Consider the following 57,671-nt stretch of genomic DNA (forward strand, 5'->3'; position numbering starts at 1 on the left):
TGGTGGCCGCGCTCACGTACCCGGCATACACGGTGTAGAGGTCGTGGAACGGAAGGATGTAGAAGCGATCGATGGCGGGCACGGTGACGACCACCGGCTCGGCGCGCAGGTCGAACCAGCCCCACGAGTACGGGGTGTCGTTGTTGGGGGTGACGATGTCGGTGTTGTCGGGGGTGAACGGTTCGGAGTAGTGACGAAACAGTCCGAAACCTCCGGTGTAACGGGGATCTGAAGCATCCACCGCCTGCTCGTGGAGGGTGCGATAGTTCTCGATCATCGCGTACCCGAAGGTGTACGCATCGCGAGCGATGGACCTGAGCTCCTCGACGTCAGCCATGGTCTGAAGCTAGTGGTCGTCACGCATTCTGTCAGCCCCTGGACACGACTGAGACGGCGTCATCCGGAGCCCACCCGGAATCTCGAAGGTACGCTGAGGGCATGGGTGATCAATCGCCGACGCCTGTTCGCCCGCTCTGGGCGAGCGTGGCAGACGGCTTCTACGTGGGCAGCCAGGACGGCTCCTTCCTCGGCTACGTCGACCGTCTGTCCGACGGCGTCTGGCGCGCATTCGATGCGGCCTCGCGCTCCATCGGCGACTTCGCGGACCACCATCGAGCGATGGCGGCGGTGACGGCCACCGTCGAGGTCGGCGCGCATCGGTCGGCTCACCACGGCGGGGACGGGGTGCGGAATGACTGAACAGAATCCGCTCGTCTCGCTCGTCTACTGCAGCAGCGCCACGCAGCCGTTCGGCGAACACGAGCTCGGTGAACTGCTGGCAGTGAGTCGCGCCCGCAACAGCGACCGCGACATCACCGGCATGCTGCTCTACCGCGGCGGAGAGTTCGTGCAGATCCTCGAAGGGCCCAGGTCTGACGTCGAAGCGTTGATGGAGAGGATCGGCCGCGACCCGCGCCACACGGATGTCCGCGTGCTGATCGAAGAGCCGCTGCACGAACGGCGCTTCCGGGACTGGACGATGGGATATCAGTCCCTCGTCGCTCCCGAGCCTGGAACGGCCTCGGGATATCGCGACTCGTTCGACGATCTCCGCATGGGCGATCACGACATGATCGGTCGCGCGATCATGGAGCTGACGCTGTGGTTCCGAGTGCGTGAGTCGGCCAGTCGGCAGCCCGTCGAGAGCGAAACCCGGTCGCGCTAGCCGTCATCTGAGGCGGATGAGCACGCTCGCCGCGCCACCACCCGGTGTCACCCCGGCAGGGTGAGGTCGTCCTGTCGGTCTCTTCGGGACCTTCCTACGCTGGCCTGATCCACGCAGGCTCAGGGGGGTCATCGACATGGAACGGCGACGACGGTTTCTCGCAGGACTCACCGTGCTCGCGCTCGCCGCGGCATCCTTGGTCTTCGGAGCGGCGCCGGCCTTCGCGGTGGCGGCGTTCTCGATCCAGAAGTCCGCAGTCGAGGCGGGCCCCTTCGGACCCGGCGACACGGTGACCTATCAGATCACCGTCAACTGCTCGTCGGTGAACGACCCCGGCTGCCTCAACACCGTCATCAGCGACGAGCTCCCGGATCCGCTCCTGTTCAACCCGGCGATCGCGAATCCGGTCACGGTGCAGATCAACCCGCCAGCCGGACAGCCCGCCGGCGACTACGACCTCGACGTGGACACGGCGGAGAACAGCTTCGCCATCACCCCTGGGCTGGATCTCACCGCAGACCCGGTCATCTGGCCCGCGGGATACAGCATGACGGTGACCGTCAACGCGATCGTCGACCCTGCGGCCGATGGCACGTGGGACGGTGCGACGGTGACGAACACGGCCACGGCGGTCGCCGACAACGCGCCGGCCACGCCGGCGACCGCGGACGTCGTGCTCGCCGTGGACACGACGCTCGAGTCGAGCATCGACAAGACGGTCGCGCCGACGAGCACCCTTCCGGCGGTACCCGGTGAGGTGGTCGACTGGACGGTCACTCCCGGGAACGCCTCGAACCAGAACGTCGACACCATCGTCATCCAGGACCCGGTGACACCCCCGGGAGAGTTCGGCGGCTACCTCGATGTGACCGGCTACGACATCACGCCTCCGGACGGAACGGAGTCGACGACGACGGAGTACTTCGTCGACGGCACCTGGACGACGACAGCCCCGGATCCGATCAGCGAGTCCGGCGGTGTCCGTGTGACCTTCACCGGAACCTTCGCGCCCGGGGCCACGGGAGAGGTCGTCGTCCACACGGTCACGAACGACGCCGTCACATCGATTCCGGATGACACCGACGTGACGGTCGTCAACGATGCGTCGTCGACGGTCGCCCGCGCGGGAGAATCCAGCGACCCCACGACGGACTCGGCGTCCGTCGTGATCGCCCAGCGCCTCCCGGACGTCACGATCGAGAAGTCGTTCAGCGACAACACACTCGTCAGTGGCCAGAGCGCCACCGCCGGCATCGTCGCCACCGTCGGATCCCAGAACGTCCAGACGCTCACCGTCACCGAGCCGACTGCGGGCGCCGCGACCTTCACCGAGCAGGGGCTGCGGTTCGACGGATTCGGCGATGTGGAATGGCCCGTCGCCGCGACCGCTGCCGAGATCACCTATCAGTACAGCGACTGCGCAGCCAGCACGGAATCGACGACCACTCCCGATACGCTGCCCGAGCCCACCGACGGCTGCACGGTCGAGGGATTCACCATCGTCTACTCGGCCGAGGGGGATGCGATCGTCGCCGGTTCCTACGCGGCGATCCCCATCGACATCACGGCGCTGCCGACCGACGACGCGGTGGCGAGCACCAACGCGGTAGACACCGCCGCCGAGAACAGCGCCGGCCAGATCGGCATCGATGACGCGTCGGCCCCGTTCACGATCGACCCCCTCACGCTCGACACCTCCGTGACCAAGTCCATCGCTCCGGACACGATCTGGGGAGTGCCGGGAACCGACGCGGATGTCACGCTGACGGGCAACGTCACGCCGGAATCCACGACGGGATCCGAGCGCCTCGTCATCTCCGACCCGGCGGACCCGCAGGCCGACACGGCGTTCTGGGATGCCTTCATGGCCACGGAGATCACGAACACGGACATCCCGGCATGCACGACTCTCACCGTCCGCTACTGGCAGGAACCGGACGGGCCGTGGACCGACTTCCCGGACGCGACGGAGGTGCCGGGCCCGGAGTCGCTGTGGTCGTACGAGATCCCCGCGGATCTCCAGGACGACATCGGCGGCATCCAGCTCGAATACCTGCCGCTGGATGCGGACGGCTGTCCTGTTCTGCTCCCGCCCGGGTTCACGGTCGCCACGCACATCGGCGTCGACCTGACCGACGCGCAGGACGAGGAGGTGACCTTCGCCAACACCGCGCAGTCGCTCGTCGACAACCCCGATGCCGGGGGGGAGAAGACCGCGGACGCATCGGATGACGTCGACGTGCTGCCCATCGACGGCGGGGTCGGACCGGACTTCCTCGACAAACAGTGGCTGCAGGACGACGTTCCCGCGCTGTCGGGCGAACGCCGCAGCGCCCGGCTCCTCTGGTCGACGGAGGGGCTGAACATCAGCAGCATGACCCTCACCGACATCTCCGAGACGGCGGACCCGGCCGATACGGCGGGATCCGTCTACGACGCGTGGAACCTCGTCGCCATCGATCCGATCACGACGACGACCGACCCCCTGATCGCGGGAGACGTCGTCTCCGAGGTCGCGCTGTACCTGGACGGGTCGGGATGGACCGACATCACCGCGCAGGCATGCGCGGCAGGATGCGACGGGGAGTTCGGCGGCTACACGCTCACCGAGGCGCAGAGCGCCGACGCTCTCGCGGTCCGGATCGTGATCTCGGAGGGGACGGACGGCGAGGGCGTCGGGTCGTCGTATGAACGCCGTCCCCTGGATCTGCAGTTCCAGGTGCGCGACACGCTGCGGAGCGTCCCCTCGCAGGCGGTGCTGGGCAACTTCCACGACTACACGTACAACACGGGTGAGCCGGGACTCGTCGACAACACCGCCAGCGCCCGCGGCGTCAACGCAGCGACAGGAGTCGACAGCCTCGACGGCGCGGACGACACGATCCTGATCGTCGATCAGCCCATCAACGCCACGCTCACCAAGACCTTCGATCAGGATCAGCTGGGGCTGCCGGCCGTGGATCCGCCTGCGGACCCGTCCGACTACCCGCTCATCAGCGCGACCCTCGTGGCCACGAACATCTCTGCCGCCCGGGTGTCCGGCATGGTCATCGACGACCCGACCGCAGGGGAGGCGCTTGCGGACACCGCGTTCGACACCCTCGATCTTCATGACATCGACGCGATCGAGCTGCCCGCGGGCATCTCCGAAGAAGAGACCGCGGTCACTCTCGCCCGCGGTGCGGGTTCGACGGAGTACTCGTATGCCGAGGCCCTCGAGCTCGACTCCACCGACCTCGCCGACGTGACGGGACTCTCCGTCGCGTTCCGCTCGGACGACGGGACCCCGGCGATCCCGACCGGCGCGTCGGGACAAGTCCTGCTGACCTGGCAGCTGCGAGACGTGCTGAGGTCGGACCCGGCACAACCCGTCACCGTGACCCCCGCGGGCGAATCGATCGTCAACGACGCCCATGTGCAGCTCGAGAGCCCGGTGCTGGAGGGATGCGCCGACAACCAGTGCGGCACGGGCATCGCGGATGCCGCTGATGAGTTCGCGATCGTCGCGGCGAGTTATGCGATCGAGACGACCAAGACGATCAGTCCCGAATCCGTCTATGAGGACGAATCGACCACGTACGTCACCGAGCTCGGCGGACGACCGAACGGGACCGCGCGCACCACGTCCTTCGAGCTCACCGACAGCACGCCGACGTTCTGGAACACGATGGACTTCGTGGGCGCGCAGATCGCGGTCCCCGCCCCGGTGAACGAAGTGGCGATGGATGTGCTCGTCGATGACGACGCCGGGCGCGACGTCGAGTACGACGAGGTCGCCGGCGATCTCGTCGCCACCTGCAACGGCGCACCGGTGACGGACGCCTCGCCGTGCTGGGAGACCGGCGAGTGGATCGCATCGCCCACGCCGTCGACCGTTCAGCTCGACCCACCGGCGGGTGTCGACGCGGACACGATCGTGGGCGTGCGCTTCAGCGCGCGTCAGGTGGACGCGGACGGCGAGATCCTGCAGTGGGAGCGTCCCTTCAACCCGCAGCTCACGTTCGCAGTGACCACCGAGCGTCGGGAGTTCCTGCGCAGCGACCCCGATGTCCTCGTCTCGACCACCCGACCCGATCTGCAGCCGAACCCCGGCGAGACGGAGCTGGGCGTGATCAGCGACGACGTGCAGTCGTACAGCACGGCGCAGTTCGGTCCCGATCAGGTCTTCGAGCAGGAAGGCCAGGCATCCGATTCGACCGTGGTGCTGCATCGCCCGAACACGGTCGAGGTCACGAAGACCCGCGGATCGTCGGCGCTCGTGAGCGCCTCCGGCACGATCCCCTATGTCATCACCGTCGCCAACACCGGGCAGTGGGACATGACCGGCTTCGAGGTGGTCGACCAGATCGAGACGGATGCCGAGGGCTCGCTGCTCGTCGAACCCACTCCGCCGGCGTATGCCTTCGCGCTCAGCGGCTCCGGTGCCCCCACCGAGGACCCGGGCTTCAGCGCCGAGCTGGATGAGGCCACCGGTCTGCTCACCATCACTGCGCCCGACGACTTCGTGTTCGAGGCCGGCTGGACGCTGACGGTGACCGCGCCGCTGCGGTTCCGCGACGACCTCACCCCGGACACGACCGTCGGCAACACGGTGACCGTCAGCTCCGACCGCCTCTTCGAGACCTGCCAGGGCACGACGGTGATCGACGGTACCGATCTCGCGCCGAAGAGCCCCGAGTCCGGTGTCGCGACCTGCTCGGCCGACACGGAGGTCACGCCGCTCGCCAGTGCGGCGATCTCGGCGAAGAAGTACGTCAAGGGAACGGGAGCGGGCGACCCCGCCACAGCCGACGACGATCTGGGCGTGCTCAATGTCAGCGGCGACGCGGCGGCGTGCGACCCGTCGCTGCCGGGCGTCGTGGACGACGGCTACCACTCGTTCCCGTGCGCCCCTGTCACCCGCCCGGGAGGCGAGGAGTCGTGGCGCATCGACTTCACCAACAACGGCAACACGAGTGCCAGAGTGGTGGCGGCGGTCGACACGCTGCCCACGGTCGGCGACCAGGGCGTGATCGTCGCCGCGGACCGCGGGTCTCAGTTCCCGGTGACGCTGTCGGGCACCCTCGCCGCGAACTTCGCCTCCCTCCAGGACAGCGCGTATGCCACGTACGGCATCTATCTCTCTCCGGCTCAGCTCAGCCAGTCCTGCAACGACAACGCGATCAAGGTGTTCACCGAGGATGCCGCCGTCGACCCCGCCTGCGACTTCCAATGGGAGCTGGCGAGCGATGCCACGCCGCCCGAGACGCTGGCCGCCGCGCGCAGCGTGCTCCTCGTGCTCGAGTACGACAACCCCGACGCCCTCTCGCCGGCACCAGGACTTCGTCCGGGCGAGACGCTGCGACTCACCTACGAGACGCAGACGCCGTTCGTGCTGCCGGCGGCGTCGGCCGTGCCGTCGGGTCTTCCCGTCGCCTACAACTCCTTCGCCACCGCATCCCGCTCCAACGCCACCGTCTCGCAGCCCGAGCGGCCCTCTCTCGTGGTCGAACCGCAGAAGGTGGGCGTCGCGGCGGCCACCGGCCAGCTGCTCCTCGCCAAGGACGTGCAGGCGCCGGAGTTCTCCACCGACATCGAGCTGCCGGCGAGCTACCCGCTTCTCGTGACCTGCACCTCCGGCGGCGAGGCCGTCACCCTGCTGCGTGCAGACGGCAGCGACGCGAGCCGTCCGTCGGTCGACGCCGACGGCACCGTGCTCCAGTACAACAGCGAGACCGGACCCGTGAACCTGCCCCTCTTCTCGACCTGCACCGTGGCCGAAGACCCGGTGCTCCCGGGGGTGACGGTGACCGTGGATCCCGAGACCGGAGTGACCGCCGATCGGGACTGGAGCGAAGAGCCGTCGATCTGGGACCCCTACAGCGGTGACCCCGAGCAGGCGGCGATCACCGTCATCAACGACTTCGCCGCCGGTGGGTTCTCCGTCGCGAAGAGCGTCGACAACGGCGGTGCCTCCGACGAGAACGGTGAGCCCGTCGCCTACACGCGCACGTATTCCTTCGAGGCGACCTGCAGCTATCTCGGGCAGGAGGCGATCCCCGAGGCCGACCGGCAGTTCACGCTGCAGGACGGCGACATCCGGACCTTCGCCGACCTCCCTGCCGGATCCGAGTGCTCGGTCTCCGAGACCGACGCGGCCGGCGCGGCGCAGACCACCATCGTCGTCACGGAGGACGGGGTGGTGGGCGATGAGGTCGTCACCGACGAGACCTCCTTCACGATCCTCCCGTATGCGGACGGGCCGTCGGCGGCGCTGACCGTCGTCGGCGTCGAGAACGCGTTCACCACCGGTGCCGTCGAGGTCACGAAGTCGATCGCGGGCGCCGGGGGAGACGAGTGGGGCGGTGCGACCTTCACCGTCGAGATGGTGTGCACGCTCGAGGGTGCGACCCCGGATCCGGTGTACTCGGACTCCGCCACTCTCAGTCGAGACGACCCCACCTGGCTGGTCGAGGATCTTCCCACCGGTGCCGAGTGCACGGTGACGGAGACGGCTGACGGCGGCGCCAATTCGAGCACGGGTCCCGTCACCGTCGTGGTCGGGGACGACCCGGCGACTCCCGTCGAGGCAGATGTGACCAACACGTTCACGGTCGGCGCCCTCCAGGTGCAGAAGGAGCTCGTCGGCGCGCCGGCCGCGGAGCTGGACCCGGCGATCCAGGACGAGTACCTGATCAGCCTCGCCTGCACACGGGACGTCAACGGCGTCATCACCGACATCGAGATTCCCGGTGGACCCACCCGCATCATCGTCGGCGCGGGCAGCGCGCTCTACCCGGGCCTGCCGACCGGAGCCGCATGCACGGTCTCTGAGCCCGAGGCGGGGCACGCGACCGGCACGACGATCAGTCCGGCCCAGCCGGTCATCATCGGCGACGACGTGACGCCCGTGGAGGTGTCCGTCACGAACGAGTTCGACAACGGCTCGGTGTCGGTCGAGAAGACCGTGGAGGCTCCCGACGGGTTCCCCGTGGCTGCGGAATACACCGCGACGGTGTCGTGCGACTGGTTCGGCGCCGAGGTGCCCCTGGTCGATGACGGGGTCGTCACGCTCGTCCCGGGCGCAGCCCCGGTCGTCATCCCCGACGTTCCGGTCGGCTCGGTCTGCACGGTCGCCGAGGACGACGCCGGCCAGACGGCCGCCGTCGTCACTCCCGAGGCCGTCACCGTGACGGCAGCGGATCAGGTGTTCGCGCTCACCGTCGAGAACTCCTACGAGTGGGCGGCGCTCGAGGTCGGCAAGATCGTCGAATCCGACAGCCCGTTCGTGCCCACCGGTTTCGAGTTCGACGTCGTGTGCACCTTCCGCGGAGAGGTCGTGGTGGACGACACGTTCACGCTCGATGCCGGCCAGACCGAGGTGATCTCGCCCATCCCCGCACGCTCGGAGTGCACCGTCACCGAGACGGACGACCGGGGGGCCGACGACACGATCACCGCGGCCGAGGTCGTCGGAGCAGACGGCGAGCTGGCACCGCAGATCGACCAGGAGAGCCGCACGGTGGTGATCCCCGAGCTGCAGCCGGGCACCGACACCACCGTCAACACCGTCACCTACACGAACCTGTACGACGCAACGGCGCTGCTGCTGGTGAAGGATCTCGAGGGTGCGGGTGCCGAGCAGTTCGGATCCGACGAGACCTTCACCTTCACCGTCGTCTGCGTGCTCGCCGGCGAGACGGTGCTGTCGACCTCTGTCGAGCTGAATGCGGCGAACGGATGGTCGACGCCGCTGACGGATGTCGTTCCGGGATCCGAGTGCACCGTGACCGAGGACGACCTCAACGGGGCGGATGCCGTGGTGATCGAGCCCAATGACGGTGCGGACACCTCTGTCGGCATCGGCGTGGTGCCGGTGACCGGCGGCCTCGTCACCGTGACCGCGACGAACTGGTATCTCACCGGCTCGCTCGAGGTGACGAAGACGTTCGCGGGCGACGGCGTCGAGAAGTTCGGCAACGCCGCGTATGAGCTGCGGCTCACGTGCGTCCGTGACGGAGAGGTCGTCGGCATCCCCGACGGGGCAGTGCGGGTCGTCAGCGCCGACTCTCCGACGGCACTGTGGGAGGAGCTTCCGACCGGGTCCGCCTGCCGCCTCACCGAGGTCGATGACGGCGGTGCCAGCTCGACGGCGATCCTGAACTCCGCAGGAGAGGTCGTCGCCGGTGATGGCGAGAGCTACGCGTTCACGGTGCAGACGGACCCGTCGATCCTGAGCGTCGACGACCAGCCACAGCCGGGACTGGACGTGCAGAACACCTTCGACCTCGCACAGGTCTCTGTGTCGAAGACGGTCGATGGTGGCGGAGCCGTGGCCGCGGACGGCGAACCCGTCGCATACGGACCCTTCGAGGTGACCCTCGAATGCGTCTGGGACGAGCAGCAGGTGCAGGCGCTGGAGCCCATGACCCGGACGATCGCCGATGGAGAGACGATCACGTGGACCGAGCTTCCGCAGGGCGCCGAATGCGAGGTCACGGAGACCGATCCGGCGGATGCCGACTACACCACCCTGGTCGTGACCGAGGGCGGACAGGCAGGCTACGCCGTCGCGGGAACCGCAGCGGAGCTCGCACCGCTCCCGGATGTGGACTCCGCGGATCAGACGTCTGTGGCGATCACCAACGTGTTCACCACCGGTGATCTCCGCATCACGAAGATCGTCGACGGATCGGGTGCGGACGCCGTCTCCCGGCTCTTCCCGGTGCAGGTGACATGCGTGCTCATCGATTCGTCCCACCCGGACCCCGGCCTCGTCGTCCTCGACTCGTCGTACGAGATCGGCGGACCGGACCGAGCGACGGCGCAGATCGAGGGAGTGCCCTCGGGCAGCGAGTGCGTGGTCACCGAGACGGACACGGGCGGGGCGACCGAGACGAGGATCACGGTCGACGGTGAAGAGGTTCCCGGAACATCGACCACGGTCACGGTCTCCGATCAGACCATCGGCCTCGTCTTCACGAACACGTTCATCGCACCTCTTCCCTCCACGGGACTCTACGCGCGGGACGCATGGCTCGCGATCGGCGTGGGCATCGCCGTGCTCGGGGGCGGGGTTCTGCTCCTCGTCCGGGCGAGAAGGCGACGGCTCGGATGGCAGCGCGCCGGGGCTCACCTCTGATGGGTGAAGCGCCGATTGCACCGCCGGTCCGCAGAAGCGAGGCTGAGTCACACGACCACCGCGGTGACGCGGTCGCTATCCCAGGAGGAGACGATGGTGCAGAACGATGCGACGGCGGCGATCACGAAGCAGCAGGAGGCGCTGAAGGCGGCGCTGCCGTTCGACGACACCCGTGACTTCGATGCGGCGGACCGCGGTTTCCTCGGCACCATCAGTCCCGCCGTGGTGCACGACGACGAGGGCAATGTGGTGTGGGATGCCGACAGCTACGACTTCATCACCGGCGACGCCCCCGACACGGTGAATCCGAGCCTGTGGCGTCAGTCGACTCTCGTCTCCAAGCACGGGCTGTTCGAGGTCGTCGAGGGCGTCTATCAGGTGCGGGGATTCGACCTGTCGAACGTGAGCTTCATCGAGTCGGACACCGGCGTGATCGTCGTCGACCCGCTCATCTCGAAGGAGACGGCCGAAGCGGCGCTGTCGCTGTACCGCGAGCATCGCGGCGACCGCGCTGTGGTCGCCGTCATCTTCACGCACAGTCACATCGACCATTTCGGCGGGATCTTCGGCATCGTGTCGAAGGAGGACGTCGAGTCGGGTCGGGTGCAGATCATCGCCCCCGAGGGCACGGTGGCCGAAGCGGTGGCGGAGAACGTCTACGCGGGCACCGCGATGGGGCGGCGGGCCGGATACATGTACGGCGCCGCTCTCGAGCGCAGCGCGAAGGGGGCGCTCGGCGCGGGCCTGGGGCAGACCACTTCCACCGGCCACGCTGGAATCATCCCGCCCACGACCGAGGTCTCTGAGACCGGTGAGTCCCACACGGTCGACGGCCTGGTCATCGAATTCCAGATGGCGCCCGGCACCGAGGCACCGGCCGAGATGCACTTCCTGTTCCCGAAGTATCGGGCCCTGTGCATGGCGGAGAACGCGACGCACACCCTGCACAACCTGTTGACCCTTCGCGGGGCGCTCGTCCGCGATCCGCACGTCTGGTCGCGCTACCTGACCGAGGCGATCGAACGCTACGGAGATCAGGCCGACGTGGTCTTCACCTCGCACCACTGGCCGACCTGGGGCAATGCTGAGATCCTCGAATTCCTCGGTCTCCAGCGCGACCTCTATTCGTACCTCCACGACCAGACTCTGCGGATGACGAACCAGGGCATGACCGGCGCGGAGATCGCGGAAGAGATCCAGCTGCCGCCGATTCTGGAGAACTCGTGGCATGCCCGGGGCTACTACGGCAGCGTCAGCCACAACGTGAAGGCGATCTACCAGCGCTACATGGGGTGGTTCGACGGCAATCCCGCGCGCCTGTGGCCCCACCCGCCGAAGGCGCTGGGCGAGCGGTACGTGGCTCTGGCCGGCGGGATCGACCGTATCGTCGACGCGGCGCAGGCGGCGTATGACCAGGGCGACTTCCGGTGGGCGGCGACGCTGCTCGATCACGCGATCTTCACCGAACCGCAGAACCCGTCCGTCAGAGAGCTCTACGCGGCCACCCTCGAGCAGCTCGCCTACGGAGCCGAGAACGGCACCTGGCGGAACTTCTACATGTCGGGGGCGACGGAGCTGCGCACCGGCAACTTCGGTACTCCGACGACCACGAACGCCCCGGAGATCGTCGCCCAGCTCACCGCCGAGCAGCTGTTCGACTCCGTCGCCATCTCGGTCGACGGACCGCGTGCGTGGGACCTCGACGTCGCGCTCGACTTCACCCTCACCGACGAGGCGCGCAACTTCCGTGTCACGCTCCGCAACGGGGTGCTCGTCTACATCGAGAAGGCCGCGGACTCCGACACGGCTCAGGCGTCATTGTCTCTGACCAAGCCTCGGCTGCTCGCCCTCGTCGCCGGGGACACGGACAGCCCTGGCGTGAAGATCACCGGCGATGCCTCGGCGTTCGCCACGCTCACCTCGGTGCTCACGGCCGGCGATCCGGCATTCGACATCGTCACTCCCTGAGGTCGTGGTGCCGTTCGCATCTCGAGGTCGGGCGACGTCGGATCGCCGTGTCCCGCGGCTGCTCTGGCTGCCATGACCGACGACACAGGCCGAGCCGTCATCGCGGATCTGTGCCGCATCCCCAACCCCGACGCGATCGATCGCACCGCGTATGTCGAGCTGGGAGGTGTCGCGCAGTTCGTCTCGATCCGAGGTCGGGATGCCCGCAACCCGGTCCTCGTCGTCTGCCACGGCGGACCGGCGCTTCCCGCTCTGCCGTCATCGTGGATCTGGCAGCGCGCTGTCGAGGACTACTTCACCGTCGTCAACTACGACCAGCGCGCCAGCGGCAGGTCTGCGGTCGGCGCGCATGACGGGATGGACCTGAGCGTCGAGCGGTACGTCGACGATCTCGTGGAGCTGATCACGTGGCTCCAGCGCGAACTGGGCGTGCGCAGGGTGGGGGTCCTCGGCCATAGCTGGGGGACGATCATCGGCATCACGGTGGCTGAGCGGCGACCCGATCTGCTCTGGGCCTACATCGGGGTCGGGCAGGTGATCTCCGGCCCCGAGAACGAGGCCGAGAGCTTCGCGTTCGCGATGCGCAGTGCGATCGCCGATCAGAACGACGACGCCGTCGCCGAACTCGAGTCGCTCGGCGAGTATCCCGGAGCGCAGCCGCTCACGCTGGAGCGCATCGTGACATGCAGGAGGTGGGCGCAGCACTACGGCGGGCTGTCTGCCTATCGGTCGGAGTCCGCGTACTTCACGGACTCCGAAGCACTCTCGCCGTACTACACGGAGGACGAGGTGGAACTCATCAGCGTCGGGCAGCAGGTGACCATGCCGCAGGTGCTGCCCGCTCTGCTGTCGTTCGACGCGAGCGACAGGACCGTGTTCGACGTGCCGATGCTCCAGCTCCTCGGACGCCATGACTGGACGACTCCCACGCCACCCGTCGAACGGTGGATCGAACGCGCGTCCACTCCGTCGACGCACGTCGTCTGGTTCGAGAACTCCGCCCACCTCTGCATGCTCGAGGAGCCGGGGAAGTTCGTCGTGAGCCTCGTGGAGCTGGCACTGCCGCACGCGGACACCGCCTGATCCGGCGGGCGGCGCTCGCCGCGGAATGATCAGACCCCGTCATCCGTCGACGACCCTGTCTTCGCGTCGTCGACGGACCTCGATCTCCTGAGGGATGCCGCGCGAGAAGAACAGCGCCAAGAGGCTGATGAGGATGAGTCCGAAGAACGCGACCCGCAGCGAGGACTCTGTAGACCCAGGTACTGCCCGCTCGCCCTGTTCAGGACCGCAGCCCGATGTGCCCGTGCGCGGCCGTTCGTAGCGTCGAAGATGACGAAAGGCGCGACATGATCCGAGTTCAGTCTCTGACCAAGCACTATGGCGAGCGGGTGGCGGTGAACGGAGTCGACTTCACGGTCGAACCGGGCACGGTCACCGGATTCCTGGGGCCGAACGGGGCCGGCAAGTCCACGACCATGCGAATGATCGTGGGTCTGGACAGGCCGACGGCCGGCACGGCGGAGGTGAACGGTCGCCCCTATGCCGATCTGCCTGCGCCGCTGCGCGAGGTGGGCGTCCTGCTCGACGCCCGGTCGGCCCACAGACGCCGTACCGCCTACAAGCATCTGCTCGCGATCGCCGCCACGCACGCGATCGGTGCGGCCCGAGTGCGGGAGGTGATCGGGATCGCGGGTCTGGATGCCGTGGCCGACAGGCGAGTCGGGGGATTCTCGCTCGGCATGAACCAGCGGCTGGGCATCGCCGCCGCCCTGCTGGGGGATCCGCAGACGATCATCCTCGACGAGCCGGTGAACGGTCTCGACCCCGACGGCATCCTGTGGATCAGGGCTCTGCTGCGGCAACTGGCGGGGGAGGGGAAGACGGTGCTGCTGTCGTCGCATCTGATGAGCGAGATGACCCAGACGGCAGACCATCTGCTCGTGATCGGGCGAGGATCGATCCTCGCCGACGGACCTCTGCACGAGGTGGTCGCCGGTGCGACGCGCTCTGTGGTGCGCGTCCGGACGCGGGAGGCGGACCGACTGGCGGCCCTCCTGGCGGGGCCGGAGGCGACGGTCGCGTCGCAGGTCGACGGCGCGCTCGAGATCGAGAACCTCGACGCGGAGGACATCGCTCGCAGGGCAGCCGACGCGGGGATCGTGCTGCATGAGATCGCCACCATCGAGGGGTCGCTCGAGGATGCCTACCTCGCCCTCACCGCAACCGACACCGAATACCGCGCGGGGGCGCAGCACACCGAAGAAGGAGCACGACGATGACCATCACGACGAGTCCCCGACGAACGGATGCCCGCACTCGCCGCCCCGCGTTCCGACACGTGCTGCGCTCGGAGTGGATCAAGCTGTTCAGTCTTCCCTCCGCCGCGCTCGCCCTGATCGGAATCTTCCTGATCGGCATCGGCGGCAGCCTCTTCCTCGGCGTGACGCTGGAATCGTCGGGGGCGCCGTCGGTGCCGTCGATCGAACGCACCATGGCCGACGTCACCGTGCCGAGCGTCGTTCTGGGGCAGATCATCGCCGGTATCCTCGGAGTCATGCTGATCGGGGCCGAATACGCATCGGGCTCCATTCAGCCCACCTTCGTCGCCGTGCCCGACCGGCTGCGGATACTGCGCGCGAAAGCGCTCGTCGCATCCACCGCTGTCACGGCTGTCGCCCTGATCACGGTGTTCAGCGCGTGGGCGCTCACCACACCGATCTACGCGCAGTTCGGCCTCGCGGCACCGCTCGCCGCGCCGGGAGTCGTGCTCGCCCTGCTCAGCTCGGCCGCGTACCTCGGACTCTGCGCGCTGTTCGGCGTGGGAATCGGGGCACTGGTGCGGTCGACGACCGCAGGCGCGATCATCGTCTTCCTCGCCACTCTGCTGCTTCCCGTGCTCACGTCGCTGCTTCCCTACGGTCTGATCTCCCGCATCCTGCGGATCGGACAGCTGGGCAACGCGGGCGACGCGATGAGTCGTGTCGGCGCGGAGGGCGGACCGTTCCTCGATCTGTGGGCCGGACACATCAGCGTCGGCGCTGGCTGGCTCATCGCGTCGATCTGGGCAGCGGTCGCGCTCGCCGCGGGTGCGCTCGCTCTGCGCACGAGAGACGTATGAGTGGGCGGAGATCAGACCTCGCGATGCTCGGGGTCTACGCGGCCGTGTCGCTGGTGCTCGGCTATCTGTCTGTCGAGTCCTCGCTGACGACTCCGGCGTGGGCGCTGGTGGCGCTCTTCGTCGCCGGCGTCGCAGCGGTTCTCGTATCGCGACGGCATCCGCTGGCAGCCTTCATCGTCGTGCTCGTGCTCCTGCCCCTGTCGTTCGCCGGCGGCTCCGGTGCCGAAGCGGTGCTGGTCGTCGGCGCGCTGTACCGCAGCGGCGTCGTCGCCCGCCCGCAGCGGGCGTGGCTGGCATTCGCCGCCGCGGCGGCGACCGGAACGATCGCTGCACTGGTGCTCGCGGTCCGGGTGCGCGTCGGTCCGCCCCTGCTCGGGCTGGCGCCGCGGGTCGACGTGGACGCCTGGCCACTGGACTGGCTCGGGATCAGCGCGGTCGTGATCGCCGTCGCACTGATCGCCACCCTCGTCGGACTCGATGTCGGCCATCGGCGTCGCGAGCTGCAGGCACTCGTGGAGCGCGCGGAGCAGATGCGCCGAGAGCGGGACCAGGAGGCGCACATCGCCGCCGTCCTCGAGCGCGAGAGGATCTCGCGGGAGATGCATGACGTGATCGCCCACAGCCTCGCCGTGATGATCGCCGTCGCGGACGGTGCGCAGGCATCCGCGGAATCGCGCCCCGAGGAATCGCGTCGTGCGATCGGACGTGTCGCCGAGACCGGGCGCCGCACCCTCGTCGAGATGCGTCGCCTGCTCACCTCCGTCCGCGGTGAGACCGACGCCGTCGACCGCCAGCGGGTGCAGGCCAGCATGGAGCGCATCCCCGCCCTCGTCGCCGAATCGCGCAGCGCAGGACTGCCGGTCAGGTTCGAGCAGGTCGGTGCCATCGACCCCGATGCCATGGTCGGGCTCACGGTGTACCGCATCGTGCAGGAGGCGCTGACCAACGTCCTCCGGCACGCGCGCGAGGTGCAGGACGTGCTGGTGAGGATCAGCGTCGCCGACGAGGGACTGTCGATCCTCGTGGAGGATCGATCCGCGCCGGTGGTGCCGATCGCCGATCCGGGCCGCGGTCTGGTCGGCATCCGCGAGCGCGCCGCGTTCTATGACGGACACGTCGAGGCGGGGCCCCGACCGGGCGGCGGCTGGCGCGTGTTCGTGCGACTTCAGACGGAGGCAGCGGGATGACCCCGGACGCACCCACCGATCGGATCCGCGTGCTGATCGCCGACGACCAGGAGCTCGTCCGCTACGGCCTCCGTCTCGTGCTCGAGGCGGAGGACGACGTGCACGTGGTCGGCGAAGCGGCCGACGGCGCCTCCGCCGTCGAGGCCGCGATCGCGCTGACCCCCGACGTCATCCTGATGGATGTGCGGATGCCGGGGATCGACGGAATCCGGGCCACGCAGGACCTGGCCGCGCGTCTGCCGCGGACCAGGGTGCTGGTGCTGACCACGTACGATCTCGACGAGTTCGCCTTCGGAGCCCTGCAAGCCGGGGCCGCCGGGTTCCTGCTCAAGAACACGAGACCGGCCGAGCTCGTCGCCGCGATCCGCACGGTCGCCACCGGGGATGCGGTGGTCGCACCCCGCATCACCGCGAAGCTCATCGAGGTCGCCGTGCCGCACCTCGCGCCGCCGAACCCCGGGGCCCGTGAGGGCGCGCTCTCGGCGCTGACCGAGCGGGAACGTGACGTCTTCCTGCAGGTCGCGCGCGGCCTCACCAACAGCGAGATCGCGCAGACGCTGCATCTGAGCGAGTCGACGGTCAAGGCGCATTTCGGCCGCATCCTGGTGAAGCTCGATCTACCCAGTCGCGTCCAGGCGGTGATCCTGGCCTACGAGCTCGGAATCGTGAGCCCGGGCAGCTGAGACCGCGGGCCGATCCGGGCGTCGCATCTTGCCAGACTCGTTCCGGAGTGTCCACCACTGCCGCCGCGCGCTGTTCGTTGCCAGACTCGGCGCATGGTGTTCATCGGTTTTCATGCATCGCACGAGCAGATCCCCCCGAGCGCCCTGCTCGAGGCCGTGGTCGAGGCGGAGCGCGCAGGGTTCGACGGGGCGATGTGCTCCGACCACCTCGCACCGTGGACCACGACTCAGGGCGAGTCGGGTTTCGCCCTGAGCTGGATCGCCGCCGCGCTCGCCCGCACCCGCTTCTCGATCGGCATGGTCAATGCTCCGGGTCAGCGGTATCACCCGGTGATGATCGCGCAGGCGTTCGCGACGCTGGAGGAGATGTTCCCCGGCCGCTTCTGGGCGGCGATGGGCAGCGGCGAAGCGGTCAACGAGCACGTGACGGGCGACGGATGGCCCGACAAGAGCATCCGCAACGACCGACTGCGCGAGAGCGTCGACGTGATCCGCCGACTGATCGGGGGAGAGGAGGTGGACCACGACGGTCTGGTGCGCGTGCATCGCGCGCGGGTCTGGAGCCGACCGGCTGAACCGCCGCCGCTGTTCGCGACCGCTGTGAGCGCCGAGACGGCGGAGTGGGCGGCGTCGTGGGCGCAGGGCCTCGCGACGGTCGCGCAGGAACCGGCCGCACTGCAGCGCGTCGTCGATGCCTACCGGGGTGCAGGAGGCACGGGTCCCTGCATCCTGCAGGTGCATCTCAGCCTGGCCGAGAGCGACGATGCGGCGTTCGGGATCGCGCGCGAGCAGTGGCGGAACGGACTGCTCGCGCCTCCGGTCACCTGGGATCTCGAGCAGCCGGAGGACTTCGAGGCGGCGCTGGTCGGGATCGATGAGGAGGGGCTCCGCAAGGTCGTCCTCATCGACCACGACGCGACCGCACTGGCCGACCGCATCGCGGATCTGGTTCGGATCGGGTTCGACCGCGTCTACCTGCATCACGTCGGCTCCGAGCAGTCCCGATACCTCGACGCCGCAGCATCCGAGCTCATCCCCGCCTTGAAGGAGCGACTGTGAAGATCACCGACACGAGCGACCTCTGGTGGAAGACCGCAGTCATCTACTGCCTCGACGTCGAGACGTTCCTCGACTCGAACGGCGACGGCGTCGGCGATCTGCAGGGCCTTTCCCAGCGCATCGACTACCTCTCGCAGCTCGGCGTCACCTGCCTGTGGCTGATGCCGTTCTATCCGACGCCCGACCGCGACGACGGCTACGACGTCAGCGACTTCTACGGGATCGACTCGCGACTCGGCAACCACGGCGACTTCGTCGAGGTCATCCGCACTGCACGGGACCGCGGGATGCGGGTGATCGTCGACCTGGTCATCAACCACACCTCCGACCGGCATCCGTGGTTCCTCGCCGCGAAACGGAGCGTGAATTCGCCGTATCGCGACTACTACGTGTGGCGTGACGACGCACCTCCGAAGGGACAGAAGAACGCCGTCTTCCCCGGGCAGGCGAACGGCATCTGGGGCAAGGACGAGAAGTCGGGACAGTGGTACCAGCACAGCTTCTACGAGCACCAGCCCGACCTGAACATCGCCAACCCCCGGGTGCGTGACGAGATCGCGAAGGTCATCGGCTTCTGGTTGCAGCTGGGCATCTCCGGCTTCCGCGTCGATGCTGTGCCCTTCCTGCTCGAGATCCCCGAGGGCTCCGGCATCCCCGAGCCCCACGATCTGCTGCGCGACATCCGCCGCTTCCTGCAGCGCCGGTCGAGCGAGGCGATCCTGCTCGGCGAGGTCAACCTGCCCTACGACCAGCAGGTGCAGTACTTCGGCGGTGATGATGAGGACGAGCTCACCATGCAGTTCGACTTCGTCGGGATGCAGTCGCTGTACCTGTCGTTCGCCCGCAAGGACCCCGCTCCGCTGATCGAGGCGCTGCGGGCTCGACCCGTGCTCGGATCCGAGGTGCAGTGGGCGAACTTCCTGCGCAACCACGACGAGCTGACCCTCGACAAGCTCAGCGACAGCGAGCGTCAGGAGGTGTTCGACGCCTTCGCGCCCGATGAGCGCCAGCGCGTGTTCGGGCGGGGCATCACCCGCCGCCTTCCTCCGATGCTCGAGGGCGACCCCCGTCGCATCCGCATGGCCTACAGCCTGCTCTTCACCCTGCCCGGCACCCCGGTGCTGTTCTACGGCGAGGAGATCGGCATGGGGGAGAACATCGAGATCCCCGGCCGCGAAGCGGTGCGGACGCCGATGCAGTGGTCGGTCGACAAGAACGGGGGATTCTCGGATGCCGCGCCCAGCCGGCTCGTCGCTCCGCCACCGTCCGACGGGTACGCGCCGGAGCACGTGAACGTCGCCGCGCAGCTGGGTGACCGCGAGTCGATGCTGTATTTCGTGCGGGCGCTCACCTCGGCGTACCGGATCTCGCCGGAACTCGGCTGGGGAACGCTCGAGATCATCGACCAGCCGGCCGCCTCGCTCCTCGCGCACTCGCTCGCCGCGGACGTGGGCAGGATGATCGCCCTCCACAACTTCGCCGAGGTGCCGGTCACGACTTCGTTCCGGGTGGAGGACGAGCCTGAGGGCACGAGGCTCGTCGATCTGCTCGATCCCGCCCAGATCGCGCTGGGGCCGGACGGCGAGGTCGAACTGGAGGTGCCGGCGTACGGCTACCGCTGGCTCCGGGTCTCGCGACCGGGCGACGGACGCGTGACCTGAGGCTCAGTCGGTGGGCGGCTGTGCCGCGATGAGCTTCATGAAGATCGTCAGCAGGCCGAGCGCATCGCGCGACGGGTCGAGGAGGGCCTGAATCCGCAGCCCGTCGACCATGGCGAGCACGAGCGTGATCTTCTCGTCGGCTGTCAGCAGCTCGCTGTCGCTCGTCGGCAGCGGCCCGTCGCTGAAACGGGATCGCATGCGCTCGCGGCGCCCGAGGAAGAAGTCGTGCGCCGGATGCTCCGGGTTCGTGGCGGCCACCGTGAGCGCCATCCAGTTGCGCTGGAAGTCGGGGTGCGCGAATTCGTCGGCGAGCACGGCGCTCAGGATCTGCTCGCCGGGCACGTGCGCCGTCATGATCCGAGCGGCGAGGTCTTCCTCGTGCTCCTCGCGCTGGGCGAGGGCGGCGGGCAGCAGCTCCTCCTTGCCGGAGAAATGTCGCAGCAGTGCGGCGTGGGTGAGGCCGGCGCGGGTGGCGATGTCGCGCAGTGACGCCCGTTCGTAGCCGTGTTCGGCGAAGCTCGCGAGAGCGGCTTCAGCGATCTCGGCGCGTCTCGCCGGGGTGGTCGCGCTCGGTCCTCGGCGGCGTGGGGCGGGCTCGGCGGTCGGCGGTGACGTCATGCTCTCACCCTCTCACTTTTGCCTTCTGTTACCAAAGTGGTTACTATCGCTCAGGATCGACAATCGGTTGCCAAACGGATGCGTCGACCACATCTCGCGAAGGATGCCCAGTGGAGGGCGCCGCGGATCACTGAACGATGAAGGAGTCCAGGTGACCAAGAGTGAATTCGACCGCAGCGACACGATCGACTCGATCGCTGCGGCTCAGCCGGTGGGCGGCAACACGCCGGACAGCACGCCCGTCGAGGGCGCTGCCGTGGGTGCTGAGCCGACCGCTCGAGTGAGCGGTGGCTACATCTTCTGGCTGATGCTCGCGAACTTCGGCGCCTCGATCGCGATGATGGTGCCGCTGGCCTACGGCCTCGCGCTGCGCATCACCGAGCTCGCTCCCGGGCACGAGGAGGTGCTCGGCTACGTCACCGGCACCGCTCAGCTGATCTTCCTCGTGCTCAGCCCGATGATCGGCATCTGGAGCGACCGGACGCGCTCTCGCTTCGGCCGCCGCACGCCGTTCCTGTTCCTCGGCGCTGCCCTCGGACTCGTCGGCGCGGTCATCATCGGCTTCGCGCCGAACCTGCTCCTCGTCGGCGCCGGCTGGGTCGTCGCGATGACCGGATGGTCGACCGCCGGAGCGGCGATCCAGACCCTGCAGGCCGACAAGCTCCCCGAAGAGCAGCGCGGCAAGGTCTCAGCTCTCACCGGTCTGATGACGCAGGTCGCGCCGGTGCTCGGCATCGGAATCGCCTACGCCGTGTCGTACAGCACCTTCCTGGTGTTCTTCGTTCCCGCCGTGATCGGCGTCGTGCTGCTCGTGCTGCTCCCGACCTTCAAGAAGGAGGGAAGCTCGAAGGACCTGGTCGTCGACTCGTCGGTGACTCTCAAGAAGGTCATCTCGGGCTACGGCTTCAACGCTCGCAAGTACCCCGACTTCGCCTGGAACTGGGTCGGACGCATGGTGTTCTTCATCGGGCTCTACTTCAACACCACCTTCGGCACGTTCTTCTACGCCCAGCGTCTTGACCTGCCGGTGCGCGAGGTCGCAGGTGTCGTCGCCACCGTCGGAATGCTCGGGGTCGTCGCCGCCGCCGGTGGCGCGCTGCTGGGAGGCTTTCTCTCGGACAAGCTCAAGCGACGTCGACTCTTCGTGCTCATCGCAGCCTTCATCTTCATCGGAGGTGCGCTCGCCGAGGCGTTCGCCTGGTCGCTGCCGCAGCTCATCATCGGCGCCGTGCTCATGCAGCTCGCGATCGCCGTGTTCGCCACGGTCGACCAGGCGATCGTCTACGCCATCATCCCTGACCGCGCCGAATCCGGTCGATACATGGCAGTCGTGGCGTTCGCCCAGAAGATCCCCAGTGCGATCGCTCCGCTGATCGCGCCGCTGATCATCACGATCGGTGCGGTCGGAGCCGAGAAGAACTACACGCTGCTGTATCTGATCGGCGCGGTGTTCGCGCTCGTCGGCGGTCTCATCATCATGTTCAAGGTCAAGGGAGTGCGCTGAGATGACGCTCGCATCGAACCCGGCTCCCGCGCCCACAGCGCCCTACGATCTGCGGATCGACAGCGGCGGCGACGAGTTCACCGTCTCCGAGGGTGCGCCGCGGCTGTCGTTCACGGTCCCGGTCGCCGCGGCGGCGTGGACCGGGTTCGAGCTCGAGGCGATCGTCGACGGTGAGCGTCGGGCACTGGTGCCGCTCGGCGCTGACGCGCACCTCTTCATCGACTGGCCGTGGGTTCCGCTGTCGAGCGGTCAGCGGGTCCAGTGGCGCGCACGTGCGAACCACGGGGATCGTCTCTCAGGATGGTCGGACTGGGCATCCTTCGAGTGCGGACTGCTCGACGCGGACTGGACTGCCGAGTGGATCAGTCCCGTCGAACACGACGATCCCGGATACGGTGCGCGCCCCGCTCACACACTGGGCCGGCGATTCGAGGCCCGCGACATCACGTCGGCACGGCTGTATTCGACCGCTCTCGGCCTCTACGAAGCTCGACTGAACGGCGAGCGTGTCGGCACCGTCGAGCTGTCGCCCGGTTCCACGTCGTACGACCGCACGTTGTACGCGCAGGCCGCCGATGTGACCAGGCTCCTCGTCGACGGATCGAACTCGCTCGAGATCGAGCTCTCCGACGGGTGGTACCGAGGACAGGTGGGGGCGTTCCGTCTTCCGGCGGGGTGGGGCACGACGCTCGCCGCGCGCGCAGAGCTCCACCTCGAGCTCTCCGACGGAACGCGGCGGGTGATCCGCACCGACGGGGAGTGGACGAGCACTCCCTCGGCCATCGTGCGGGCCGACCTGATGGACGGCCAGACGACTGACTTCCGCGCGGCCGAGCGGCAGGCGGAGCCCGTGGTCGTCGGCGCAGTCGACGGTCCCTCGATCTCGTGGTCGCCCGCCCCGCCGATGCGCGTCGTGGAGACACGCGACGTCGTGAGTGCGAACCGGGTCGACGACGACACCTGGGTTCTCGATTTCGGCCAGAACGCCTCGGGCTGGGTGCGCCTCACCGATCTCGGTCCTGCGGGAACGCGGACCGTGATCGACTACGGCGAGTACGTCTCACCCGAGGGTGACCTGAGCACTGCTCATCTCGATTCGACAAAGCCGGGGGAGCCCGACGTCGTGTTCGTGCAGCATGACGAGGTCGTCTCGGCCGGAGGGGTCGAGGTCTTCGAACCGCGTCACACCGTTCACGGTTTCCAGTACGCGCGAGTGCGCCGCGAAGCAGCTCCCTTCGACCCGGCGACGGCGCAGATGCGCGTCGTGCAGACAGACCTGCGCCGCACAGCATCGTTCGAGTCGAGCGATCCCGATCTCAACCGGCTGCACGAGATCGCCGACTGGAGCTTCCGCGGCAACGCGGTCGACGTCCCCACCGACTGTCCGACGCGCGAGCGTCTCGCCTGGACGGGCGACTACCAGGTCTTCGCGCCGACCGCCGCCCGCTTGTACGACGTGCTCGGGTTCACCCGCAAGTGGCTGCGGTCGGTGCGTGACGATCAGTTGGACGACGGTCGTGTCGCGAACTTCTCGCCCGACGGCCGACGCATCAAGCTCAAGCTCGACGACCAGTTCGCGATGATGACGGGCTCGTCGGGGTGGGGTGATGCGATCACCTTCGTCCCATGGGAGATGTACGAGGCATATGGCGACGCTCAGGTTCTGCAGGAGAACTGGGATGCGATGGTGCGGTGGGTCGAGTGGGTTCTCGGCGCCGCGCGTGCGAACCGGCATCACTCTCGCGTCGAGCGCTCTGCCGAGCCGCTGCCGCACGAGGAATACGTGTGGGACGGCACGTTCCATTGGGGCGAATGGACGGAGCCGGTCGCCAAAGCCGAGGACGGGTCTCGTCTCGACCCGATCAAGACCAACCCGATGGCCTGGTTCATGGCGGACAAGGGAGAGGTGGGCACCGCCTACCTGTACCGTTCGAGCCGAATCCTCGCCGATGCCGCGGCCGTGCTCGGTCGCACGGGTGAATCGGCGAAGTATGCCGCGATCGCCGAGCGCGTGCTCGACGCGTGGCGTTCCGAGTTCGTCGTCGGCGAGGGGCGAACCGTCCAGGACACCCAGGCCGCCTACGTGCGCGCTCTCTCGTTCGGTCTCATGCCCGAGTCTCTTCGCCCTGCGGCGGCGCGGCGACTCGTCGAGCTCATCCGCGACGCCGGCACGCACCTCGGCACGGGCTTCCTGTCGACGGGGGACCTGCTGCCGATCTTGGCCGACAGCGGCCATGCGGATGTCGCCTATGACCTGCTCTTCCAGCGGAGCGCACCCTCATGGATGTACATGATCGACAGGGGTGCGACGACGGTCTGGGAGGACTGGGAGGGCATCGACGACGAAGGTGTCGCCCATGAGTCGCTGAACCACTACAGCAAGGGCGCGGTCATCCGCTTCCTGCACACCCATACCCTCGGGCTCAGACAGGATCCGGGGTCGATCGCCTGGGAGTCGTTCACGATCGCGCCGCTTCCCGGCGGCGGGGTCAGCTGGGCGAAGGGGCACCTCGACAGCCCTCAGGGGCGGATCCGGGTGGAGTGGCGCATCGAGGGGGACGAGCTGGTGGTCGAGGCGGACATCCCGGCAGGGAGTCGCGCGACCGTGGTCTTCCCCGACGGCACGACGCGGGTCGCCGAGTCCGGTGCGTTCACGGGCTCGGGCGGTCTCGCCGCGGCTCGCTGAGGGCGCGGATCAGTCGTCGTGTGTCGCCGCGGCCTGCAGCTGTCGATTGATCGCCCGCAGGCCGACGGCGAGCGACTCCAACTCCTCGATCGTGAGACCGTCGAGGATGTCGGCACCCATCTCAGGGCGGGCCGCCATGATCTTCCCGATGACGTCCCGCCCGAGAGGCGTGGGGAGCAGGCGTCGGACGCGCTGATCCGCAGCATCCGTCAGGCGTTCGGCGAGCCCTTGGTCGACGAGCCGCTCGACGAGCTTCGACATCGTGGCGAGGGACACATCGAAGGTCGACGCGAGATCGCTGGTGGTGCTGCGGTCCGCCACCACGATCGAGGTGAGCACCTTGAGCTGCTGGATCGTCAGCTGAGTGCTCAACAGGGAGCCGATCATGCGGGGGAGCGAGCGCACCGACACGGCCAGGGTGAGGGCATCGATGTTCTCCAGTGCCTCCGCACGCCTCCGGTTGTTGCTCACCTCAGTACCGTAACGCGCTCTGGGGCTATTCCCAGCGACATTTGCTTAGCTTCAGGCTAACCTTCTGAGAAGGAACCGATCCGGGGTCGTGTCGGGTTCAGGTTCACGCCGTCCCCAGTTCGCGTCGACCTGCGCCCGGCGCCCGGGCGACAGGAGGGCGGAACCATGACGAACGACGCACGAAGCACCGATGAGCAGATCGCGAAACTCCGGGAGCTGCGAGAGAAGTACGCACAGGAGCGCGAACGGCGGGTCCGCCCCGATGGAGCGACCCAGTATCGATCGGCTCTCGGCGAGTACGGCTACTACGCCAAGGACCCGTACACGCCGCGGGTCGACCGGGAGCCGATGCGTGACCGCGTCGAAGCGCTCGTGATCGGGGCAGGCTTCGGCGGGCTGCTCGCCGGAGCCGGGCTGCGCGACGCGGGAATCGAGTCCGTGCGGCTGATGGATGAGGCGGGCGACGTCGGCGGCACCTGGTACTGGAACCGCTATCCCGGCATCCACTGCGACATCGAATCGTACGTCTACATGCCGCTCCTCGAAGAGACCGGATACATCCCGAGCACGAGGTATGCACCGGGCGAGGAGATCCGTCAGCACGCCGTGCGGATCGCGGAGCACTACGACCTCTACCGCGACTTCGTCGGCCACACCCGCGCGACCGGTCTCACGTGGGACGAGGAGGCCGCGGAGTGGGTCGTCGAGACCGACCGAGGCGATGTGTTCCGCGCGCGGTATGTGATCACCTCCTCGGGCACCCTGACGCAGCCGAAGCTCCCCGGCATCCCCGGTATCGAGCGTTTCGCGGGGCATACCTTCCACACCAGCCGGTGGGACTACGCCTACACCGGCGGGTCCGCCGACGGGGATCTCGCGAAGCTGGCCGACAAGCGCGTCGCAGTCGTCGGCACCGGCGCGACCGGGCTGCAGGTGATCCCGCACCTGGCCGAGCACGCGCGCGAGCTGCTCGTCTTCCAGCGCACGCCCTCGACCGTCGATGTGCGCGACAACCGGCCCACGGATCCGGAGTGGGTGGCGACGCTCTCTCCCGGGTGGCAGCGCGAGCGGATGGACAACTTCCTCGAGGTGCTGGCCGGCGAGCCCGTCGAATCACTCGTGCAGGACGGGTGGACGTCGACTCACCGCCTGCAGCGGAGCATCCTCTCGGGAAGCATCGACGGGTCCGTGTCGGAGGAGGATCGGCTGCTGCAGGAGGAGCTCGACGACGCCGTGAAGATGGATGCGCTTCGGGCCCGGGTAGACGAGATCGTCGACGACCCGTCGACCGCGGCCTCGCTGAAGCCCTGGTACCGGTACATGTGCAAGCGGCCGGGGTTCAGCGACCTCTATCTGCAGTCGTTCAACCGCCCGAATGTGACCCTCGTCGACACGGCCGACACCCACGGCATCACCGCACTCACCGAGACATCGGTCGTCGTCGGCGAGAGCGAGTACGAGGTGGACTGCCTCATCTTCGCCACCGGATTCGATGTCGGAGTCTCGGGTGTGGTGTCGGGCACTCTGCCCGTGGCAGGGCGCGGAGGGCGCGCCCTTCTCGAGGCCTGGGGGATGGGCCCGCGGACGCTGCACGGATTCACCACTCACGGGTTCCCCAATCTGTTCCAGCTCGGCCCGATGCAGAACGCGAACTCGGTGAACTTCGTGCACATCCTGCAGGAGCAGGCGCTGCACATCACCGCCGTGATCGCTCGGGCGCAGCAGGTCGGTGCGCGCCGCATCGAGCCGACCGCTGAGGCCGAGGATGCCTGGTGCCGCACGGTCGTGGATACCTCGAGAGATGTGTCGGAGTTCCAGGCGCAGTGCACGCCGGGCTACTACAACGGAGAGGGTTCGCGCACGATCGGCGGCCTCACGTACTCACCGGGACCGGTCGCCTTCCATCGCCTGCTGCGCGAGTGGCGTGACGGAGACATGGCTGAGCTGCTCGTCGTCGACGATGCGGACGAACGCGTGCGCGAGTCGGCCGAGATCGGAGTCTCGGCATGAGGGCGGCGCCGGCGACCGCGGTGTGCGCGGTCGGGGTGCTGGCTCTCTTGGTGGGGTGTGCGCCCGCCGATCCGGATGCCGCGCAGACCGATGCTCCATCCGACGGGCCCCCTGCGCAGCAGATCTCGGAACAGCTGCTCCAGGCGACGGAGCCTCACGAGTTCACCGGAGGGACGCTGCTCGAAGGGCCGACCTTCCACGAAGACGGGTCGCTCTTCCTGGTCGACGTGATGGCGCCGGCCGGGGAGGCGAAGGTGCTGCGCGTCGACGTGGAGGAGCGCACGGTCGATCAGGTCTTCACCGACGAGACGAGCGCGTTCACCTCGGCGCAGTTCCACCCGAGTGACGGTCGCCTGTACCTCACCGACTTCATCGGTGGGGGTGTCATGAGCATCACGGCCGAGGGAGAGGACCCGCAGGTGCACTTCTCGGGTGACGTCGACGGCGTCGCGATGCTGCCGGACGACATCGCGTTCCATCCCGACGGCACCATGTTCGTGACCGACACCCGCGGCATGGACGGTCCAGGGTGGGAGACGCCGGGGCGTGTGGTGAGAATCGGCACCGACGGGCAGGCGTCGACCCTCGCGGGCGACCTGCCCTCTCCGAACGGCATCGTCTTCGACGAGGCGGATGCGGGACTCTGGGTTGCGCAGTACAACGCGAACCGGATCGACTACTTCGCTCTCGACGAGACGCGCACCCGCGTCGTCTCGGCCCACCCCGCCATCCATGTCGACGGCGGGATCGGACGCATCGACTCGACCGCGGTCGACGCCGAGGGCAACATCTATCAGATGTTCCACGAGAAGGCCGAGATCGTGGTGTTCGCGAAGACCGGTGAGCAGATCGGCAGGATCCGCGTGCCGGGCGAGGGGCTCGAGTCGGCGACGAACATCGCCATCGCACCGGGGACGACCGACGGATATCTCGTCGTCAGCGGCCCAGCGGGCGGCTTCGTGCACACCTTCGAGGCCTACGGGGAGGGCATCCGTCAGTCGAACGGCGGGTGATCCTCAGATAGCGTCGCACGTCATCGAGATGCAATGAGGCCCCGCACTGCAGTGCGGGGCCTCACCTCTGAGCTGCCGGTCAGATGCCCACTCCGGCGCGGAAGCGGTCGACCCCGATCTGGCCCTCGACCACGGCTGCGGTCAGCTCTTCGACACTGGTGTCCTCGCGCCGCACATCGAGGATCTTCCTGCCGTGATTCATCACGATGTGCCGATCGCAGACCTTGTAGGCGTGGTGCAGGTTGTGGGTGACGAGAACCGAGCTCACTCCCTCGGTCTTGAGCTGTCGGAGGTAGTCCAGAAGAGCCTCGGTCGCACGCACGGCCAGGGCCGATGTCGGCTCGTCGAGGATGAGCAGGCTGCGCTTGAAGTGCACTGCCCGCGCGATCGCGACGGCCTGCGCCTGTCCTCCCGACAGCGACGAGACGAGCTGCTTCGAACTCTTGATGCCTTCGATCGTGACGACGGTGTCGAGGATGTTCGTCGCGATGGCATCCATCTGCTTCAACTTCATGAAGCCGAGGGGGTTCGTGATCTCCCGCCCCATGAAGATGTTGCGGGTGATCGACATCTGATCGACGAGGGCGGAGTCCTGGAAGATCGTCTCGACGCCCAGCGACTCGGTGGTCGGTCGGTTGACGGTCGGCACGGCGGCGCCGTCCCAGTAGTAGGCCCCCGAGGTCATCGGCACGACACCGGACATGATCTTCACGAGGGTCGACTTGCCTGCGCCATTGTCGCCGAGCAGGCCGACGACCTCGCCGCGGCCGATGTCGAACGAGACGTCCTTCAGCACGGTGTTCGCACCGTACTTCTTGGTCACGCCCTCGAGACGCAGCAGGTAGTCGGAGGTCATGATGCCTTGCCTTCCATGAGCTTGTTGAAGACGGCGGCGATCACGATGATGAGGCCGACGAAGAGCTGGATGTAGAAGCCCGGTGCCTTGGCGAGGATCAGGCCGTTCTCGATGAGTCGGATCAGGGCGGCGCCGATGATCATGCCGATGACCGACCCGCGACCGCCATTGAGCGAGGTGCCGCCGACGACGGCCGCAGCGATCGCCATGAGCGTGTAATCATCGGTGCTGCCCGGCTGCATGGAGCCGGTGCGGACGGAGATCAGGATCGACGCGAAACCGACGAGCAGGCCGAAGACTCCGAAGGCCAGGAGACGCACGGAGTTGGGCTTGATCGAGATCGCCTTGGCCGCAGACGCGTTGCCGCCCACTGCGAAGATGTGGTTGCCGAGCTTGTGGCGATGCAGGAACGCCCACGCGGCGAGGCCGATCAGGACCAGCCAGACCAACTGCGACCGGAAGAAGCCGAAGTCGCCGGCGAACACCGTGACGAGAACGTCGTCCTTGCCGTCGACGAGGATGGCGGGAGAGGTGCCGTTGACGAAGATGCTCGCGCCCACCCAGAAGAACCCCATGCCGAGTGTGGCGATGAAGGACGGGATGCGGGTGAGCACCACGATGAGTCCGTTGATCAGAGCGATGGAGGTGGAGGTGGCGAGTCCGGCGACGATGCCCCAGCCCCAACCGACGCTCTCGGAGACGTTGATGAAGACGATCGCGGTGAAGCCGACGTTCGCGCCGAGCGAGAGGTCGAACTCGCCGGCCACCATCAGGATGCCGGCTCCGAGGCCGAGCAGCGCGAGCACGGGGATGCTCTGCGAGATGACTCCGGACAGATTGCTCGCAGAGAGGAAGGGGAAGGCGGCGGGGGCCACCGAGCCGGCGATGATGAAGCCGATGAGCACCAGGGCGACGATCACGCCGATCTCGAGTGCGCCGCGGCCTCGGCTGTAGCGGATGCTCTCGCGGAGGGAATCGCCGAACGTCCGCGGGGTGCTGTCGCCGAGCATCCGCCCGGTGACGACGGTCTCGGTCGGTGCGGGAGCAGTCAGGACGTGCTCGCGCGGTCTTTCTGTGGGCTGAGACATCTCATGCCTTTCGGGGAAGTGAGGAAGAAGGAGGCGGGGGCCGCGCCCCAGGCTGCGGCCCCCGCGAGTCGAGCTCTCAGAAACGGACGCCCTTGAGCTTGTCGTTCTCGAGCAGATCGACGTTCGACTCGTCGATCAGGCCGCGCCCGCCGGAGTTGATGTTGGCGGGGGAGAGGCCGAAGTCGATGTAGAGGATTCCCTGCGTGACGGACTGGAATCCCTGCACATACCCCTGCTGGTCGGCGGTCGCGATGATGTCGCCGCTCTTGATGCCCGCGACGACCTGCGGCGAGGTGTCGAAGCCGACGACCGGCACCTTCACTCCGGCCGCCTCCATCGCGGCGACGATGTTCCGGTGCGGGGTGCCGCCGAGAGGAGCGATCGCGGCGACATCCGGGTTGGCCGTGAGCCAGGCGGTCAGGGAGTTGAGCGCTTCCTCGTCGTTGCCCGAGGTGCGAAGGAATTCGCCCTTCGCGCCGACCTCGTCGAGCGAGGACTGCACGCCGCCGCCCCGGTTGATCGCGTAGGCCTGCTCGGGCTCTTCGGCGGGGAGCAGGACCTTGTCTCCGCTTCCGAGACCTGCTTCTTCGACGAGCCGTTCGCCGACGATCTCCCCGACTTCGAAGAAGTCCTGCCCCACGAAGCCCGACACGCAATCGGCGGCCGACTCGGGCGCCGGCACGTTGTAGGCGACGACGGTGATGCCCGCCTCGGCGGCGTCGCAGGCGACGCCCACCCACTTCTCGCCCTCGTTGAAGGGCATGAAGATCAGGGCGGGGTCGGTGGCGATCGCCGTCTGCACGAGGTCGACCATCTTGTCGGGATCGCCCTCGGCGGTCTGGTGTGTGAGCGTCAGATCTCCGAGTTCGGCGGCATCCTCGCCGCCCTGCAGGATCTGGGCCCAGAAGGGATCGCCCGCCGGGTTGTAGTAGGTGAAGAAGTAGGCGTTGCGGTTCTCGGCGAGAGAGCCGTAGCCGCTCTCGAGACCACTGGACGCGTCGGTCGAGCCGTCGGAGGCGGCGGCGGAGCAGCCCGCCAGGGCGAGGGCCGACACGGCGACGGCGACGAGTGCCATCCCGGTGCGGGAGCTGTGTGTGAGTGTCACGACGTCGTGATCCTTTCTTGCGCCGGCGGGTTCCGGCTACCGTCATTGGTGCGCTGAGCGTATCCAGCACCTGGCAAGAAGTCAATAGAATGTTCTGACATTCGGACCTATAGGGTGGGTAAGTGAAGATCTCGATGAATTCCACCGCTTCTTTCCACGGCACCACCCTGCGAGACATCGCCGTCGCGAAGTCGGCCGGATTCGATGCGGTGGAGTTGCAGACGCCGAAGCTGTTCCGGTTCCTCGACGCCGGCTACACTTCGCGCGACCTCGTGGGTCCGCTCGACGGGTTCGCCGTCTCGGGAGTGGGAGCGATCCAGGAGGCACCTCACGACCGGTTCGTCCGCGATGCCACTCGGCTGGCCGAGGTGGCCGAAGTGATCGGCGCTCCCTTCGTGCAGATGTGCACGGGGCCGGTCGACGTGCAGGTCGTCAAGGACTTTCGCGCAGGGACGCTGACGCCCGGCGACCTGCGCTATCGCGGCTCGCTCGGCCTGACGGACGCCGAGTCACTGGCCGAGACGGCTCACCGGGTCGCGCTCGCCGCGGACATCGCAGCCGATCACGGGGTGGGTCTGTATCTGGAGCCGTTGGCGTGGTCGCCGATCAACCGCGTGTCGCAGGCACTCGAGATCTTCGAGCGGATCGACCGGGCGAACGTGAGGCTGTGTGTGGACTTCTGGCACTTCTGGGCATCGGGCGACGCGCCGGAGGACGTCGCGGCGCTGCCCGCCGATCTGATCGCGGCCGTGCACGTCTGCGACGGCCTGCATGTGCCCGCGGGGGAGATCCCCGATCAGGGAGTCTCTCGCAACGTATGGACCGGTGCGGGCGACATCCCGCTGCAGGAATGGGTGGACGCTGTCCGCTCCACCGGGTACGACAGCTGGTACTGCTCGGAGATCTTCTGCGACAAGGTCGCGGAGCTCGACGATGAGCTCGTCGCCTCGACGCTCCGCAACACCATCAGCATGCTGCTGCGGTGAGGGCGAGCCGGTCGCGCTACTTGGCGACCAGCGTGGTCTCGAAGCTGTACAGATCGGGTCGGTAGATGTGCACTCCGAACTCGATCGCTCGGCCGGCGCCGTCGAACGAGGTGCGCTCCATCTGCAGCACGGGCCCGTCGCGATCGATGTCGAGCAGCTTGCCCTCATCGTCGTGAGCCCGTCGGGCGCCGATCCGCTGCTTCGCGACGCGGATCGTCACGCCTCGACTGCGCAGAATCTGGTAGAGGCCCTGATCCTCCAGCTGCTCCCGGGTGATCTCGGCGATATCGGCGGGGAACCAGTTCTCGAGGATCGCCACGGGGCTGCCGTCGGAGGTGCGACGGCGGCGGATGTGCAGCACCTCGGCGCCCGCTGGGACGCTCAGGTGCTCGGCGACGTTCTCGGGGGCGGGGGAGAGCTCGTGCAGCAGCACTGTCGTTCCGGGGCTGTGCTTCGTGCTCTGCAGGTCGTCGAAGAGGCTGGTGAGCTCGACCTGGCGGGTCACCTGCCCTTGCACCACCTGCGTGCCGATTCCGCGGCGACGTACGAGGAGGCCCCGATCCACGAGCTCCTGGATCGCCCGCCGAACGGTCGGGCGAGAGAGTCCCAGGCGCTCACCGATCGCGATCTCGTTCTCGAGGCGCGCACCCGGCGGGATCTCGCCCGATCGGATCGCCGCCTCGAGCCTGCTCGACACCTGGAAGTACAGGGGAATCGGCCCTGTGCGGTCCAGATCGTGGAACAGGTGGTCCGGCCATACGCCGTCCGTCGTCGCCATCTCGTGGTCTCCCTCGTTTGTCGCGACAATATTACCTCCTACAGACTTTGTCACCTCGGAGCGTGAGAGCCGGGCGCGCGGACCCCTTGCAAGAATCTTCCCTTGTGTTATTGTTAAGACATATCCCGCCCATTGCGATCAGGAAAGTTGTACACAGGAGTATGACCGGAGAAAAGACCTTCGACGTCGTCGCCCTCGGGCGCCTCGGCGTCGACATCTACCCCCTCGAAAGTGGCGTCGGTCTCGAGGACGTATCGACGTTCGGCAAGTACCTCGGCGGAAGCGCGGCGAACGTCGCCGTGGCTGCCGCTCGTTACGGTCGGGCCGTGCAGCTCGTCTCCCGGACGGGCGACGACCCCTTCGGTCGCTACCTGCATCGGGAGCTCACGAGGCTCGGCGTGGACGACTCTGCCGTCGCCGTCGATCCGGATCTGAAGACGCCCATCACCTTCTGCGAGATCTTCCCTCCCGATGATTTCCCGCTGTACTTCTACCGCGAGCCGAAGGCACCGGACCTCAACATCACGTCCGACCAGCTCGATGCGGGCGCCATCCGTGCAGCCGGCGTCCTCTGGGCGACGGTGACCGGTCTTTCGCAGGAGCCCAGCCGCCAGACGCACTTCGATGCCTGGGCGATGCGTGGTCGCGCAGATCACACAGTCCTCGATCTCGACTACCGGCCCATGTTCTGGGCCGACCCGAGCGAGGCGACCGCTCAGGTGGGTCGCGCTCTCGAGCACGTGACCGTGGCCGTCGGCAATCGCGAGGAGTGCGAGGTCGCCGTCGGCGAGACCGAGCCCCTCCGAGCCGCGGATGCTCTGCTGGAGCGCGGTGTGCGCCTGGCCATCGTCAAGCAGGGACCGAAGGGCGTGCTCGCCAAGACGGCCGACGAGACGGTCGAGGTGCCGCCCCACTTCGTGGACGTCGTCAACGGCCTCGGTGCCGGCGACGCGTTCGGCGGCGCCCTGTGTCACGGGCTCCTCTCGGGCTGGGGTCTCGAGGAGATCCTCCGGTTCGCCAACGTCGCCGGCGCGATCGTCGCCTCGCGACTGGAATGCTCGACCGCCATGCCCACCGTGTCCGAGGTGCAGCAACTACTCGAAGGAGCCCGAGGATGACCGGCATCACCCTCTCGGCAGACGACTTCTCCCGTCTCCGTGACCTGCGCGCCTCAGCGCCGCACGAGATCGCCACGCGACTGCGCGACCGCCGCCGCCGCGACCTGCTCGGGGTCGACGGGAAGCTGTTCATCGTCGCCGCCGACCACCCCGCCCGCGGCGCTCTCGCCGTGGGCTCCGACCCCATGGCGATGGCCGATCGGTATGACCTGCTCGATCGGCTCGCGACGGCGTTGAAGCGCCCGGGCGTCGACGGCGTGCTCGGCACCCCGGACATCATCGACGACCTGGCCGCCCTCGGGCTGCTCGACGACAAGATCGTCGTCGGGTCCATGAACCGAGGCGGTCTGCGGGGCGCGACGTTCGAGATGGACGACCGGTACGGCGCCTACACCGTCGACGAGCTCGCAGCGATCGGCGCGGATTTCGCGAAGACCCTGATCCGGATCAACCTCGACGATGCAGGAACCGCACCCACGCTGCAGGCGACGGCCGACGCTGTCACCGCCGCCGCGAGAGCTCGGCTGCCGATCATGCTCGAGCCGTTCCTCAGCCGCTGGAAAGACGGTCACATCGTCAACGATCTCTCGACGGATGCCGTCATCGCCTCGATCGCCATCGCGGCCGGCCTCGGCGCGTCGTCTGCGTACACGTGGATGAAGCTCCCGGTGGTCGAGGACATGGAGCGGGTGATGGCGGCGACCACCATGCCGACGCTGCTTCTCGGCGGCGACTCCGGCGCCGATCCCGACCAGACGTTCGCCGCGTGGGAGGACGCTCTCACCCTTCCCGGCGTGCGCGGGCTCACCGTCGGCCGCACGCTCCTCTATCCCCCTGATGGTGACGTCGCCTCTGCGGTCGATGCCGCAGCCGGGCTCGTCCGCGGCGCCGCCGCCTCCATCCGCTGAACTGCCTCCCCGAAGGATCACTCATGACCACCACTGAACCCCGCGTCATCTCCCACTGGATCGACGGCGCCGACAGTCCATCGAGCAGCGGACGCACCGCGCCCGTCTACAACCCCGCGACCGGGGCGGTGCAGGCGCACGTCGCGCTGGCCGACCAGGCCGAGATCGACGCGGCGATCGAATCCGCCCAGCGCGGATACCAGGTCTGGAAGACCTACTCGATCGCCAAGCGTCAGACCGTCATCTTCGCGTTCCGCGAGCTGTTGAACGCCCGCAAGCGCGAGCTCGCCGAGATCATCACGGCCGAGCACGGCAAGGTCGTCTCCGACGCCATGGGCGAGATCCTCCGCGGCCAGGAGGTCGTCGAACTCGCGACCGGATTCCCGCACCTCATCAAGGGGGCCTTCAGCGAGAACGCCTCGACCGGAGTCGATGTCTACTCGCTCAAGCAGCCCCTCGGAGTGGTCGGCATCATCAGCCCGTTCAACTTCCCCGCCATGGTGCCGATGTGGTTCTTCCCGGTCGCGATCGCCGCAGGCAACGCGGTCGTGCTCAAGCCCAGCGAGAAGGACCCTTCCGCCGCCCTCTGGCTCGCGCAGCTCTGGAAGGAAGCCGGTCTTCCCGACGGTGTGTTCACGGTGCTGCAGGGCGACAAGCTCGCTGTCGACGGTCTGCTCCACAGCCCGGTCGTGCAGTCGATCTCGTTCGTGGGCTCGACCCCGATCGCACAGTACATCTACGAGACGGCGTCGAAGAACGGCAAGCGGGTGCAGGCTCTCGGCGGCGCGAAGAACCACATGCTGGTGCTGCCCGACGCCGATCTCGACCTGGTCGCCGACCAGGCCGTCAACGCCGGATACGGCGCCGCTGGCGAGCGCTGCATGGCGATCTCGGTCGTGCTGGCCGTCGAGCCCGTCGCCGACGAACTGATCGCCAAGGTCTCGGAGCGCATCGCGAACCTGCGCATCGGCAACGGCGCGGGTGTCGACGGCGTCGAGCCCGACATGGGACCCCTGATCACCGGTGTGCACCGCGACAAGGTCGCCTCGTACGTCGACATCGCAGAAGCTGACGGCGCGAAGATCGTCGTCGACGGACGCGGCCTCACGATCGACGGACACGAAGACGGCTTCTTCTTCGGGCCGACCCTGATCGACGACATCCCGACCACGTCGCGCGCCTACACCGAGGAGATCTTCGGCCCGGTGCTCTCGGTCGTGAGGGTGCAGACCTTCCAGGAGGGTCTCGACCTGATCAACTCGGGCGAGTTCGGCAACGGCACCGCCATCTTCACCAACGACGGAGGCGCCGCCCGGCGCTTCCAGAGCGAGGTGGAGGTCGGGATGATCGGCATCAACGTGCCGATCCCCGTGCCGGTCGCGTACCACTCGTTCGGCGGCTGGAAGGCCTCGCTCTTCGGCGACGCGAAGGCGTACGGTGTGCACGGGTTCGACTTCTTCACGCGGGAGAAGGCGATCACCAGCCGCTGGCTCGACCCGGCCACGCACGGCGGAATCAACCTCGGATTCCCGCAGAACAACTGACCCGATCCGGATGCCGCCCGCGGGGGAGCGGGCGGCATCCATTCCTCTGAGAGCACGAAGATGAGCACCACAGAAGATCGCTGGTTCCACCGACGCGGCACACTCGCGCGCGACGGATGGCAGAGCGTGGTCGACGCCTCGCTCGCCGGGTGGCAGCACACCGGCATCCGCATCGCCGAGCTGACGGAGGGCGACGAGCTCGAGCTCACGGCCCTCGACGTCGAGCGGGTCATCGTGCCGCTGGCCGGGTCGTTCCGCATCGCGCATCACCATCACCCGGGTGAGTGGCACACACGACTGCACGGTCGTGCGTCGGTGTTCGACGGGCCGACCGACGTGCTGTATCTGTCGATCGGCACGACGGCGACCATCAGCGGCGAAGGCCGCGTCGCGGTCACCGAAGCGCCGACCGCCGAGCGTCGCGACTGGCAGTACATCGCCGCCGAGGAGACGCCCGTGGAGCTCCGCGGGGCGGGGCGCTCCAGCCGTCAGGTGCACAACTTCGGCACTCCGCAGGCGCTGGACGCCGCTCGGCTGATCGTCTGCGAGGTCATCACCCCGGCCGAGAACTGGTCGTCGTACCCTCCGCACAAGCACGACGAGCACAAGCCGGGGCACGAGTCGCGCCTCGAGGAGATCTATTACTTCGAGAGCGCCCCGTCGCGCTCGGGCGGCAACCCGGACGCGGCCGACGGCGCCTTCGGGATGTTCAGCACCTACTCCTCGCCCGCAGGTGAGATCGACATCAATGCGATGGTCGGCACCGGTGACATCGCACTCGTGCCCTATGGCTATCACGGCCCGGCCGTCGCCGCCCCGGGGTACGACCTCTACTACCTCAACGTCATGGCGGGTCCCGACCCGGAACGCACGTGGCTGATCAGCGACGATCCCGCTCATGCGTGGGTTCGCGACACCTGGGACGGTCAGGAGTTCGACTCCCGGCTGCCCTACGAGAACGAGAACGACAAGGAAGGCCAGCCCTGATGGTGAACACGAAGACGATGACCGTCAGCCAGGCGCTGGTCGAGTTCCTCGGACACCAGTGGACCGTCGACGGCGACATCCGCGAGCGCACGGTCGCGGGCATGTTCGGCATCTTCGGACACGGCAACGTCGCCGGCATCGGCCAGGCGCTCAAGCAGTTCAACGTCGAGCAGCCCGACCTGATGCCCTACTACCAGGCGCGCAACGAGCAGGCGATGGTCCACCAGTCCGTCGGATACGCCCGGATGCACCGGCGCCGCGGCACTCTCGCCTCCGCGGCCTCGGTCGGACCGGGTGCGGCGAACATGCTGACCGCGGCAGCCCTGGCGACCTCGAACCGGCTTCCCGCGCTGCTGCTGCCGAGCGACACCTTCGCCACCCGCGTGGCCGATCCCGTCCTTCAGCAGCTCGAGCACCCGCACGACCCCGGCATCCAGGTGACCGATGCCTTCCGGCCGCTGTCGGCGTTCTTCGACCGAGTTCAGCGCCCTGAGCAGCTGTACTCGATCGCGCTCGGCGCGATGCGCGCTCTCACCGACCCGGTGCAGACCGGAGCGGTGACGATCGCGCTGCCGGAGGACGTGCAGGCCGAGCGCATCGACGTGCCGCTGGAGTTCCTGCAGGACCGCGAGTGGCACGTGCGCCGGCCGCTGCCGGAGCGCGCGGCGCTCGCTCGTGCGGTCGCCGCCATCCGATCGGCGAAGCGCCCGTTCATCGTCGCCGGTGGCGGCGTGCTCTACTCCGGTGCGGAAGATCACCTGCGCACGCTCGTCGAGGCGACCGGCATCCCCGTCGGCACCTCGCAGGCGGGTGGCGGCTCGCTCGTCTGGGATCACCCGCAGTACCTCGGTGGCGTCGGCGCGACCGGCACTCTGGCAGCGAACCGCATCGCGGCGGAGGCAGACGTCGTGATCGGCATCGGCACGCGCTACAGCGATTTCACGACCGCCTCCCGTACGGCGTTCCAGAACCCCGACGTCGTGTTCGTGAACATCAACATCGCGTCTTTCGACGCCTACAAGCACGGCTCGCAGTTGCCGGTCATCGCCGATGCACGCGAGGCGCTGAGTGAACTCGCCATCGAGCTCGAGGGGTGGGAGATCACCTCCGAGTACACCGAGCGCATCGCCCGTGAGAAGGCGGCGTGGGACGCGAGCGTCGACGCGGCCTTCGCCCCGTCAGGACTCGCACTGCCCGGCCAGTCCGAGATCATCGGCGCCGTGCAGTCGGCTTCCGCCCCGGAAGACGTCATCGTGCAGGCCGCAGGCTCGCTGCCCGGAGACCTGCACAAGCTGTGGCGGGTGCGCGACCCCCTCGGCTACCACGTCGAGTACGCGTTCTCCTGCATGGGGTACGAGATCGCGGGCGGAATCGGCGCGAAGCGCGGGCTGGTCGCCGACGGCGACGACCGAGATGTCATCGTCATGGTGGGCGACGGCTCGTATCTGATGCTCAACACCGAACTCGTGACGGCCGTCGCCGAGGGCATCAAGGTGATCTTCGTCCTCATCCAGAACCACGGCTACGCGTCGATCGGGCACCTCTCCGAGACGGTCGGCTCCGACCGCTTCGGCACGTGGTATCGCGAGTACGATCCGCAGGCGCGCAACTTCCAGGGCGAGCAGACCCTGCCGATCGATCTCGCCGCGAACGCCCGCAGCTACGGACTCGACGTGATCGAGATCGAGCCGGGAGCCGGGGCCATCGACGCGCTGTCGGCGGCTGTCGCCGAGGCGAAGGCGTCGGCGACCTCGACCTTCATCCACATCAACAGCGACCCGCTCATCTATGCGCCGGACGGCGACGGGTGGTGGGACGTGCCCGTCCCCGAGGTCTCCACGCTCGCCAGCACGCAGCAGGCGCGCACCGAGTACCTCGCACAGCAGGCGCACCAGCGTCCGCTCCTCGGCTGACTTCAACGGAGAACTGACATGACTGACACCACCACCACCGCATCCGCGGCCGCAGGCGCCAACCCGGGTCTGCGCATCGGCACCGCTCCCGATTCCTGGGGCGTCTGGTTCCCGGACGACCCGAAGCAGGTGCCCTGGCAGCGCTTCCTCGACGAGGTCGTCGCCGCCGGGTACTCGTGGATCGAGCTCGGCCCGTACGGGTACCTGCCGACCGACCCGCATCAGCTCGAGGACGAGCTCGGCTCGCGGGGGCTCAAGCTGTCTGCGGGCACCGTCTTCACCGGGTTCCACAAGGGCGACGACCAGTGGCAGCGCGCCTGGGACCAGGCCCTCGCCGTCGCCGGACTCGCCTCCAAGCTGGGTGCAGAGCATCTGGTGGTCATCCCCGACCTGTGGCGCAGCGACGCGACGAGCGAGGTGCTCGAGGCGCGGACCCTCACCGACGAGCAGTGGAAGAAGCTCGCGGCAGGGCACGACCGTCTGGGCAAGGCTCTGCTCGAAGAATTCGGAGTGAAGCAGCAGTTCCACTCGCACGCGGACAGCCACGTGGGCACCACTCGTGAGGTCGTGCGCTTCCTCGACGAGACCGACGAGCGGTACACCAACCTGTGCCTCGACACCGGCCACTTCGCCTACTACGGCGGCGACAACGTCAAGCTCATCCAGGAGCGCCCCGAGCGCATCGGATACCTGCATCTCAAGCAGGTCGACACCCCGCTGCTCTTCGACGTGCTGAAGAACGACGTTCCCTTCGCGGATGCCGTCACGCAGGGGATCATGATCGAGCCGCCGCACGGCGTGCCAGATCTCGGACCGATCATCGACGCGGTCGCCGCGATCGACTCCGAGATCTTCGCGATCGTCGAGCAGGACATGTACGGCTGCGACGTCGACCGTCCCTTCCCCATCGCCCAGCGCACACGCGAGCACATCTTCGGATGCACGCACCTCGCCCGCATCCACTGATCCCTTCTCTTTCTGGAGCACTGAACTCATGACCACTGACCTCCGCATTGGCGTCGTCGGCGCCGGACTCATGGGCGCCGATCACATCGCCCGCATCACCCATCGCATCTCGGGCGCCGTCGTCTCGGCGATCATCGAGCCGGATCCGGGGCGTGCCGCCGCGGCTGTGTTCAACGCGCCGGGTGCTGCCGCCTTCAGCCGCGTCGAAGACGCGATTGCCGCTCACGCGGTCGACGCCGTGCTGATCGCCACACCCGGGCAGTTCCACGCCCCGGTGCTGATCCCCGCACTCGAGGCCGGCCTTCCGATCCTCTGCGAGAAGCCGCTCACGCCCGACTCCGCCACGTCGTGGGACATCATCGAGCGCGAGCAGAAGCTCGACAAGCCGCACATCCAGATCGGCTTCATGCGTCGTTTCGACCCGGAGTACGCGGCCCTGCGCGAACTGATCGCCTCAGGCGACGCCGGCGACCTGGTCATGGTGCGCGGTGTGCACCGCAACCCGTCCGTGCCCGACAGCTATACGCAGACGATGCTCATCACGGATTCGGTCGTGCATGAATTCGATGTGATCCCGTGGCTGGCCGACTCCGCGGTGAAGTCCGTGGAGGTCAAGTTCCCTCGCCGCAACAGCCTCACCCCCGAGCACCTGCGCGAGCCCATCCTCGTGATCATGGAGCTCGAGAACGGTGTGCTCGTCGATGTCGAGATGAACGTGAGCGTGCAGTTCGGCTACCAGGTCGGCACCGAGGCGGTGTTCGAGAAGGGCATCGCCCGCATCGGACAGCCGTCCGGCCTGCAGCAGTGGCGCGACGGACAGTTCTCGATCAAGGACCACACGAGCTTCACGACGCGCTTCGCGGAGGCGTACGACCGCCAGATCCAGCGGTGGGTGAATGCCGTCAAGGACGGCCGTCTTGTCGATGGTCCGAATGCCTGGGACGGATACCTCGTCGCACTCGCGTGCGAGGCGGGGGTCAAGGCGCTCGACGGCGGTATCGTTCCCGTCGAGGCAGCTGAGCGTCCTGCGTTCTACGCCTGAGCCGGAGAGGAACCGACATGGTCCGCATCGCACTCGACCCCACGCCGTACCACCACGATCACGCGCTCCTCGACTTCCCTGATGTCGCCGCACGTCTCGGGTACGAGTATCTGCACCTCACGCCGCACGCCGACTTCGCCCCGTTCTTCCGGCATCCGAAGGCGGATGATGCGCTCGCCGCGGCTCTCAAGAAGCGCGCGGCGGACGCGGGTGTGACGATCCCCGCGCTGCTCCCGGTGCAGCGCATCTCGTCTCCCGTCGAGGCGGAACGCACAGCGGCCGTGCGCAACATGCGGCGCATCATCGAGCTGGCCGTCGCTCTGGACGCCCCGGTGCTGAACACCGAGTTCTCGGGTCGACCGGAGCTCCAGGAGGAGAGCGAAGACGCGTTCTACCGCTCGATGGAGGAGCTGCTGCCCCTGCTCGAGCGGGAGGGGGTGCGGTTGAACATCGACCCGCACCCCGACGACTTCGTCGAGGACGGGCTCGAGGCCTGGCGGGTCATCCGCGGGCTGAACTCGTCGGCCGTCGGATTCGTGTACGTCGCCTCTCACACGTTCCACTACGGCGACCGTGCGGCGACTCTGCTTCCTGAGATCGGTGAGCGACTCGGCGCGGTCTACGCCGCCGACACATTCGACCACCATCGCTCTCACGGCCTGCGCTACATCTCGAACCCGCCCGGCAACGCGGCCCGCGTGCACCAGCACCTGCAGATCGGCGACGGCGACGTGAACTGGATCGAGCTGTTCGACACGCTGCGGGCGACCGGCTATCTCGATCGCCCCGATGCGCTGTTGGTCTCGAACGTCTTCGCCGAGGATGAGCGGGCAGACGAGGTCTCGCGCTTCCAGCTGCAGAGGCTGCGCGAACTGATCGGCTGAGTCCCGCGCACGAGTCGCGCGTCGCGCAGAAAAGCCCCCTCCTCGATCTCGAGGAGGGGGCTTGTCCATGGCCGGGGCGCACGAAGAAAGGGGGTGGCGAGCCGGTCAGGCTCGCCACCCCTTCTCAGAGGCGATGCATCAACGTCCCGCGAGGCGCTCCCGACGAGGGATCGTGCGGATCGCCTGGGTGCGGAAGTCCGTCTCGAGCGTCTCGAGCGAGCGGCCCTTGGTCTCAGGAACCTGGGTGAGCACGAACCACAGCGAGACGGCGTTGATCGCCGCGAAGAGCGCGAAAGTCCAGGTCGAACCGATGCCTTCGACGATCTGCGGGAAGACGAACGAGATGAACGCGTTCACGGTCCAGAGCACGAACACGGCGAGCCCCATCGCGAGTCCGCGGATCGCCAGCGGGAAGATCTCGCTCAGCAGCAGCCAGACGACGGTGCCGATGAAGCCCTGCACGAAGGCGACGAAGAGCATCATCGCGGCGAGGATCAGGTAGCTGACCCCGTCTGACTGGGGCAGCAGGAAGACCAGGGAGAGCACGATCTGCGAGCCGACCACGCCGCTGAAGCCGATGGCCAGCATCCTGCGACGGCCGATGAATCCGATCAACCAGATCCCCACGATGGTCATGATGACGCTGGTGAGCCCGACGCCGATCGTCGCGATGAGGGCGGCCTGGTCGCCGAGGCCCGTCTGGGTGAGGATGCTGGGAGCGTAGTAGTTGACCGTGTTGATGCCAGTGGCCTGCTGCACCGTCGCGAGACCGAAGCCGACGTACAGGAGCCGACGCATCCAGCGGTTGTCGCGCAGCGCGCGCCAGGCGTGGCGACGCTGATCGCCCTCGACGCTCGCGTTCTGCGCGATCTCGGCGAGCTCTGTCTCGACCTCCTCGGGCGTACGGCTCTTGCTGAGCACCAGTCGCGCTTCATCGAGACGACCTCGGGCGCCGAACCAGCGGGGTGATTCGGGCAGGAGCAGCATGCCGACGAGCAGGATGATCGCGGGCACGGATGCGACTGCCAGCATGATGCGCCAGACGTGCGTGTCACTGATCAGCACGGCGAGCAGTGCGTTGATCGCGAAGGCGAGCAGCTGACCCGTGACGATCATCAGCTCGTTGATCGTGACCATACGTCCGCGCTTGTCGGCCGGCGCCATCTCTGCGAGGTAGAGCGGGCACGCCACGGCAGCGGCGCCGACTCCGAACCCGAGGAAGATGCGCGCGACGACCATGATCGTGACGTTCGGGGCGATCGCGCAGGCGACGGCTCCGATCAGGAAGATCACGGCGCAGACGAGAAGGCTGCGCTTGCGCCCGAGCGCATCGGCGATGCGCCCACCCAGGAGCGCGCCGAAGGCGGCGCCGGGGAAGAGGAGTGCGCTGACGACCCAGGCTTCCTCTCCTGTCGACATCGCGAGGTCATCGCGCATGTACAGCAGTGCACCGGAGATGACTCCGGTGTCGTAACCGAAGAGCAGACCGCCGAGGGTGGAGATCACCGTGAGGCGAGCGAGGAACCCCCGCCCTGCGGTGCCGCCGGTCACAACCGACGACGGTCTGGTGATGCGGGAATTCGACACGAGGACGCTCCTTTGCGTGCAGTCGCCGCACGGTGGATGCCGCGGCGACGGAAGGGGTGATGCGGAACGTGACAAAGCGTTCCATGTAAAGACATTCTCGCATGGAGGAGTGTTTGGGCGCAAGGGTTTGACGGACTGATTCTAATAATGTGAGAATGTCAGGACAAATACTCAGGAGGAACCATGCCACTCGTACGGATCGACCACAGCGACGCCCGCTCGAACTCCCAGGAGATCTCGGAAGCGATCCACGACGCGATCGTCGAGGTCTACGGCATCCCAGTCCGCGACCGATTCCAGGTGATCACCTCTCGATCGGCGACCACGATCATCGCGGAGGATGCCGGTCTCGGCTTCGATCGGACCGACCCCGTGATCATCCAGATCTTCACCCAGCGTGGGCGCAGCGATCAGATGAAGCAGAGCCTGTACGCCGAGATCGCAGCCCGACTCGCTGCGGTGGGCGTCGTGGGCGAGGACGTCTTCATCGGCTATGTCGAGAACGGCCCTCAGGACTGGTCGTTCGGATTCGGGCGCGCGCAGTACCTCACTGGCGAGCTCGCCGTGCCCTCTGCTGCTCCCACGGCCTGACCGCAGCGCATCAGGCTGAGCCAGGCCTCACCCCACGGGTCGCGCGGTCGACTCGCGCACGACGAGATCGAGCGGTAGGACGACCTTCGACGGCACGCGATTCCGCTCGGGGTCGATGAGTGTCTCCATGGCCCGCGTGCCGATCTCGCGCAGCGGCGAGTGGAGGGTCGTCAGTGCCGGCACGGCGAGCTCGGCGCTGAAGATGTCGTCGAACCCGATCACGCTGAACGCCTCGGGCAGCGTGAGGCCGGCGCCTCGAGCCGCTCGGAGCAGTCCATGAGCGACCAGGTCGTTGTAGGCCAGAACTGCGGTCACGCCGCTGGCGCGCACGCGCCGGAGCGCATCCGCACCCGCGTCTACGGTCGGGGAGTCCACGGCGATCTCCACCAGGGAGATGTCACGCGACATCGCCAGGTCGAGCGTGAGCTCCCACCGGGAGCGGTTGATCTGCAGGCCGCCCAGGCCGAGGTACGCGACCGACCGATGCCCGAGATCTCGGAGGTGGTCGACGGCTGCGGTCAGTCCCATCGCCAGGTCGGGGATCACGCTCGGCAGGGACGGTGCCGAGTGATTGGCCGCCACGATCGGCTTCACGCGAGCCAGGTCTGCGAGGGCTGCATCGTCGAGGCGTGAGGCGACGACGAGCAGGCCGTCGACAGACGACTGCAGAGCCTCGATGGTCTCCCGTTCGATGTCGGCTGCGGCTTCGGTCTCCGACACGACGAGGGTGAAGCCGCCGGCACGGGCGACCTGCTCCGCGCCGCGGATCAGGTCGAAGTGCACCGGGTTCGTAATGTCGGGGAGCACGATCGCGAAGGTGCCCGACCGGCCGGTGGGAAGTGCTCTCGCCATCGGGTTGGCGCGGTAGCCGAGCTCCGCGGCCGCCGCGCGGATCTTCTCCTCGGTCGCCGCGTTCGTGCGACCCGGCTTGTTGAGGGCGCGGGAGACGGTCGAGGGATTGAGGCCGACCCGCTGCGCGATGTCGTAGATGGTGGGTCGGCGAGCCGAGCGCTCCTCGTCATCCGGAAGCTCGGGGGATGCGTGTGTCTCGTCTGGCGACATCGAGTGTCTTCCCCTCCATCGTGGCGACCGGCATCCGGTTCCTCGATCGTAGGGCAGGAGTCGCTTCGTGCAGGCGCTCAGCGGGTCGAACGGCTTTGGCAACCGATTGACAAAATGGATGAGAACCGATCTGATAGAAGAATGCTCCAGCCGCAACGCCGCGACCGCGACCGCCTGCTTCCCGCCGACCCGGCGACGCGCTCCGTCGCACGATCCCTGTACGAGCGCGTGTCCTCTGCTCCGATCATCTCGCCGCACGGCCACGTGCCCGTCGAATGGCTCGTCGACGATCAGCCTTTCGCCGACCCGGCATCGTTGCTGATCACGCACGACCACTACGTGACCCGGCTGCTGCATGCGTCGGGTGTCGGGCTCGATGCGCTCGGCGTGGGTGGATCGGTGGCGGACCCGCGCGAGGTGTGGCGGCTGTTCGCCGAACGGTGGCCCCTGTTCGCCGGCACCGCGTCGGGATACTGGCTGAGCGAGTCGCTCGAGAACGTGCTCGACCTGCGGACGCCGCTCACGGCCGCGACTGCGGACGATGCCTACGATCACATCGCTGCGAAGCTCGTCGATCCGAGCATGCGCCCGCGTGCGCTTTATGAGAGCTTCAACATCGAGGTTCTCGCGACGACCGACGATCCGCTCGATGATCTCGCGGGGCACGCTGCGCTCGCCGCCGAGGGCGCGGTCGGCAGAGTCGTTCCCACCTTCCGGCCTGATCGCTACCTCGACCCGGATGCCGCGGGCTTCGCGGCCAACGTGCAACGCCTGCTCGAGACCGCTGGGCAGCCGAGCACATTCGCCGGATATCTCGCTGCTCTGGAGGCGCGGAGGCGGTACTTCATCGAACACGGAGCCGTCTCAGCCGACCACGGTGTCGAGGTGCCCGACACCCTCGACCTCGACGCCGCCGAGGCCCAGGCGCTGTTCGCCCGAGTGGTGGCCGGAGATGCGAATGCCGCCGACCGCCACGCGTTCCGCGCCCATATGCTGCTGCAGATGGCCCGGATGAGCGTCGACGACGGCCTGGTCATGACGATCCATGCCGGAGTCGTCCGCAACCACAACGCGGAGACGTTGGGCAGGTTCGGGCCCGACACGGGCCACGACATCCCTCGTCGCACCGACTTCGTCGGCGGCCTGCGACCGCTGCTCGAGCGGTTCGGGCTCGAACGCGACCTGCACATCGTGTTGTTCGCCGTCGACGAGACCGTCTACTCGAGGGAGGTCGCGCCGCTGGCAGGCTTCTACCCGAGCGTCTTCATCGGGGCTCCGTGGTGGTTCCTCGACGCGCCTGACGCGATGGCCCGCTTCCGGTCGGCCGTGACCGAGACCGCAGGATTCTCTCGGGGGTCGGGCTTCATCGACGACACCCGCGCGTTCCTCTCGATCCCCGCTCGGCATGACACCGCACGCCGGGCTGATGCCGCGTTCCTCGCCCGCCTCGTGGTCGAAGGTCGGGTGAGCGAGGAGTCGGCGGCCACGATCATCGACGACATCGTCGGCCCTCAGCCGAAGCGGGTGTTCAAGCTGTGAGCGGCACGACACTCGGCGTGCGCGAGTCGCCGGCTCCGCCCGTGCGGATCGTGCACATGGGGCTCGGCGCCTTCCATCGCTCCCATCTGGCCTGGTATACGGCTCATGCCGCGGATGCAGCGGAGTGGGGAATCGCGGCGTACACCGGACGAAGCGCCGGGCTCGCGGATGATCTCACCGCCCAGGACGGCCTCTACACACTGGTCGTGCGCTCGCCGGCAGGCGACGAAGCCGAACGGATCGGCAGCATCGTCCGGGCGCATCCGGGAACCGACATCCCGTCGTTCGTGAACGACCTCGCCGCTCCCGCGACAGCCATCGTCAGCCTGACGATCACCGAGGCTGCTTACGCCGATACCGCACTGTCTCGCGATCGGGCTCTGCTCGCAGACGCGGCCGGCGACGACCTCGACGGCATCCGTCCGCTCACCGCGATCGGTCGTCTCGCCCTGGGGCTCGAGGCGCGCCGGCGCGCAGCCTCGGGCCCGCTCGCACTGGTCTCCTGCGACAATCTGCCCGACAACGGCGGAGTTCTCCGTGACGCCGTGCACGCGGTCGCGGGCGGGCTGCCCGGGCTCGCCGACTGGATCGATCTCCACGTCTCGTTCGTCTCGAGTTCGGTGGATCGCATCACGCCCCGACTCTCGGACGAGGAGGCGGCTGAGCTCGCAGAGCGCTACGGGGATCGTGCACCGGTCGTCGCCGAGCCGTTCTCCGACTGGGTCATCGCTGGGGAGTTCCCTGCGGGCAGACCGGAGTGGGAGACGGCGGGAGCGCGCTTCACCGACGACCTCGAACCGTGGGAGGCGCGGAAGCTCTGGCTACTGAACGGTGCTCACACCCTGCTCGCCTCGGTCGGTCGACTTCGGGCACATGACACGGTCGCCGACGCCATCGCCGACCTCGACTGCCTGCACGCCGTAGAGGCCTACTGGGACGAGGCATGCCGCCATCTTCCGGCAGAGCTCGAGCTGCCCGAATACCGTACGGCGCTGCTCGAGCGGTTCCGGAACCCCCGCATCCGGCACCTTCTCGCGCAGATCGCGCTCGACGCAGACACCAAGATGCGCGTGCGTATCGCTCCCGTGGCCGAGCGTGAACGCGCGGCGGGCCGCACCGGTGCTGCGTGCGCGGCGGTCGTCGCTGCGTGGCTGGCAATCGACGGCGGGGCATCGGATCGTGCAGGGGTGGAACGCGCGGTCGCCGACCTCAGCCCTGTGCTCGGTGCTGATGAGGTGTTCGTAGATGCGGTGTTCGCGGGCCGCCGGTCTTTTGCGGATCTCACGCTTCGGTAACATCTTGGCAATCGGTTGTCATCTTCCTAGAACCCTGCTTTACTGACAACAGACGCCGCCGTCTTCGTCCGCTTCACCCTCAGTGACAAGCGGTTGCGCATCAAGTCGTTTCATCCAAAGGAGTATGAACAATGTGGAATACCCGTAAGCATCGTCGCCGCGTGGCTCTGCCCGCTGCGATCCTCATCACCGCACTCGCGGTCACCGGCTGCGCTGCCGGAAGCGACTCGACGCCCGAAGACACGTCGGCGGCCGTCGTCGAGAAGGACCTCGCAGTCGCCGCGGTGTCTGCCCCCAACTCGCTCGATCCCGCTCAGATCGTCGACGGTCAGCAGATGTTCGTCTGGTCGTCGATCCTCGACACCTTGCTGCGCAAGGACCCGGAGACTGGCGAGATGCTTCCCGGCGCGGCCGAGAAGTGGGAGTACAACGAAGACGGCACCCAGCTGACCCTCACGCTGCGCGACGGCATGACGTTCAGCTCGGGAGACCCGGTGGATGCTGCCGCGGTCGCTGCGACCCTGCTGCGTTCGAAGGCCACGCCCGGAGCCGTACAGAGCCGCCTCGCCGCGGTCGCGGACGTCGTGGCAGAGGACGACAAGACCGTCGTCATCAGCTTCTCGGCATTCGACCCCCAGTTCCTCGACAACCTCGCCCAGGGCCCTGGTGCCATCGGCGATCCCGCGACCATGGATGAAGAGCGCACGGCCACCGACCCGATCGGATCCGGCCCGTTCACTCTCGACGTCGACAAGACCGTCCCGGGCAGCAGCTACGTCCTCGTCAAGCGCGATGAGTACTGGGACGCCGACAATGTGCCGTTCAAGACGCTCACCGTCAAGGTGCTGCAGGACCCGACGGCATCCCTCAACGCACTGCAGGCGGGCGAGCTCAACGCGGCGACCGTGCAGTCGCAGGTCGTCTCGCAGCTCGACGCGAACAAGTTCACCATCACGGTGAACGACGCGGTGGCCGTGGGGTACCTCAACATCCTCGATCGCGCCGGCGAGAAGTTCCCGGCGCTCGGTGACGTGAAGGTGCGTCAGGCGATCAACATGGCGATCGACCGCGAGGGCGTGCTCAAGGGCATCTTCAGTGGAGTGGGCATCGCCACGACGCAGCTGGTCAGCCCGTTCGGCGAGGTCTACGACGAGAAGCTGAACGACGCGTACGAGTACGACCCCGAGAAGGGAAAGGAGCTCGTCGAAGAGGCGGGCTACGCCGGCGAGACCTTCCAGATCCCGAGCACCTTCCTCAGCACCACGATCGAGCCCGTGCTGACGCAGGCGTTCGCCGACATCGGTCTGACCCTCGAGTGGGTCACCGTACCGCCGCAGCAGGCGCAGGCAGCTGCCCGTTCCGGTGACTACGGGCTGTACTACCAGATCCTCGGATTCAACTCGGACTCGGCAGATCTCGCGACCACGATCGGCGCCGCCGGCTTCGGCAACCCGACCGGGTACACCGATCCGACGCTCGATGGCTACTTCGACGAGATCAACAACACCGTCGACTTCGCGGATGCTCTCCCGGTCTACAAGGAGCTGAACGAGTACGTCGTGGATCAGGCGCTCGTCGCCCCGATCGCCTATATCGGCGCGACGTGGGCGACCGCTGACGGGATCACCTACGTCGGCAAGGCGAACACCCTCGCAACCATCCGACAGTTCGACGTCACCGAGTGAGTGACGGGTGGGGATGCGGCGCGCCGCATCCCCACCACACACCGGGAGTCTCTTGATGCTCAGCTATATCCTCCGCCGACTCGGCGCCGGCGTCGTGCTCGCGATTCTGGTCACCCTCATCACCTTCCTTCTCCTCAGCACTTCGTTCAACGACGTCGCTCAGGCCATCCTCGGCACGTCGGCGACGCCCGATGTGGTCGATGATCTGATCGCTGACAAGGGATGGGATCGACCCGTCCTCGTGCAGTACTTCGACTGGCTGATCCACGCCGTGCAGGGTGACTTCGGCGTCTCGGTGTACACATCGCTGCCGGTCGGACCCTCGGTTCTCCAGCGGCTCGCGGTCACGCTCTCGATCATCGTCCCAGCACTGATCCTGACGGTCATCCTCTCCGTCTTCCTCGGCGTCTGGGCGGCATCGCGCGGCGGGATCGTCGACCGCATCGCCCAGGGGATCTCGCTCATCGGCTACATCGTTCCCGGTCTCCTCCTGGCGATCGTCCTCGTCGTCGTGTTCGCGGTGCAGCTCAAGTGGCTTCCGGCCACCGGGTTCACGCCGTTCGCCGAGGACCCGGGGGCATGGGTGCGCAGCATCACCATCCCGGTGATCGTGCTGACCATCGGCGGCGTCGCCAACATGGCGGCCCAGGTGCGAGGCAGGATGATCGACGAGCTCCGTCGCGACTACATCCGAACCCTGCGCACGCGGGGATCGTCGACCACCTCGATCGTCATCAAGCACGCTCTGCGCAACGCCGCGAGCCCCGCGCTCACGGTGATGTCGCTGGAGTTCATCCAGATGTTCGGCGGCGCACTCATCATCGAGAACGTGTTCGCGCTCCCGGGCTACGGAAGCTTCGCGTTCAACGCCTCCCTGCAGGGCGACATCCCCGTGATCATGGGCATCACCGCCTTCGGCGTGCTGCTCGTCACCGTCGTCAACCTCCTCACCGACCTGGCCAACGGTTGGCTGAACCCGAAAGCGAGAGTCCATTGAGCGACGAACGCCCACCCCAGACCACCACCGGCACCGTGACACCTCCCAGCACCGAGCTGCTCGTCACCCTCGAGAACGCAGCGAAGACCCGCACGTCGACCTGGCGCCGCATTCTGCGCGACCCGCAGGCCGTCGTGACGCTCGGGCTTCTCGCCGTGATCTTCCTGCTCGGGCTGCTCACACCGTGGCTCGCGCCGCACGGTCCGAACGACGCCGAGCTCTCGATGATCAACGCGCCGGTCGGCACCCCCGGGTACCTGCTCGGTGCCGACGAGGCCGGGCGCGACATCCTGTCGCGGCTGCTGCACTCGATCAACACGGCAGCGATCTCGGCTCTGATCGGAGCCGGTGTCGCCCTGCTCGTCGGAGTGGTCGCCGGCCTCATCGGCGGCTACTTCGGAACCGTGACGCGAGCCACCACCGAGTGGCTGTTCAACCTCATCATGACCTTCCCCGGCATCCTGCTGCTGATCATCCTGATGCCGGTCACCGGGGGCGACTACCGCTTCACGATGCTGATCTTCGGCGTGCTGCTGTCGCCCGGCATCTACCGCATCGTTCGCAACCTCGTGCTCGGGGTGAAGAACGAGCTCTATGTCGATGCCGCCCGAGTGTCGGGGCTCGGCAACCTCCGCATCCTGGGGCGCCACGTGCTCTTCGTCGTGAGAGGGCCGATCATCATCGCCGCAGCCTTCATGGCGGGCTCTGCGATCGCCGTGCAGTCGGGTCTCGCATTCCTCGGCGTCGGTTCGCTGCAGATCCCGAGCTTCGGGTCGATGATCTCGTCGGGGTTCCGCAACCTGTACATCGCGCCCACGCAGTTCCTGTGGCCGAGCCTCCTGCTCGGCGTCATCACGGCGTCTCTCGTGCTGCTCGGCAACGCCCTGCGTGACATCCTGGAGGGCTCCATGCCGAAGCCGGCCAAGGTCGGACGCGGCCAGCGTGTGCTGGACAGCGCCGGAGAAGCGACGGCCGCGCGCACGGGACTGCTCGAGATCAACGAGCTCGCCATCGCCTATCCGCGTCCGAGTGGCGGCCTGAACGAGGTCGTACGCGGCGTCGACCTGTCGATCGCCCGCGGGCAGATCGTCGGGCTGGTCGGCGAATCCGGGTCGGGAAAATCGCAGACGGCGTTCGCCTCACTGGGGGTGCTGCCCAACGAGGCGGTGATCACCCGCGGGTCGATCCGCTTCGACGGGCGCGAGCTCGTCGGCCTCACGGATGCGCAGATGCGTCCGCTGCGCGGCAAGGAGATCGCGTACATCCCGCAGGAACCCATGTCGAACCTCGATCCGTCCTACAAGGTCGGCGCACAGCTCGTCGAGGGCGTGCGGTCGGCCCTCGGCGTGACGCGTGCCGAGGCATCCGCCCGGGTGCTCGCGCTGCTCGAGAGGGTAGGAATCGCGGACCCGAAGCGCACCTTCGACTCCTACCCCCACCAGATCTCGGGTGGCATGGCGCAACGTGTGCTGATCGCAGGCGCGGTCGCGAGTCGGCCGAAGCTGCTGATCGCCGACGAGCCGACGACCGCACTCGATGTCACGGTGCAGGCCGAGATCCTCGACCTGCTGCGAGACCTGCAGTCCGAGCTCGACATGGCGATCCTCCTGGTCACGCACAACTTCGGCGTCGTCGCCGACCTCTGCGATCGCATCGCGGTCATGCAGAACGGCGTGATCGTCGAGTCCGGTACCGCTGCGGAAGTGTTCTCGCGCCCGACGCACGAGTACACGAAGATGCTGCTCGGTGCGATCCTCGACGAGAGCGCGGTCCGCACCGATCCGCCCGTCGCGGCCTCCGATGAAAGGACAGACCGATGAGCCTGCTCGAGGTCGATGAGCTTCGTGTCGCCTTCCCCGGACGGGGATGGCGGGCCAAGCCGGTCGAGGTACTGCACGGCGTCTCGCTCAGCGTCGCGCCGGGGGAGACCCTGGGGCTTGTCGGCGAATCCGGATCGGGCAAGACCACGATCGGACGCGCGGTGCTGGGCCTGGTGAAGCCGTCCGGCGGTGACATCCGGTTCGACGGGACGTCGATCGCCGGAATCTCACCTCGCGATCGTCGTCGCCTGTCGCGTGACATCCAGGTGGTGTTCCAAGACCCGTACACGTCGCTCAACCCGTCGATGACCATCGGCGACATCCTCGCCGAGCCGCTGGTGATCCAGGGCGCGACGGCGAAGGATGCACGCTCGCGGGTCAAGACCCTGCTCGACCAGGTCGGGTTGCCCTCGGATGCCGTCGAGCGACTGCCCCGCGAGTTCTCGGGCGGTCAGCGTCAGCGTGTAGCCATCGCGCGCGCGCTGGCTCCTGAGCCTCGCCTGATCGTGTGCGATGAGCCGGTGTCTGCTCTGGACCTCTCGACCCAGGCACGCGTGCTCGATCTGTTCGTCGAGATCCAGCGGGCGACCGGGGTCGCCTATCTCTTCGTGTCCCACGATCTCTCGGTCGTCCGCCACATCAGTCACCGGGTGGCCGTTCTGTACCGTGGCGACTTGGTCGAGACCGGATCGGCCGAGCATGTGACCTCGACACCAGACCACCCTTACACGCAGAAGCTGCTGCTCGCGGCGCCGGTCGCCGACCCCGCTCGTCAGCGCGAACGGCGGCTCGAGCGCCGCCGCATCATGGAGGCATCGTGACTCAGAATCCGATCATCCCCGGCTATCACCCGGATCCCTCGATCTGTCGTGTCGGCGACGATTTCTACCTCGCGAACTCGAGCTTCGAGTACTCTCCGGGCGTTCCGCTGTTCCACTCCAGGGACCTGGTGGCGTGGACGCAGATCGGCAACGTCCTCGACCGACCGGAGCACCTCGACGTGCGCTCCGGGCTCGCGGGCGCGAGCGGTGGGATCTACGCGCCGACGCTGAGGCATCACGACGGCCGGTTCTGGATGATCACGACGAACATCCACGAGGTGGGGCGGGGCCACATCCTCGTGCACGCCGAGGATCCCGCCGGCCCGTGGAGCGATCCCGTCTACGTCGCCGGTCTCATCGGCATCGACCCCGACCTCGCGTGGGACGACGACGGCACCTGCGTCGTGACCTGGAGCGACGTGATGCGCGGCGGAATCTCGCAGGCCGTCATCGACCCGCGAACCGGTGAGGTGCTCTCGGAGCCGCGGTCGCTGTGGGCGGGAACCGGCGGTGCGCATGCCGAAGGGCCTCACCTGATCCGTCGCGGGGAGTGGTGGTACCTGCTGGTCGCCGAGGGCGGTACGGGGCCCGGCCATATGGTGACGATCGCGCGATCCTCGAGTATCAGCGGACCCTTCGAGCCGGCACCGACGAACCCCATCCTCACTCACCGCAGCACGAGCGCGGCCGTGCAGTCGACGGGGCACTCCGATCTGGTCGAGCTCGCCGACGGATCCTGGGCACTGGTCTTCCTCGCGACGCGGCCCCGCGGCACCTTCCCGCGCTGGCACACCAACGGGCGCGAGACTTTCCTCGCGGGGGTGGACTGGGTCGACGGGTGGCCGGTCATCGACGAAGAGCGCTACGACGTCCCACTCGCGAAGACCTCGTTCGTCGAAGAGTTCCGAGGCGAGGAACTGCATCCGCGGTGGATCTCGCCGGGAATCTCGCCGTCTTCGTTCGCCCGCACGAGCATCGACGGCCTGCACCTCGAGCGGGGGCGGGGTGCGCTCGCCGCCAGTGCCGAGCGGCTGCTCGCGGTGCGCGCCGAAGACGAACTCTGGTCGGCCCGCCTGCACGCGACAGGCGACGTCGCGCTCTCGGTCCGGATGGACGACGCGCATCAGCTGATTGTCGAGCGCGTCGGTGCAGAGGTGCGCGCACGGATCGTCATCGGTCCGCTGAGCGACGTCGTCGCGCGGACAGAGGCTCCGGCGGATGCGGTGCTCGAGATTCGAGCCACGGAGTTCGAAGCCGAGCGCGGCGCGCGGCGCGGTCCCGACCTGCTGCGCGCCGGTCTCTCTTCGGTGGAGGGCTTCGTCGAGCTCGCCACGCTCGACGGCCGCTATCTGTCGACTGAGGTCGCCGGCGGGTTCACGGGCAGGGTCATCGGTGTCGAGGCTCTCGGCGACCAGGTCGTCGTCAGTCGGTTCGAGTACGAGTCGGGTGCCGCCGCGGAGTGATCAGTCCTGCTCGTCGGGCTTCAGCTCGGGAACGAATGTCGACATCAGCGACGTGACACAGGCATCTACGTCGATCGCCGAACGGTCGAAGAGCCACTGCGTGTGCAGCCCGTCCATCGCGCCGATCGTGATCGCTGCGAGGTGTGACGGGGGCAGGTCGGTCGACAGGCGCCCCTCGTCTCGGAGCCGGGTGAACAGGCGAGTCATGAACGAGCGGATGTTGCGGTATCGCGTCTCGAAGTAGTCGTGCGCCGGGTGAGCGGGCGCCGTGGCCTCGCCGGTGAGCACGGCGCTCAGCTCGACCAGGCCGACGCGCTGATCGCGTTCGATCAACGTCGTGGCCATGCCGCGGAGCACGTCGAGCGGATCGGCTCCGGCGCTCAAGACCTCGTTGCGTGCGAGGTAGTCGGCGCTGCGCTCGTCCTGCAGGGTGAGAACCGCCGTGAGCAGGTCCTCCTTGCGGGGGAAGTGATGCAGGAGTCCGGTGTGGCTGATGCCTGCCCGACGAGCGATCTCGGCCATCGAGGCCCCGTGGAACCCGGACTCGCCGAAGATCGTGAGGCAGGCATCCAGGATGCCGCGGCGGACGGCTGCGGTCTTGGCGTATTGGACCATCGATACCTCCGGCGATAAAAATAGTGAGGACTTACTATTTTATGTTACCGTTAGCTGGCAATCGGTTGTCACGATTGCTCCGATCGAGAGGATCCCTCAATGACGAACTTCCCCACCGGCTTCCTCTGGGGGGCCGCCACTGCCGGACACCAGATCGAAGGCAACAACGTCAACAGCGACTGGTGGGAGCGGGAGCTGACCATGCCCGGCATGGAGCCCTCGGGCGACGCCGTCGACAGCTACCACCGCTTCCGCGAGGACATCGACCTGCTCGCCGACGCCGGCCTCGACACCTACCGCTTCAGCCTGGAGTGGTCGCGCATCGAGCCGATCGAGGGCCAGTTCTCTCGCGCAGAGCTCGCGCACTACCGTCGAGTGATCGACTACTGCCTCTCGCGCGATGTCACTCCCTTCGTCACGCTGCAGCACTTCACGACGCCGCGATGGTTCGCGAACGACGGCGGCTGGACGTCGCCCAAGGCCAAGGACCGCTTCCTCAGCTTCGTGACCCAGGCCACCACGATCCTCGACGGTGTCGAGTGGGTCGCGACCATGAATGAGCCGAACATGCAGGCAGCCATCATGACGGCGATGCGTCGCATGGCCGCTCAGGGCGGACAGTGGACGAGCCCCACGGTCGAGGCGGACGCGGTCGAGAGCGAGGCACCCGCGGAGCAGAAGGAAGAGAAGAAGCAGCACGGCTCCTTCCTGCAGGACGCAGACCCCGAGATCGGCCGCGCGTTCGTCGAGATCCACCATGCCGCCCGGGAGATCGTGCGCGCCAAGACGAACGCCAAGGTCGGCTGGACCATCGCCGCAGGCGCGCTCACCGCGGCCCCCGGTGGCGAGGAGAAGCTGAAGCAGATCCGCTACGGCAAGGAAGACGTCTACTGGGAGGGGTCCCGCGGCGACGACTTCGTCGGTGTGCAGGCGTACTCGTCGCAGGAGGTCGATGCCAACGGTCTTGTGCCGCATCCGCCGCACCCCGACAACACGCTCGTCGGCACCGCCTTCCGCCCCGACTCGCTCGCCATGGCCGTGCGCCACGCATGGGAGGTCTCCGAGGGCGTCACCGTGATCGTGACCGAGAACGGCATCGCCACGGCCGACGACACCCAGCGGATCCGCTACACGGATGCCGCGCTGCGCGGACTCGCCGACACGATCGACGAGGGCATCGACGTGCGCGGCTACCTGCACTGGACGCTGCTCGACAACTTCGAGTGGGGTCACTGGGCTCCGACCTTCGGCCTGATCGCCGTGGATCGGGAGACGTTCGTGCGCACGCCCAAGCCGAGCCTCGGCTGGCTGGGCGAGGTCGCGAAGCGCAACGGTCTGGCCTGACCGAAGCCGCGTACAGAGGCCGAGCAGATGACCGTCGACGTCGACGATCCCCAGGGCGAAGGCCCTGCGGAGGCTGCGGGGCGCGTTCCCGAGGGGAACCTCGCGCTCCCGCAGCCTTCCTCCCTGGTCCCCGCGCCCGACGATCGCGCGGGGACCGGGCAGGCGTCCGTCTCGGGGTGGTCGATCGCCCTGCTCGTCGCCGCGACCTTCGGGGCCGGCATGGCGATGATCGTGCCGATGGCCTACTCGCTGGCGGTGCGGCTCGACCAACTGGCACCCGGGCGCACCGAAGCCCTCGGCATCGTCCTCGCGGTCGGCTCGGCGGCGACGCTCGTGCTCGCGCCGCTCACCGGCATCCTCAGTGATCGCCTGCGCAGCCGCTGGGGGCGGCGGCGTCCGTTCACCGTGAT

The 57,671-nt window shown here is 67.7% G+C and carries 44 protein-coding genes (2 of these 44 only partly in view); 34 read left to right on the forward strand and 10 right to left on the reverse strand.

Annotated elements, in window-relative coordinates; translation table 11 throughout:
• Window positions 1–337, reverse strand: partial view of a DUF1254 domain-containing protein gene (locus ACIPV5_RS14220; RefSeq protein WP_400341489.1) — the 5' end (the start) only. The gene continues 959 nt to the left of window position 1, outside the view; 337 of the gene's 1,296 nt are visible here — the first part of the coding sequence; the start codon lies at window positions 335–337; the stop codon falls past the left edge of the window.
• Window positions 338–438: 101 nt separating this feature from the next.
• Between ACIPV5_RS14220 and ACIPV5_RS14225 the strand changes: the two genes are divergently transcribed.
• The 11 genes from ACIPV5_RS14225 to ACIPV5_RS14275 all read left to right on the forward strand — a co-directional run bounded on the left by ACIPV5_RS14225 (window position 439) and on the right by ACIPV5_RS14275 (window position 19,965).
• Window positions 439–699: a hypothetical protein gene (locus ACIPV5_RS14225; protein ID WP_053097671.1), complete on the forward strand. Its 261-nt coding sequence runs from the start codon at window positions 439–441 to the stop codon at window positions 697–699.
• Complete coding sequence (locus tag ACIPV5_RS14230) at window positions 692–1,165, forward strand: BLUF domain-containing protein (RefSeq protein WP_400341491.1); 474 nt, start codon at window positions 692–694, stop codon at window positions 1,163–1,165. Before ACIPV5_RS14225 ends, ACIPV5_RS14230 begins: the two co-directional genes overlap by 8 nt.
• Window positions 1,166–1,301: 136 nt before the next feature.
• On the forward strand, window positions 1,302–10,286 hold the full coding sequence (locus tag ACIPV5_RS14235; RefSeq protein WP_400341493.1) for a DUF5979 domain-containing protein: 8,985 nt from the start codon (window positions 1,302–1,304) through the stop codon (window positions 10,284–10,286).
• Between the two features lie 93 nt (window positions 10,287–10,379).
• Complete coding sequence (locus ACIPV5_RS14240; protein ID WP_394194552.1) at window positions 10,380–12,254, forward strand: alkyl/aryl-sulfatase; 1,875 nt, start codon at window positions 10,380–10,382, stop codon at window positions 12,252–12,254.
• Window positions 12,255–12,326: 72 nt separating this feature from the next.
• A complete protein-coding gene (locus ACIPV5_RS14245) occupies window positions 12,327–13,337 on the forward strand; it encodes an alpha/beta fold hydrolase (protein ID WP_400341495.1) in 1,011 nt (336 codons plus the stop codon).
• Between the two features lie 266 nt (window positions 13,338–13,603).
• Window positions 13,604–14,536, forward strand: coding sequence for an ATP-binding cassette domain-containing protein (locus tag ACIPV5_RS14250; protein WP_400341497.1), 933 nt, complete (start codon window positions 13,604–13,606; stop codon window positions 14,534–14,536).
• Window positions 14,533–15,375, forward strand: a complete 843-nt coding sequence (locus ACIPV5_RS14255) for a hypothetical protein (RefSeq protein ID WP_400341499.1) — start codon at window positions 14,533–14,535, stop codon at window positions 15,373–15,375. The genes ACIPV5_RS14250 and ACIPV5_RS14255 overlap by 4 nt, the downstream gene beginning before the upstream one ends.
• Entirely contained in the window at window positions 15,372–16,562 is a 1,191-nt protein-coding gene (locus ACIPV5_RS14260; RefSeq protein WP_400341500.1) for a sensor histidine kinase, read from the forward strand. Before ACIPV5_RS14255 ends, ACIPV5_RS14260 begins: the two co-directional genes overlap by 4 nt.
• The gene (locus tag ACIPV5_RS14265; RefSeq protein ID WP_400341502.1) at window positions 16,559–17,245 is read left to right on the forward strand and encodes a response regulator; all 687 of its coding nucleotides are present in this window, start codon (window positions 16,559–16,561) and stop codon (window positions 17,243–17,245) included. Before ACIPV5_RS14260 ends, ACIPV5_RS14265 begins: the two co-directional genes overlap by 4 nt.
• 93 nt (window positions 17,246–17,338) lie before the next feature.
• Window positions 17,339–18,304: a TIGR03885 family FMN-dependent LLM class oxidoreductase gene (locus ACIPV5_RS14270; RefSeq protein WP_400341504.1), complete on the forward strand. Its 966-nt coding sequence runs from the start codon at window positions 17,339–17,341 to the stop codon at window positions 18,302–18,304.
• Window positions 18,301–19,965, forward strand: a complete 1,665-nt coding sequence (locus ACIPV5_RS14275) for an alpha-amylase family protein (RefSeq protein ID WP_400341506.1) — start codon at window positions 18,301–18,303, stop codon at window positions 19,963–19,965. The genes ACIPV5_RS14270 and ACIPV5_RS14275 overlap by 4 nt, the downstream gene beginning before the upstream one ends.
• A 3-nt stretch (window positions 19,966–19,968) precedes the next feature.
• Here ACIPV5_RS14275 and ACIPV5_RS14280 read toward each other — a convergent pair whose 3' ends face one another.
• The gene (locus ACIPV5_RS14280) at window positions 19,969–20,583 is read right to left on the reverse strand and encodes a TetR/AcrR family transcriptional regulator (RefSeq protein WP_400341508.1); all 615 of its coding nucleotides are present in this window, start codon (window positions 20,581–20,583) and stop codon (window positions 19,969–19,971) included.
• Window positions 20,584–20,734: 151 nt separating this feature from the next.
• On the opposite strand from ACIPV5_RS14280, the gene ACIPV5_RS14285 reads away from it, so the two are divergent.
• Entirely contained in the window at window positions 20,735–22,087 is a 1,353-nt protein-coding gene (locus tag ACIPV5_RS14285) for an MFS transporter (protein WP_400341510.1), read from the forward strand.
• A 1-nt stretch (window position 22,088) separates the two neighbouring features.
• Entirely contained in the window at window positions 22,089–24,773 is a 2,685-nt protein-coding gene (locus ACIPV5_RS14290) for a family 78 glycoside hydrolase catalytic domain (RefSeq protein WP_400341512.1), read from the forward strand.
• A 9-nt stretch (window positions 24,774–24,782) separates the two neighbouring features.
• Here ACIPV5_RS14290 and ACIPV5_RS14295 read toward each other — a convergent pair whose 3' ends face one another.
• Window positions 24,783–25,244, reverse strand: a complete 462-nt coding sequence (locus ACIPV5_RS14295; protein ID WP_400341514.1) for a MarR family winged helix-turn-helix transcriptional regulator — start codon at window positions 25,242–25,244, stop codon at window positions 24,783–24,785.
• Between the two features lie 165 nt (window positions 25,245–25,409).
• Here ACIPV5_RS14295 and ACIPV5_RS14300 point away from each other — a divergent pair, with 165 nt between their 5' ends.
• Window positions 25,410–27,254, forward strand: coding sequence for a flavin-containing monooxygenase (locus ACIPV5_RS14300; protein ID WP_400341516.1), 1,845 nt, complete (start codon window positions 25,410–25,412; stop codon window positions 27,252–27,254).
• A complete protein-coding gene (locus ACIPV5_RS14305) occupies window positions 27,251–28,267 on the forward strand; it encodes an SMP-30/gluconolactonase/LRE family protein (RefSeq protein ID WP_400341518.1) in 1,017 nt (338 codons plus the stop codon). The genes ACIPV5_RS14300 and ACIPV5_RS14305 overlap by 4 nt, the downstream gene beginning before the upstream one ends.
• A 79-nt stretch (window positions 28,268–28,346) precedes the next feature.
• Here ACIPV5_RS14305 and ACIPV5_RS14310 read toward each other — a convergent pair whose 3' ends face one another.
• The 3 genes from ACIPV5_RS14310 to ACIPV5_RS14320 form a co-directional block, all read right to left on the reverse strand.
• Window positions 28,347–29,123: an ATP-binding cassette domain-containing protein gene (locus ACIPV5_RS14310; RefSeq protein ID WP_285364499.1), complete on the reverse strand. Its 777-nt coding sequence runs from the start codon at window positions 29,121–29,123 to the stop codon at window positions 28,347–28,349.
• Window positions 29,120–30,211 carry an ABC transporter permease gene (locus ACIPV5_RS14315; protein WP_400341521.1) on the reverse strand — a complete coding sequence of 364 codons (1,092 nt, stop codon included), beginning with the start codon at window positions 30,209–30,211 and terminating at the stop codon, window positions 29,120–29,122. The genes ACIPV5_RS14310 and ACIPV5_RS14315 overlap by 4 nt, the downstream gene beginning before the upstream one ends.
• Window positions 30,212–30,287: 76 nt before the next feature.
• Entirely contained in the window at window positions 30,288–31,316 is a 1,029-nt protein-coding gene (locus tag ACIPV5_RS14320; protein ID WP_400341523.1) for a substrate-binding domain-containing protein, read from the reverse strand.
• Window positions 31,317–31,438: 122 nt separating this feature from the next.
• Here ACIPV5_RS14320 and ACIPV5_RS14325 point away from each other — a divergent pair, with 122 nt between their 5' ends.
• Window positions 31,439–32,302 carry a sugar phosphate isomerase/epimerase family protein gene (locus ACIPV5_RS14325; protein WP_400341525.1) on the forward strand — a complete coding sequence of 288 codons (864 nt, stop codon included), beginning with the start codon at window positions 31,439–31,441 and terminating at the stop codon, window positions 32,300–32,302.
• A 16-nt stretch (window positions 32,303–32,318) separates the two neighbouring features.
• Here the strand turns inward: ACIPV5_RS14325 and ACIPV5_RS14330 are convergent, their stop codons facing one another.
• Window positions 32,319–33,080 carry a GntR family transcriptional regulator gene (locus ACIPV5_RS14330; protein WP_215169499.1) on the reverse strand — a complete coding sequence of 254 codons (762 nt, stop codon included), beginning with the start codon at window positions 33,078–33,080 and terminating at the stop codon, window positions 32,319–32,321.
• A 161-nt stretch (window positions 33,081–33,241) separates the two neighbouring features.
• Here ACIPV5_RS14330 and iolC point away from each other — a divergent pair, with 161 nt between their 5' ends.
• The 8 genes from iolC to ACIPV5_RS14370 are packed head-to-tail and all read left to right on the forward strand — an operon-like array spanning window position 33,242 to window position 42,442.
• Window positions 33,242–34,198, forward strand: coding sequence for a 5-dehydro-2-deoxygluconokinase (iolC, locus tag ACIPV5_RS14335; RefSeq protein ID WP_215169501.1), 957 nt, complete (start codon window positions 33,242–33,244; stop codon window positions 34,196–34,198).
• A complete protein-coding gene (locus tag ACIPV5_RS14340) occupies window positions 34,195–35,106 on the forward strand; it encodes a deoxyribose-phosphate aldolase (protein WP_400341527.1) in 912 nt (303 codons plus the stop codon). The genes iolC and ACIPV5_RS14340 overlap by 4 nt, the downstream gene beginning before the upstream one ends.
• Before the next feature lie 23 nt (window positions 35,107–35,129).
• Window positions 35,130–36,650, forward strand: coding sequence for a CoA-acylating methylmalonate-semialdehyde dehydrogenase (locus tag ACIPV5_RS14345; RefSeq protein WP_400341529.1), 1,521 nt, complete (start codon window positions 35,130–35,132; stop codon window positions 36,648–36,650).
• 60 nt (window positions 36,651–36,710) lie between these two features.
• Entirely contained in the window at window positions 36,711–37,637 is a 927-nt protein-coding gene (gene iolB / locus ACIPV5_RS14350) for a 5-deoxy-glucuronate isomerase (protein WP_400341531.1), read from the forward strand.
• Entirely contained in the window at window positions 37,637–39,550 is a 1,914-nt protein-coding gene (gene iolD / locus ACIPV5_RS14355) for a 3D-(3,5/4)-trihydroxycyclohexane-1,2-dione acylhydrolase (decyclizing) (RefSeq protein WP_400341533.1), read from the forward strand. The genes iolB and iolD overlap by 1 nt, the downstream gene beginning before the upstream one ends.
• An 18-nt stretch (window positions 39,551–39,568) precedes the next feature.
• A complete protein-coding gene (locus ACIPV5_RS14360; protein ID WP_400341535.1) occupies window positions 39,569–40,516 on the forward strand; it encodes a sugar phosphate isomerase/epimerase family protein in 948 nt (315 codons plus the stop codon).
• Window positions 40,517–40,544: 28 nt separating this feature from the next.
• The gene (locus ACIPV5_RS14365; RefSeq protein WP_400341536.1) at window positions 40,545–41,558 is read left to right on the forward strand and encodes a Gfo/Idh/MocA family oxidoreductase; all 1,014 of its coding nucleotides are present in this window, start codon (window positions 40,545–40,547) and stop codon (window positions 41,556–41,558) included.
• Between the two features lie 17 nt (window positions 41,559–41,575).
• Complete coding sequence (locus ACIPV5_RS14370) at window positions 41,576–42,442, forward strand: sugar phosphate isomerase/epimerase family protein (RefSeq protein ID WP_400341538.1); 867 nt, start codon at window positions 41,576–41,578, stop codon at window positions 42,440–42,442.
• A gap of 138 nt (window positions 42,443–42,580) precedes the next feature.
• On the opposite strand, the gene ACIPV5_RS14375 is transcribed toward ACIPV5_RS14370, so the two are convergent.
• A complete protein-coding gene (locus ACIPV5_RS14375; protein WP_400341540.1) occupies window positions 42,581–44,029 on the reverse strand; it encodes a sugar porter family MFS transporter in 1,449 nt (482 codons plus the stop codon).
• Window positions 44,030–44,212: 183 nt separating this feature from the next.
• Here ACIPV5_RS14375 and ACIPV5_RS14380 point away from each other — a divergent pair, with 183 nt between their 5' ends.
• Window positions 44,213–44,620, forward strand: a complete 408-nt coding sequence (locus tag ACIPV5_RS14380; protein ID WP_400341542.1) for a tautomerase family protein — start codon at window positions 44,213–44,215, stop codon at window positions 44,618–44,620.
• Between the two features lie 27 nt (window positions 44,621–44,647).
• Here ACIPV5_RS14380 and ACIPV5_RS14385 read toward each other — a convergent pair whose 3' ends face one another.
• On the reverse strand, window positions 44,648–45,682 hold the full coding sequence (locus ACIPV5_RS14385; RefSeq protein WP_400341544.1) for a LacI family DNA-binding transcriptional regulator: 1,035 nt from the start codon (window positions 45,680–45,682) through the stop codon (window positions 44,648–44,650).
• A 141-nt stretch (window positions 45,683–45,823) separates the two neighbouring features.
• Between ACIPV5_RS14385 and uxaC the strand changes: the two genes are divergently transcribed.
• The 7 genes from uxaC (at window position 45,824) to ACIPV5_RS14420 (ending at window position 55,302) form a co-directional block, all read left to right on the forward strand.
• Complete coding sequence (gene uxaC, locus ACIPV5_RS14390; RefSeq protein WP_400341546.1) at window positions 45,824–47,221, forward strand: glucuronate isomerase; 1,398 nt, start codon at window positions 45,824–45,826, stop codon at window positions 47,219–47,221.
• The gene (locus ACIPV5_RS14395) at window positions 47,218–48,516 is read left to right on the forward strand and encodes a mannitol dehydrogenase family protein (RefSeq protein ID WP_400341548.1); all 1,299 of its coding nucleotides are present in this window, start codon (window positions 47,218–47,220) and stop codon (window positions 48,514–48,516) included. The genes uxaC and ACIPV5_RS14395 overlap by 4 nt, the downstream gene beginning before the upstream one ends.
• Before the next feature lie 161 nt (window positions 48,517–48,677).
• Window positions 48,678–50,201 (forward strand): ABC transporter substrate-binding protein, encoded by a 1,524-nt coding sequence (locus ACIPV5_RS14400; protein ID WP_400341549.1) that lies wholly within the window; start codon window positions 48,678–48,680, stop codon window positions 50,199–50,201.
• Between the two features lie 55 nt (window positions 50,202–50,256).
• Complete coding sequence (locus ACIPV5_RS14405; RefSeq protein WP_400341551.1) at window positions 50,257–51,198, forward strand: ABC transporter permease; 942 nt, start codon at window positions 50,257–50,259, stop codon at window positions 51,196–51,198.
• Complete coding sequence (locus ACIPV5_RS14410; RefSeq protein WP_400341553.1) at window positions 51,195–53,018, forward strand: dipeptide/oligopeptide/nickel ABC transporter permease/ATP-binding protein; 1,824 nt, start codon at window positions 51,195–51,197, stop codon at window positions 53,016–53,018. Before ACIPV5_RS14405 ends, ACIPV5_RS14410 begins: the two co-directional genes overlap by 4 nt.
• Window positions 53,015–53,839, forward strand: a complete 825-nt coding sequence (locus tag ACIPV5_RS14415; RefSeq protein WP_072591786.1) for an ATP-binding cassette domain-containing protein — start codon at window positions 53,015–53,017, stop codon at window positions 53,837–53,839. The genes ACIPV5_RS14410 and ACIPV5_RS14415 overlap by 4 nt, the downstream gene beginning before the upstream one ends.
• Entirely contained in the window at window positions 53,836–55,302 is a 1,467-nt protein-coding gene (locus tag ACIPV5_RS14420; protein ID WP_400341555.1) for a family 43 glycosylhydrolase, read from the forward strand. The genes ACIPV5_RS14415 and ACIPV5_RS14420 overlap by 4 nt, the downstream gene beginning before the upstream one ends.
• On the opposite strand, the gene ACIPV5_RS14425 is transcribed toward ACIPV5_RS14420, so the two are convergent.
• Entirely contained in the window at window positions 55,303–55,917 is a 615-nt protein-coding gene (locus ACIPV5_RS14425; RefSeq protein WP_400341557.1) for a TetR/AcrR family transcriptional regulator, read from the reverse strand.
• A gap of 99 nt (window positions 55,918–56,016) precedes the next feature.
• Here ACIPV5_RS14425 and ACIPV5_RS14430 point away from each other — a divergent pair, with 99 nt between their 5' ends.
• Window positions 56,017–57,261, forward strand: coding sequence for a glycoside hydrolase family 1 protein (locus ACIPV5_RS14430; protein WP_400341559.1), 1,245 nt, complete (start codon window positions 56,017–56,019; stop codon window positions 57,259–57,261).
• 27 nt (window positions 57,262–57,288) lie between these two features.
• Window positions 57,289–57,671, forward strand: the 5' end (the start) of a protein-coding gene (locus ACIPV5_RS14435) for an MFS transporter (RefSeq protein WP_083569375.1). 979 nt of this gene lie beyond the right edge of the window; the window shows 383 of its 1,362 coding nt (coding positions 1–383); the start codon lies at window positions 57,289–57,291; the stop codon falls past the right edge of the window.

The sequence above is a fragment of the Microbacterium sp. NPDC090014 genome (genome assembly GCF_044748285.1).
In the GTDB taxonomy this organism is placed as follows: domain Bacteria; phylum Actinomycetota; class Actinomycetes; order Actinomycetales; family Microbacteriaceae; genus Microbacterium.

Coding starts and splice junctions, on each gene's coding strand:
- ACIPV5_RS14270 (WP_400341504.1), top strand. CDS start 17,339: ATGGTGTTCATCGGTTTTCATGCATCGCACGAGCAGATCCCCCCGAGC.
- ACIPV5_RS14360 (WP_400341535.1), top strand. CDS start 39,569: ATGACTGACACCACCACCACCGCATCCGCGGCCGCAGGCGCCAACCCG.
- ACIPV5_RS14260 (WP_400341500.1), top strand. CDS start 15,372: ATGAGTGGGCGGAGATCAGACCTCGCGATGCTCGGGGTCTACGCGGCC.
- ACIPV5_RS14380 (WP_400341542.1), top strand. CDS start 44,213: ATGCCACTCGTACGGATCGACCACAGCGACGCCCGCTCGAACTCCCAG.
- ACIPV5_RS14290 (WP_400341512.1), top strand. CDS start 22,089: ATGACGCTCGCATCGAACCCGGCTCCCGCGCCCACAGCGCCCTACGAT.
- ACIPV5_RS14340 (WP_400341527.1), top strand. CDS start 34,195: ATGACCGGCATCACCCTCTCGGCAGACGACTTCTCCCGTCTCCGTGAC.
- ACIPV5_RS14430 (WP_400341559.1), top strand. CDS start 56,017: ATGACGAACTTCCCCACCGGCTTCCTCTGGGGGGCCGCCACTGCCGGA.
- ACIPV5_RS14310 (WP_285364499.1), bottom strand. CDS start 29,123: ATGACCTCCGACTACCTGCTGCGTCTCGAGGGCGTGACCAAGAAGTAC.
- ACIPV5_RS14425 (WP_400341557.1), bottom strand. CDS start 55,917: ATGGTCCAATACGCCAAGACCGCAGCCGTCCGCCGCGGCATCCTGGAT.
- ACIPV5_RS14365 (WP_400341536.1), top strand. CDS start 40,545: ATGACCACTGACCTCCGCATTGGCGTCGTCGGCGCCGGACTCATGGGC.
- ACIPV5_RS14240 (WP_394194552.1), top strand. CDS start 10,380: ATGGTGCAGAACGATGCGACGGCGGCGATCACGAAGCAGCAGGAGGCG.
- ACIPV5_RS14345 (WP_400341529.1), top strand. CDS start 35,130: ATGACCACCACTGAACCCCGCGTCATCTCCCACTGGATCGACGGCGCC.
- ACIPV5_RS14305 (WP_400341518.1), top strand. CDS start 27,251: ATGAGGGCGGCGCCGGCGACCGCGGTGTGCGCGGTCGGGGTGCTGGCT.
- ACIPV5_RS14385 (WP_400341544.1), bottom strand. CDS start 45,682: ATGTCGCCAGACGAGACACACGCATCCCCCGAGCTTCCGGATGACGAG.
- ACIPV5_RS14255 (WP_400341499.1), top strand. CDS start 14,533: ATGACCATCACGACGAGTCCCCGACGAACGGATGCCCGCACTCGCCGC.
- ACIPV5_RS14370 (WP_400341538.1), top strand. CDS start 41,576: ATGGTCCGCATCGCACTCGACCCCACGCCGTACCACCACGATCACGCG.
- ACIPV5_RS14230 (WP_400341491.1), top strand. CDS start 692: ATGACTGAACAGAATCCGCTCGTCTCGCTCGTCTACTGCAGCAGCGCC.
- ACIPV5_RS14280 (WP_400341508.1), bottom strand. CDS start 20,583: ATGACGTCACCGCCGACCGCCGAGCCCGCCCCACGCCGCCGAGGACCG.
- ACIPV5_RS14235 (WP_400341493.1), top strand. CDS start 1,302: ATGGAACGGCGACGACGGTTTCTCGCAGGACTCACCGTGCTCGCGCTC.
- ACIPV5_RS14250 (WP_400341497.1), top strand. CDS start 13,604: ATGATCCGAGTTCAGTCTCTGACCAAGCACTATGGCGAGCGGGTGGCG.
- iolD (WP_400341533.1), top strand. CDS start 37,637: ATGGTGAACACGAAGACGATGACCGTCAGCCAGGCGCTGGTCGAGTTC.
- ACIPV5_RS14330 (WP_215169499.1), bottom strand. CDS start 33,080: ATGGCGACGACGGACGGCGTATGGCCGGACCACCTGTTCCACGATCTG.
- ACIPV5_RS14265 (WP_400341502.1), top strand. CDS start 16,559: ATGACCCCGGACGCACCCACCGATCGGATCCGCGTGCTGATCGCCGAC.
- ACIPV5_RS14405 (WP_400341551.1), top strand. CDS start 50,257: ATGCTCAGCTATATCCTCCGCCGACTCGGCGCCGGCGTCGTGCTCGCG.
- iolC (WP_215169501.1), top strand. CDS start 33,242: ATGACCGGAGAAAAGACCTTCGACGTCGTCGCCCTCGGGCGCCTCGGC.
- ACIPV5_RS14225 (WP_053097671.1), top strand. CDS start 439: ATGGGTGATCAATCGCCGACGCCTGTTCGCCCGCTCTGGGCGAGCGTG.
- ACIPV5_RS14300 (WP_400341516.1), top strand. CDS start 25,410: ATGACGAACGACGCACGAAGCACCGATGAGCAGATCGCGAAACTCCGG.
- iolB (WP_400341531.1), top strand. CDS start 36,711: ATGAGCACCACAGAAGATCGCTGGTTCCACCGACGCGGCACACTCGCG.
- ACIPV5_RS14315 (WP_400341521.1), bottom strand. CDS start 30,211: ATGTCTCAGCCCACAGAAAGACCGCGCGAGCACGTCCTGACTGCTCCC.
- ACIPV5_RS14415 (WP_072591786.1), top strand. CDS start 53,015: ATGAGCCTGCTCGAGGTCGATGAGCTTCGTGTCGCCTTCCCCGGACGG.
- ACIPV5_RS14245 (WP_400341495.1), top strand. CDS start 12,327: ATGACCGACGACACAGGCCGAGCCGTCATCGCGGATCTGTGCCGCATC.
- uxaC (WP_400341546.1), top strand. CDS start 45,824: ATGCTCCAGCCGCAACGCCGCGACCGCGACCGCCTGCTTCCCGCCGAC.